The sequence below is a fragment of the Asaia sp. Ae19-3 genome (genome assembly GCF_059801175.1).
Genome location: NZ_JBCHWF010000001.1, coordinates 2,820,001 through 2,877,671 on the forward strand (window position 1 = coordinate 2,820,001; position 57,671 = coordinate 2,877,671).

General features: G+C 59.7%; 43 protein-coding genes, 2 tRNA genes and 2 rRNA genes (1 of these 47 running past the window's edge). 23 read left to right on the top strand and 24 right to left on the bottom strand.

Annotated features, from left to right (window positions below; translation table 11 throughout):
• From AAID99_RS12420 to AAID99_RS12430, 3 genes are all read left to right on the top strand, one after another.
• Positions 1–2,466: ribosomal RNA gene (locus AAID99_RS12420) — 23S ribosomal RNA — on the top strand; it begins 275 nt to the left of the window's first position.
• Between the two features lie 110 nt (positions 2,467–2,576).
• A 5S ribosomal RNA gene (gene rrf / locus AAID99_RS12425) occupies positions 2,577–2,691 on the top strand.
• 31 nt (positions 2,692–2,722) lie between these two features.
• Positions 2,723–2,799, top strand: a tRNA-Met gene (locus tag AAID99_RS12430).
• Positions 2,800–2,926: 127 nt separating this feature from the next.
• On the opposite strand, the gene AAID99_RS12435 is transcribed toward AAID99_RS12430, so the two are convergent.
• Both AAID99_RS12435 and rfaE1 read right to left on the bottom strand, forming a co-directional pair.
• Positions 2,927–4,084, bottom strand: a complete 1,158-nt coding sequence (locus tag AAID99_RS12435; RefSeq protein WP_498494031.1) for an AGE family epimerase/isomerase — start codon at positions 4,082–4,084, stop codon at positions 2,927–2,929.
• 45 nt (positions 4,085–4,129) lie between these two features.
• Positions 4,130–5,563 (bottom strand): D-glycero-beta-D-manno-heptose-7-phosphate kinase, encoded by a 1,434-nt coding sequence (rfaE1, locus tag AAID99_RS12440; protein WP_498494032.1) that lies wholly within the window; start codon positions 5,561–5,563, stop codon positions 4,130–4,132.
• 253 nt (positions 5,564–5,816) lie between these two features.
• Between rfaE1 and AAID99_RS12445 the strand changes: the two genes are divergently transcribed.
• From AAID99_RS12445 to AAID99_RS12490, 10 genes are all read left to right on the top strand, one after another.
• A complete protein-coding gene (locus tag AAID99_RS12445; RefSeq protein WP_188427407.1) occupies positions 5,817–6,998 on the top strand; it encodes a S1C family serine protease in 1,182 nt (393 codons plus the stop codon).
• A gap of 121 nt (positions 6,999–7,119) precedes the next feature.
• Entirely contained in the window at positions 7,120–7,800 is a 681-nt protein-coding gene (locus AAID99_RS12450) for a winged helix-turn-helix domain-containing protein (RefSeq protein WP_025842033.1), read from the top strand.
• A gap of 18 nt (positions 7,801–7,818) precedes the next feature.
• Positions 7,819–9,231: a HAMP domain-containing sensor histidine kinase gene (locus AAID99_RS12455; RefSeq protein WP_188427408.1), complete on the top strand. Its 1,413-nt coding sequence runs from the start codon at positions 7,819–7,821 to the stop codon at positions 9,229–9,231.
• Positions 9,232–9,293: 62 nt separating this feature from the next.
• Positions 9,294–9,647, top strand: coding sequence for a hypothetical protein (locus tag AAID99_RS12460; RefSeq protein ID WP_188427409.1), 354 nt, complete (start codon positions 9,294–9,296; stop codon positions 9,645–9,647).
• Between the two features lie 119 nt (positions 9,648–9,766).
• A complete protein-coding gene (gene ydiJ / locus AAID99_RS12465; protein ID WP_188427410.1) occupies positions 9,767–12,829 on the top strand; it encodes a D-2-hydroxyglutarate dehydrogenase YdiJ in 3,063 nt (1,020 codons plus the stop codon).
• Between the two features lie 175 nt (positions 12,830–13,004).
• Positions 13,005–15,200, top strand: a complete 2,196-nt coding sequence (locus AAID99_RS12470) for a TonB-dependent siderophore receptor (RefSeq protein ID WP_498494033.1) — start codon at positions 13,005–13,007, stop codon at positions 15,198–15,200.
• A 211-nt stretch (positions 15,201–15,411) separates the two neighbouring features.
• Positions 15,412–16,296, top strand: coding sequence for an SH3 domain-containing protein (locus AAID99_RS12475; RefSeq protein ID WP_188427412.1), 885 nt, complete (start codon positions 15,412–15,414; stop codon positions 16,294–16,296).
• A gap of 1 nt (position 16,297) precedes the next feature.
• On the top strand, positions 16,298–17,953 hold the full coding sequence (locus tag AAID99_RS12480) for a hypothetical protein (protein WP_498494035.1): 1,656 nt from the start codon (positions 16,298–16,300) through the stop codon (positions 17,951–17,953).
• A 24-nt stretch (positions 17,954–17,977) separates the two neighbouring features.
• A complete protein-coding gene (locus AAID99_RS12485; RefSeq protein WP_188427414.1) occupies positions 17,978–18,304 on the top strand; it encodes a DUF4282 domain-containing protein in 327 nt (108 codons plus the stop codon).
• Positions 18,305–18,418: 114 nt separating this feature from the next.
• Positions 18,419–19,543, top strand: a complete 1,125-nt coding sequence (locus tag AAID99_RS12490; protein WP_188427415.1) for a hypothetical protein — start codon at positions 18,419–18,421, stop codon at positions 19,541–19,543.
• A 21-nt stretch (positions 19,544–19,564) separates the two neighbouring features.
• Here the strand turns inward: AAID99_RS12490 and AAID99_RS12495 are convergent, their stop codons facing one another.
• Both AAID99_RS12495 and hrpB read right to left on the bottom strand, forming a co-directional pair.
• Positions 19,565–20,995: a sugar porter family MFS transporter gene (locus AAID99_RS12495; protein ID WP_498494036.1), complete on the bottom strand. Its 1,431-nt coding sequence runs from the start codon at positions 20,993–20,995 to the stop codon at positions 19,565–19,567.
• Positions 20,996–21,206: 211 nt separating this feature from the next.
• On the bottom strand, positions 21,207–23,735 hold the full coding sequence (gene hrpB, locus AAID99_RS12500) for an ATP-dependent helicase HrpB (RefSeq protein WP_188427417.1): 2,529 nt from the start codon (positions 23,733–23,735) through the stop codon (positions 21,207–21,209).
• Position 23,736: 1 nt separating this feature from the next.
• Between hrpB and AAID99_RS12505 the strand changes: the two genes are divergently transcribed.
• Positions 23,737–25,896 (top strand): protein-disulfide reductase DsbD family protein, encoded by a 2,160-nt coding sequence (locus AAID99_RS12505; RefSeq protein ID WP_498494038.1) that lies wholly within the window; start codon positions 23,737–23,739, stop codon positions 25,894–25,896.
• A gap of 75 nt (positions 25,897–25,971) precedes the next feature.
• On the top strand, positions 25,972–26,367 hold the full coding sequence (locus tag AAID99_RS12510) for a hypothetical protein (RefSeq protein WP_498494039.1): 396 nt from the start codon (positions 25,972–25,974) through the stop codon (positions 26,365–26,367).
• Positions 26,368–26,404: 37 nt separating this feature from the next.
• Here AAID99_RS12510 and AAID99_RS12515 read toward each other — a convergent pair whose 3' ends face one another.
• Together AAID99_RS12515 and AAID99_RS12520 are read right to left on the bottom strand one after the other, a co-directional pair.
• Positions 26,405–26,608 (bottom strand): hypothetical protein, encoded by a 204-nt coding sequence (locus AAID99_RS12515; RefSeq protein WP_188427419.1) that lies wholly within the window; start codon positions 26,606–26,608, stop codon positions 26,405–26,407.
• 110 nt (positions 26,609–26,718) lie between these two features.
• A complete protein-coding gene (locus AAID99_RS12520; RefSeq protein WP_498494040.1) occupies positions 26,719–27,657 on the bottom strand; it encodes an AraC family transcriptional regulator in 939 nt (312 codons plus the stop codon).
• Between the two features lie 132 nt (positions 27,658–27,789).
• On the opposite strand from AAID99_RS12520, the gene AAID99_RS12525 reads away from it, so the two are divergent.
• On the top strand, positions 27,790–28,017 hold the full coding sequence (locus AAID99_RS12525) for a hypothetical protein (RefSeq protein WP_188427421.1): 228 nt from the start codon (positions 27,790–27,792) through the stop codon (positions 28,015–28,017).
• Positions 28,018–28,109: 92 nt separating this feature from the next.
• Positions 28,110–28,841: an SDR family NAD(P)-dependent oxidoreductase gene (locus AAID99_RS12530; protein ID WP_188427422.1), complete on the top strand. Its 732-nt coding sequence runs from the start codon at positions 28,110–28,112 to the stop codon at positions 28,839–28,841.
• Positions 28,842–28,944: 103 nt separating this feature from the next.
• Here the strand turns inward: AAID99_RS12530 and AAID99_RS12535 are convergent, their stop codons facing one another.
• The 8 genes from AAID99_RS12535 to hisG form a co-directional block, all read right to left on the bottom strand.
• The gene (locus AAID99_RS12535; RefSeq protein ID WP_498494041.1) at positions 28,945–29,505 is read right to left on the bottom strand and encodes a hypothetical protein; all 561 of its coding nucleotides are present in this window, start codon (positions 29,503–29,505) and stop codon (positions 28,945–28,947) included.
• Positions 29,496–29,571 (bottom strand) — tRNA-Phe (locus AAID99_RS12540). Before AAID99_RS12540 ends, AAID99_RS12535 begins: the two co-directional genes overlap by 10 nt.
• 28 nt (positions 29,572–29,599) lie before the next feature.
• On the bottom strand, positions 29,600–29,785 hold the full coding sequence (locus tag AAID99_RS12545) for a DNA gyrase inhibitor YacG (protein ID WP_188427424.1): 186 nt from the start codon (positions 29,783–29,785) through the stop codon (positions 29,600–29,602).
• Positions 29,782–30,858, bottom strand: a complete 1,077-nt coding sequence (locus AAID99_RS12550; protein WP_188427425.1) for a ribonuclease E/G — start codon at positions 30,856–30,858, stop codon at positions 29,782–29,784. Before AAID99_RS12550 ends, AAID99_RS12545 begins: the two co-directional genes overlap by 4 nt.
• Positions 30,855–31,463 carry a Maf family protein gene (locus AAID99_RS12555; RefSeq protein WP_188427426.1) on the bottom strand — a complete coding sequence of 203 codons (609 nt, stop codon included), beginning with the start codon at positions 31,461–31,463 and terminating at the stop codon, positions 30,855–30,857. Before AAID99_RS12555 ends, AAID99_RS12550 begins: the two co-directional genes overlap by 4 nt.
• A gap of 10 nt (positions 31,464–31,473) precedes the next feature.
• Positions 31,474–31,692: a translation initiation factor IF-1 gene (gene infA / locus AAID99_RS12560; RefSeq protein WP_023979930.1), complete on the bottom strand. Its 219-nt coding sequence runs from the start codon at positions 31,690–31,692 to the stop codon at positions 31,474–31,476.
• Between the two features lie 145 nt (positions 31,693–31,837).
• Positions 31,838–33,145 (bottom strand): histidinol dehydrogenase, encoded by a 1,308-nt coding sequence (gene hisD / locus AAID99_RS12565; protein WP_188427427.1) that lies wholly within the window; start codon positions 33,143–33,145, stop codon positions 31,838–31,840.
• Positions 33,142–33,849, bottom strand: coding sequence for an ATP phosphoribosyltransferase (hisG, locus tag AAID99_RS12570; protein ID WP_188427428.1), 708 nt, complete (start codon positions 33,847–33,849; stop codon positions 33,142–33,144). Before hisG ends, hisD begins: the two co-directional genes overlap by 4 nt.
• Before the next feature lie 197 nt (positions 33,850–34,046).
• Here hisG and AAID99_RS12575 point away from each other — a divergent pair, with 197 nt between their 5' ends.
• Both AAID99_RS12575 and AAID99_RS12580 read left to right on the top strand, forming a co-directional pair.
• The gene (locus tag AAID99_RS12575) at positions 34,047–34,916 is read left to right on the top strand and encodes an aldo/keto reductase (RefSeq protein WP_498494043.1); all 870 of its coding nucleotides are present in this window, start codon (positions 34,047–34,049) and stop codon (positions 34,914–34,916) included.
• Positions 34,917–34,979: 63 nt separating this feature from the next.
• Positions 34,980–35,444 carry a hypothetical protein gene (locus AAID99_RS12580; protein ID WP_229719908.1) on the top strand — a complete coding sequence of 155 codons (465 nt, stop codon included), beginning with the start codon at positions 34,980–34,982 and terminating at the stop codon, positions 35,442–35,444.
• 416 nt (positions 35,445–35,860) lie between these two features.
• On the opposite strand, the gene AAID99_RS12585 is transcribed toward AAID99_RS12580, so the two are convergent.
• Positions 35,861–37,360 (bottom strand): replicative DNA helicase, encoded by a 1,500-nt coding sequence (locus tag AAID99_RS12585; protein ID WP_188427430.1) that lies wholly within the window; start codon positions 37,358–37,360, stop codon positions 35,861–35,863.
• A gap of 125 nt (positions 37,361–37,485) precedes the next feature.
• On the opposite strand from AAID99_RS12585, the gene AAID99_RS12590 reads away from it, so the two are divergent.
• Complete coding sequence (locus AAID99_RS12590; protein ID WP_498494044.1) at positions 37,486–38,199, top strand: MgtC/SapB family protein; 714 nt, start codon at positions 37,486–37,488, stop codon at positions 38,197–38,199.
• Positions 38,200–38,282: 83 nt separating this feature from the next.
• Here the strand turns inward: AAID99_RS12590 and aspA are convergent, their stop codons facing one another.
• A complete protein-coding gene (gene aspA / locus AAID99_RS12595) occupies positions 38,283–39,692 on the bottom strand; it encodes an aspartate ammonia-lyase (RefSeq protein WP_188427432.1) in 1,410 nt (469 codons plus the stop codon).
• A gap of 139 nt (positions 39,693–39,831) precedes the next feature.
• On the bottom strand, positions 39,832–40,872 hold the full coding sequence (locus AAID99_RS12600) for a Rieske 2Fe-2S domain-containing protein (RefSeq protein WP_188427433.1): 1,041 nt from the start codon (positions 40,870–40,872) through the stop codon (positions 39,832–39,834).
• A gap of 108 nt (positions 40,873–40,980) precedes the next feature.
• Between AAID99_RS12600 and AAID99_RS12605 the strand changes: the two genes are divergently transcribed.
• Positions 40,981–41,901, top strand: a complete 921-nt coding sequence (locus AAID99_RS12605) for a LysR family transcriptional regulator (RefSeq protein WP_498494046.1) — start codon at positions 40,981–40,983, stop codon at positions 41,899–41,901.
• Between the two features lie 10 nt (positions 41,902–41,911).
• Here AAID99_RS12605 and AAID99_RS12610 read toward each other — a convergent pair whose 3' ends face one another.
• The 6 genes from AAID99_RS12610 to AAID99_RS12635 form a co-directional block, all read right to left on the bottom strand.
• Positions 41,912–42,901: a L,D-transpeptidase gene (locus AAID99_RS12610; protein ID WP_229719909.1), complete on the bottom strand. Its 990-nt coding sequence runs from the start codon at positions 42,899–42,901 to the stop codon at positions 41,912–41,914.
• Between the two features lie 42 nt (positions 42,902–42,943).
• On the bottom strand, positions 42,944–44,914 hold the full coding sequence (locus AAID99_RS12615) for a S9 family peptidase (protein ID WP_498494047.1): 1,971 nt from the start codon (positions 44,912–44,914) through the stop codon (positions 42,944–42,946).
• A 9-nt stretch (positions 44,915–44,923) separates the two neighbouring features.
• Positions 44,924–48,226, bottom strand: a complete 3,303-nt coding sequence (locus AAID99_RS12620) for an efflux RND transporter permease subunit (protein WP_188427436.1) — start codon at positions 48,224–48,226, stop codon at positions 44,924–44,926.
• Positions 48,227–48,306: 80 nt separating this feature from the next.
• A complete protein-coding gene (locus tag AAID99_RS12625) occupies positions 48,307–49,173 on the bottom strand; it encodes an SDR family NAD(P)-dependent oxidoreductase (RefSeq protein WP_498494048.1) in 867 nt (288 codons plus the stop codon).
• Positions 49,148–52,537 (bottom strand): ATP-binding protein, encoded by a 3,390-nt coding sequence (locus tag AAID99_RS12630; protein ID WP_188427438.1) that lies wholly within the window; start codon positions 52,535–52,537, stop codon positions 49,148–49,150. Before AAID99_RS12630 ends, AAID99_RS12625 begins: the two co-directional genes overlap by 26 nt.
• Complete coding sequence (locus AAID99_RS12635; RefSeq protein ID WP_498494049.1) at positions 52,534–53,802, bottom strand: metallophosphoesterase family protein; 1,269 nt, start codon at positions 53,800–53,802, stop codon at positions 52,534–52,536. Before AAID99_RS12635 ends, AAID99_RS12630 begins: the two co-directional genes overlap by 4 nt.
• A 95-nt stretch (positions 53,803–53,897) precedes the next feature.
• Here AAID99_RS12635 and AAID99_RS12640 point away from each other — a divergent pair, with 95 nt between their 5' ends.
• On the top strand, positions 53,898–55,580 hold the full coding sequence (locus AAID99_RS12640; protein ID WP_498494050.1) for a Na+/H+ antiporter: 1,683 nt from the start codon (positions 53,898–53,900) through the stop codon (positions 55,578–55,580).
• Between the two features lie 22 nt (positions 55,581–55,602).
• On the opposite strand, the gene AAID99_RS12645 is transcribed toward AAID99_RS12640, so the two are convergent.
• Positions 55,603–56,502 (bottom strand): sugar phosphate isomerase/epimerase family protein, encoded by a 900-nt coding sequence (locus tag AAID99_RS12645; RefSeq protein WP_188427441.1) that lies wholly within the window; start codon positions 56,500–56,502, stop codon positions 55,603–55,605.
• Between the two features lie 438 nt (positions 56,503–56,940).
• Between AAID99_RS12645 and AAID99_RS12650 the strand changes: the two genes are divergently transcribed.
• Positions 56,941–57,495, top strand: a complete 555-nt coding sequence (locus tag AAID99_RS12650; protein ID WP_188427442.1) for a contact-dependent growth inhibition system immunity protein — start codon at positions 56,941–56,943, stop codon at positions 57,493–57,495.
• The last annotated feature ends 176 nt before the right edge of the window (positions 57,496–57,671 follow it).

Genomic DNA, 57,671 nt, shown 5'->3' on the forward strand with positions numbered 1-57,671 from the left:
TGAAAGAAGCAGAACGGTCTGGAAAGTCCGGCGATAATGGGTGATAGCCCCGTATGCGTAGTGTTCATGATGGTTCTCGAGTAGGGCGGGGCACGTGAAACCCTGTCTGAACATGGGGGGACCACCCTCCAAGCCTAAATACTCCCTGATGACCGATAGTGAACAAGTACCGTGAGGGAAAGGTGAAAAGCACCCCGATGAGGGGAGTGAAAGAGACCTGAAACCGGATGCCTACAAGCAGTCGGAGCCTCTTATGGGGTGACGGCGTACCTTTTGTATAATGGGTCAGCGAGTTTCTGTTTGCAGCGAGCTTAAGCCGGTAGGTGTAGGCGTAGCGAAAGCGAGTCTGAATAGGGCGAATGAGTTGCTGGCAGAAGACCCGAAACCGAGTGATCTAGCCATGGCCAGGCTGAAGGTGCGGTAACACGCACTGGAGGGCCGAACCCACGCCTGTTGAAAAAGTCGGGGATGAGCTGTGGCTAGGGGTGAAAGGCCAATCAAACTCGGAGATAGCTGGTTCTCCGCGAAATCTATTGAGGTAGATCGTCACGTATTGCCCTCGGGGGTAGAGCACTGGATGGGCTAGGGGGACCCAAAGTCTTACCAAACCTAACCAAACTCCGAATACCGAGGAGTATGAGCGTGGCAGACAGACAGTGGGTGCTAAGGTCCATTGTCGAGAGGGAAACAGCCCAGACCACCAGCTAAGGCCCCCAAATCGTGGCTAAGTGGGAAAGGATGTGGGGATTCCAAAACAACCAGGAGGTTGGCTTAGAAGCAGCCATCCTTTAAAGAAAGCGTAATAGCTCACTGGTCTAATAGAAACCCTGCGCCGAAAATGTAACGGGGCTCAAGCCACGTGCCGAAGCTGTGGGTGCATATCTTTGATATGCGCGGTAGCGGAGCGTTCCGTAGGTCTGCGAAGGAGACGGGGTGACCCTCTCTGGAGATATCGGAAGTGCGAATGCTGACATGAGTAGCGACAAACAGTGCGAGAAACACTGTCGCCGAAAGTCCAAGGGTTCCTGCGCAAGGTTAATCCACGCAGGGTGAGCCGGCCCCTAAGGCGAGGGCGAAAGCCGTAGTCGATGGGAACCAGTTGAATATTACTGGGCCTGCCAGAAGTGACGAATGCGATATGTTGTCTGGTCTTATTGGATTGACCAGGCTTTTGGAGCATTCCAGGAAATAGCTCTGGCGTATAGACCGTACCCGAAACCGACACAGGTGGACTGGTAGAGAATACCAAGGCGCTTGAGAGAACGATGCTGAAGGAACTAGGCAAATTACTTGCGTAACTTCGGGATAAGCAAGACCCGTCTCTGGGCAACCAGATGCGGGTGGCACAGACCAGGGGGTAGCGACTGTTTAGTAAAAACACAGGGCTGTGCGAAGTCGAGAGACGACGTATACGGCCTGACGCCTGCCCGGTGCCGGAAGGTTAAGAGGAGATGTGCAAGCATTGAATTGAAGCCCCGGTAAACGGCGGCCGTAACTATAACGGTCCTAAGGTAGCGAAATTCCTTGTCGGGTAAGTTCCGACCTGCACGAATGGCGTAACGACTTCCCCACTGTCTCCAGCATCGACTCAGCGAAATTGAATTCCCCGTGAAGATGCGGGGTACCCGCGGTCAGACGGAAAGACCCTATGAACCTTTACTGCAGCTTTGCAGTGGCATCAGAGACATCCTGTGTAGGATAGGTGGGAGGCTATGAAACCGAGGCGCCAGCTTCGGTGGAGCCGTCCTTGAAATACCACCCTGAATTTTTCTGATGTCTAACCGAGACCAGTCTAGCCTGGTCCGGGACCCTGCATGGTGGGCAGTTTGACTGGGGCGGTCGCCTCCCAAAGTGTAACGGAGGCGCGCGATGGTGGGCTCAGGTCGGTCGGAAACCGACTGTCGAGTGCAATGGCATAAGCCCGCCTGACTGTGAGAGTGACAGCTCGAACAGAGACGAAAGTCGGCCATAGTGATCCGGTGGTCCCACGTGGACGGGCCATCGCTCAACGGATAAAAGGTACTCTAGGGATAACAGGCTGATCTCCCCCAAGAGTCCACATCGACGGGGAGGTTTGGCACCTCGATGTCGGCTCATCACATCCTGGGGCTGGAGCAGGTCCCAAGGGTTCGGCTGTTCGCCGATTAAAGTGGTACGTGAGCTGGGTTTAGAACGTCGTGAGACAGTTCGGTCCCTATCTGCCGTGGGTGTATGAGACTTGAGAGGATTTGTCCCTAGTACGAGAGGACCGGGATGAACATACCTCTGGTGTACCGGTTGTCGCGCCAGCGGCACAGCCGGGTAGCTAAGTATGGACGGGATAACCGCTGAAAGCATCTAAGCGGGAAACCCACCTCAAAACTAGGTCTCACAGGGCCGTGAAAGACCATCACGTCAATAGGCCGGGTGTGGAAGCGTGGTAACACGTGAAGCTAACCGGTCCTAATCGCCCATATCGCTCACACAACGCTCTCCAGGAGAGCATACACATGCATAGCAATCATCCACGCAATACACTCATCATACAAAAAACCAACCTCCCACACCGACACACAGTTGTCGGGTGGATCAGAAGACCTGGTGGCTATGGCGGGAGACTTCCACCCGATCCCATCCCGAACTCGGACGTGAAACGCCCCAGCGCCTATGATACTGCATCTTAAGATGCGGAAAAGTCGGTCGCCGCCAGGTCCCCTGATCCACCCCACAAAAACACCACCCCCGCGGGGTGGAGCAGCCCGGTAGCTCGTCAGGCTCATAACCTGAAGGCCGCAGGTTCAAATCCTGCCCCCGCAACCAACACATCAGCCCGCTCAATCCAGGCGGGCTTTTTTGTGCTCAAAAATCCCCACACAAAATGTCCATACCCGCCCCAGAACAGCAGGCGCGCGTCCGCCGTCTGAGACGCGCTATAGTAGTTGCAGCGCTACAGCGCAATCTGACGGCCCGCTCCGTAAATATGATACAGCGAACTCGCCGGCATATACTCAACCAGCCTGTCACCATCAGCATCAATATGGTCAATCCAGCCACCGCTCAGCGATAGCGGGGCAAACAGCTCCAGAAAGGAAGCGGCAAAAAGCGTCGCTTTTGCCGCGTTTTCCGGTGTCTGCTCGCCCGTATGAAGCAGGCGCAAAAGCTCGGTTTGTGCCCAGATACGCGCGGAACGTTCCAGAACGACATGGGTATCAGTGATGCTGTCCAGCACGACGCACCGGGCATGATCGCAGCCGGAAGCAAAGCCTGCCTCGAACAGCTTGCCTGAGCTTCGGGCCAGAGAATCGGCTTCATCGCCTTTGCACTCAGCGAGGCGAGAGTAGTCTCTCAGCAGCCACGACCATTCGAAGAGGTGCCCCGGCTGGACCTGATTTTCGCCGAAGCTCTTAAGCGGGTACCAGTCAGGGCCGAAGAACTCAAGCAGTAGTCCGCTGCGCGGATCGATGAGCCGCGTTCTTGCCAGTTCGACCAGTGCTTTTGCGCGCTCGAGATAAAAGCTGTCGCCGGTTGCCTCAAAAACAACGAGATAGGCTTCGAGCAGGTGCATATGAGGGTTCTGGCTGCGCAAGACTCCCTCATCGGGCACGGCGTCGACATAACCACCATTGGGCGCAGCAAAGATCAGATCGATTTCTTCGGCGATGACCCGTGCCATGGCCCGGTCTTCGGGGCGGTTGGCATAGCGTATGGCCCAGCCATAGGCGAAGAGAATGAAGGCATGGGCGTAGAGATCGCGCTTTGACTGCGCGGGGCGATTTGTCGAAGCTATCGAAAAGACCCAGCCGGGTTGACCATCGGCGCGATGATAGAGACGCTGCACAGTATCGAGACAGCTCAGCGCCTGAGCGCCCGCCTCGTGAACACCGTCGAGCGCGGCCCGGCAGAAGGTAGATATCTGCCTTGCCTGCACCATCAGACGCAGGGCCTGCATCGGTACCGGGCGTGAGGCCCAGTCCAGGCGTTCGTGATAGAGGCCACGTTTGTCATCGAAGCCCGCCTGGCTCCACAAGGGCAGGGCCTGGCCGAAAAGCCAGTTGCGCCAGCGCGCCTTTGTTTCGGGGGTCGTGTCTTCGATCTCGCGCGTCATGTCACCCAGATTTCAAACGTGTCCTGCGAGCGTGGCGCCCGTGCCTTAATCGGCTTTCATTTTCCTGACGATAGAGGTCGTCGAGCGACCAGATACCAGATCGGCCAGCACGACGCGACCACCATAAGATTTGACGACATCCCCGCCCACGACCTGATCTTCCGTATAATCGGCGCCTTTGACCAGAATATCGGGTTTCAGGGCGGCGATCGTTTCATAGGGCGTGTCTTCGTCGAAAATCACCACGAGATCGACATCGCGCAAAGCCCCCATGACAGTGGCCCGTGCCTGTTCATCCTGCAGCGGTCGCTCCATTCCCTTGAGCCGTCGCACAGAGGCATCGCTGTTCAGTGCCACGATCAGTTTGTCGCCCTCACGCGCGGCGGAACGGATCAGGGCGATGTGCCCGGGGTGAAGCAGGTCGAAACAGCCATTGGTGAAGACGATGCGCGCGCCATGCTGGCGCCAGGCGGCAACAATGCCCTGAGCCTCGGCAAGAGACGCGATCACACCGTCCTTCTCGATTTTCGACTTGAGCGCCGCGCTCAGCTCTGCGCGGGAGACAGTGGCTGTGCCGAGCTTGCCCACGACGATCGAGGCCGCATTCGTGGCGATGACCATCGCAGTCTGCAGATCGGCTTTCGCCGAGATCATGGCGGCAATGGTTGCCACGACCGTGTCGCCCGCACCGGAAACGTCAAAGACTTCTGATTTCGGCACATGGGCGTGGGTCATGCGCCCGCTGCGCTCGAGAAGCGTCATGCCCTCTTCCGAACGGGTGACCAGAACATCGCCACCGAACTGCTCCTGTGCGGCAAGCGCCGCGAAGTGAATCTCGGTATCGCTGCCGACAGGCAGCCCGGTCGCGGAAGAGAGCTCCTTGCGATTGGGCGTGATGAGTTGCGCGCCCTTATAGGCTGAGAGATCCTTTCGTTTGGGATCGACCACAACAGGGATGCCGCGCAGATTGGCTGCCTGAATGACAGCCTGCAGGACCTCGTCGCTCAGCACGCCTTTCGCATAATCTGAGCAGACGATGACATCTGCCGTATCGAGCGCATTCAGGGCGGCTGCGATGAGCTTCTCCTGAACGATGGGCGCGACGACAGTGGAGGGTTCGTCGTCGATACGCACAATTTGCTGGCGACCACTCAGAACCCGCGTCTTGGTGATGGTCACCCAGTCTGCATCGTCAACCAGATGGTCGAGAGAGATGCGGCTCTGCTGTGCCAGGGCCTGCCGCAACTCCTGCGCGGAGGCGTCCTGCCCCACGAGCCCGACCAGGCTGACAGTGCAGCCCAGGGCCGCGGCATTCATGGCAACATTGCAGGCCCCACCGGGCACAGTGCTGTGCTTGGCGCGCAGCAGGACAGGAACGGGCGCCTCAGGTGAAATACGGTCGACAGAGCCGTGAATATAACAATCGAGTAAAAGATCGCCGATGATCAGGACGCGGCCGAAAGTAAAGTCGTTAATCATCTGTCGTCCTTGATAGATCGCGTTCTGCAAGCGTCAGGGGCAGAAGGACGCGCTTTTCGCGTGATACGTCCTTCTCGTCCTGCCAAAGCCTTGCAGGAATGACAATCCTTCCTCTTCGACCCGGCAGAGCGGGGCCTGTTTTGTAGCATGAGAACGAAGAGGGAAAAGAGGCGGCGATGAGAGATGGAATCATTTCATTTCTGCGCTATCGTGTCGCCATGACCCCCGATCCTACCCCGCTTGTGGTTTCCTGATGCGCGCAGTTCTTGCTCTCGCTGTCCTTGCCGGGTTTGGCGTCTCGCAGGCCTATGCCCTGCCGTCTTTCCTCGAAAAATTTCTGCCGCATCCGCCGCCGCAGCCGAGCCATCCTGTCATTCCGGCTGTGCCACCGGCCAGTGCCGTGCAGATTCCGGCTCAGGCAGCCGTTCCCGACGGCACGCCTGCCTTGCCGCCCGTCCTTGTGCAGTCCGGTCCACTGTCGTTCGCCCCGCTGGTGCAACGCGTGATTCCGGCTGTGGTGAATATCGCCATTACCCAGATCAGTTCGGAGGGCGGCGGCAAGGTGCCCGCCCAGATCAAGGGCACGCCGCTCGAGAAGCGCTATCGCGAGAAGATGCAGCGTCATCAGGAAGAAATCCTGGGTGCCGGGTCAGGCTTCATCGTCGATCCATCGGGCATTATCGTCACCAATGATCACGTCGTGGGTGACGCCGATAATGTCACGGTCTCGCTCTCGAACGGACAGGAACTGCCGGCGAAGCTGATCGGGGTGGATGCCCTAACCGATATCGCGGTCATCAAGGTCGAATCGCCCAAGCCGCTTCCCTATGTGACGTGGGGTGACAGCCACAAGGTGAATGTGGGCGACTGGATTCTGGTGGCAGGCAATCCTTTCGGCTTCGGCTCTTCCGTCAGTGCGGGCATCGTTTCGGCGCGTGGGCGCGATCTTGGGGCTGGGTCGCTCGACGACTTCCTGCAACTCGATGCCCCGATCAATCCGGGCAATTCGGGTGGGCCAGCCTTCAACATGCGTGGGCAGGTGGTGGCTGTGAATGCCGCCATGGTTTCACCTGCGGGTGGATCGGTGGGAATCGGTTTTGGCATTCCGTCCGAGATCGTGGCGCCGATTGTCGATGAGATCCGGCGCACGGGCCATGTCGATCATGGCTGGCTTGGGGTCACGCTCGATGACGGCGACGGTTCGGTCGTGCTGGTGGATGTCGATCGCAACGGCCCCGCGCAGAAGGGCGGCTTGATGAAAGGCGACAAGATCACCGCGATCAATAATGCGCCAGTCGAGAATGGGCGGGCTCTGCTCAGGATTGTGGCTGCAGGCAAGCCCGGAAATGCCGTTACATTCACGGTAATTCGCAAGGGCAAGACGAGCACTGTCACGCTTCCTATCGGAAAACGACCGGCAGATGCCGATGAATGAACACAGAAGCGCTTCTTCGCCCTTTCTTCCGGGGCGTAACTGAAAGATAATAAGGTCACTGTAAATTGAGGGCGGCACCACGTATCTTCGCGAAAGCCGTCTTCAAAACCAAGGACTGACCATGCGTATTCTGCTTGTCGAGGATGATCCAACCGTCAGGAGCTTCATAGTGAAGGGCCTGAAGGAAACCGGGCACCTTGTTGAGGAAGCCGATAACGGGAAAGATGGTCTGTTTCTTGCCGTTAGCGAGAATTTCGACATCGTGATTCTCGACCGCATGCTTCCCGGTGGCATTGACGGTCTGCGTATTCTCGAAACGCTGCGTGCGCAGAATAACGCGACACCTGTCCTGCTTCTCTCGGCTCTGGCCGATGTCGATGAGCGTGTTGCCGGCCTCAAGGCTGGTGGCGACGACTACATGACCAAGCCTTTCGCCTTCTCCGAGCTTCTGGCGCGTGTCGAGGCCCTTGCCCGTCGTGGCAGCGCCGAGCAGGCACCGCAGACCAAGCTGACCGTCGCCGATCTGGAAATGGATCTGCTGTCGCGTACGGTCAAACGTGGGGACGAGAAGATCGATCTTCAGCCACGCGAATTCCGCCTGCTGGAATTCCTGATGCGCCATGCCGGTCAGGTAGTCACCCGCACGATGCTTCTGGAGCGGGTGTGGGACTATCATTTCGACCCGCAGACGAACGTGATCGACGTTCATGTGTCGCGCCTGCGCCAGAAAGTTGACAAGCCCTTCGAAACCGCGCTGATCCATACGATCCGCAATGCAGGCTATATCCTGCGCGCCAATTGAGCAGGGTTTGCCGGTTTCATGAGGTTCAGCCTGTCGCGCTTTCCCATACTTCGTTTGTGGTGGAAGCGCGCCTGGCGCTTCCGCTCGGCGGGGCTTGGTTTCTCACTGGGCTACGGGCTGGTCTTTGCCCTCTCGGCCACGCTGTTCCTTACCTTTCTCTGGTGGCACACGATCGGCGCGCTTGAGCGCGAGGTCGGTCAGGCGGTCGATGCCGATGCACATGGGCTGGCCGAACGCTGGATGCAGGGCGGGCTGTCGAGCTTGCAACGCGCCATTCAGGATCGACTCGATCAGGACGTCGAGGATCAGGATCTCTATCTGCTGATCACGCCTGGCGGCCAGCGTCTGGCCGGTAACATGCCCTCATGGCCCGATGCCGTGCAGCGTGCCGATCGTTTCTACACACTCAAGATCAGCCGGGCGGGGAACACGACCTCTGCGGCCATGCATGCCTATGTGTTGCCTGACGGTCTGCAATTGCTGGTCGGCCGTGACATCAGGGGGCGGGACATCCTGCGCCGTGTTCTGACCGAGACCTTTATCTGGTCATGGCTCATGGTTACGGCACTGGCGGTGGGTGGCGCCTGGGTGGTGCGGGGTATTTTTAGCCGTATCCTGAGTTCCATCGCGCGCACGACTACAGCTCTGGCCAATGGCGATATGCGTCAGCGCATGCCGCTTGTGGGCAATGACGTCGATCTGGTGGCTCATTCCATCAACCGCATGCTCGACCGCATTTCAAAGCTCATGGAAGGGGTCAAGCAGGTCTCGAATTCCATCGCTCATGACCTGCGCACACCGATCACCCGTGCCCGCAACAGGCTGGAAGATGCAGCGCTTCATGCGCGCTCCACCGAAGAGATGCATGACGCTATCTATCGCGCCGTGGCAGACCTCGACCATGTGACCGCTGTTTTCGATGCGCTCATGCGTATCGCCCAGATCGAGGCCGGCGCGCGCCGCGCGGCATTCGAGACGACCGATCTCATTGCACCACTTCATGATATCGCAGAGCTTTACGAAGCGACCGCTGAGGATGCCGGGCTGCAGATTGCGCTCGACCTCCCCCAGCGCCTGTTCTTTCACGGCGATGCCCGCCTCATTCAGCAGGCCGTGGCAAATATGATCGATAACGCCATCAAGTTCTCTCCTTCCGGAACGACCGTTACCCTGCGTGGTAGCGTATCGACCAATCTGGTGCGCATCAGCGTGACCGATGAAGGGCCGGGCATGTCTGCGGAAGATCTGGCCCGTGCCTCGGAGCGGTTCTTTCGTGCCGATCAGGCGCGCAACACACCTGGTGCCGGGCTCGGGCTGTCGCTCGTTCAGGCAGTGGCTCAGCTTCATGGCGGCAGTCTGGCGCTTGAACCGCTCCAGCGTGGTTTGCGTGTGGTGCTGAGTCTGCCCGTCGAGGAAAACGGGCTGGCCTGAGCAATCCGTCCAGAATCTGACTACTTAACCAAGTCTTCATGCATCGCCCATCGTGATGCAATATGGACCTGATCAGTATCGATTATATGACCCAAACAGCCTTTGCGCTTTTTTGCCTGACTTGCACCCTTGGTCTGCCTGGCACGGCCAAGGCGGGAAACGGCACACATCCGGCTTTTATGCCTGCGCGTACCGAAACTGTGCCGATGGCCATTACCAGCGATACGCTGGATTATTGCAAGACGCTAGCGCGCAAGGTTCACCGCACATTGCGGCAATCGGTGACGACACCAGCGCCCGTCGTCAATAAGGTCATGTATCTCGAACATGAAGGTGAGGCGCTCTGCGCCCACGGCCATCTGCGTTCGGGGATCGCGCAGGAACGGCGCGCCCTTGTGGTGCTCATACGTTCCTGAGGCGCGACGTCTCTTTCGTCTCTCTATCGTTCATCGCCGGTTCGGAGTAATTCAGGGACGCGCGCCGTCCGGCATTGCCGGAGGATCTCTGGCGCACCATTGACGATGGATGACCGGCCATGACCATGATCGCTGTTCTCGACAGATTGCCTGGCACGTCAGGGCAGCATGCCGCTTTTCTGGATGCGCTGCGCAATGCCGGATTTATCGGCGAGATCGAGACTGATCACGATACGCGCCTCGTTCACGCCACCGATAATTCGATCTATCAGCGTTATCCTCAGGCGGTCGTCTTTCCTAAACACCAGGCCGATCTCGTCTGTCTGGCGCGTCTGGCCGGTCAGGATGCATGGCACGATGTCGTGGTGGCGCCTCGCGGCGGTGGCACGGGCACCAATGGTCAGTCCCTGACCGACGGGATTGTGGTCGATCTTTCCCGGCATATGAACCGTATTCTCGAGATCAATGTCGAAGAGAAATGGGTACGTGTCGAACCGGGTGTGGTGAAAGACCAGCTGAACGTTGCCATCGCCCCATACGGCCTGTTTTTCGCGCCCGAACTCTCGACATCGAACCGGGCCACGATCGGCGGCATGATCAGCACCGATGCCAGCGGGCAGGGGAGCTGCACCTACGGCAAGACACGCGACCATGTTCTGGCGCTGTCGACCGTGCTTCTCGGCGGCGAGACGCTCGATACTCAGAAGCTCGATGAAGCTGCATTGACGGCGCAGCGCCATGGCACAAGCCATGTGGCACGTATTCATGACTGCGTTGCCAGTATCCACGAGCAGGAAAAGGAAACGATCGAGCGTGTTTTCCCAAAGCTCAATCGCTGTCTGACCGGCTATGATCTTCGCCATCTGCGCGACGCAGAGGGGCGTTTCGATCTCACCTCCCTGATCTGCGGATCAGAGGGCACGCTCGGGTTTCTGGCTGAAGCAAAGCTTAATCTGCTCGCCATTCCGAAACACAGTATTCTGGTCAATATCCGCTACGGCAGCTTCATGGAGGCGCTGCGCGATGCACGCGCATTGATCGGCCTCAGGCCTTTGTCGATCGAGACGATCGATTCGAAGGTGCTGGGTCTGGCCATGCAGGATTTCGTCTGGAGTTCGGTCGAGAGCTATTTTCCCGAAGATGAGGCAGGCCCGGCTAGGGGGCTCAATCTGGTCGAATTCGCCGGGCATGACGAGGCCGTGCTGCGCGAGAAAGTGGACGCGTTTCTCGATCATCTGAGGCAGGACAGGACGGTGCCTCGTCGTGGCCATACGCTGGCCGAGGGGCGCAAGGCCGTCTCGCAGGTCTATGCCATGCGCAAGCGCGCCGTGGGCCTGCTGGGCAATGTGCAGGGCGAAGCCCGCCCGCAGCCTTTCGTTGAGGATACGGCGGTGCCGCCGGAGAAACTGGCCGATTTCATTGCTGAGTTTCGTGCCCTGCTCGATGGCTACGGGCTCGATTACGGCATGTTCGGTCATGTCGATGCCGGTGTCCTGCATGTGCGCCCGCTTCTTAACATGCGCGACCCCAAGGATGCGGCACGCATCCGCCCCCTGAGTGATGCGGTTCAGGCTCTCACGCGCCGCTATGGAGGGCTGCTCTGGGGGGAGCACGGCAAAGGGGTGCGCTCGGAATATGTGCCTGAGATATTCGGGCCGCTTTATCCGCGTCTTCAGCAGATCAAGGCCGTTTTCGACCCGTATAACCAGCTCAACCCCGGCAAGATTGCCGCCCCTGCCGCGTCGGCGCGCCCGCTTCTGCGCGTGGATAACGTGCCTTTGCGCGGTACGCAGGACGCGCAGATTCCTGATCCGGTCTGGAAGGGGTTTGGCACCGCCATGCACTGCAACGGCAATGGCGCATGCTTCAATTACGATCAGGACGACCCGATGTGCCCGTCCTGGAAGGCGACACGCGACCGTCGCTTCTCACCCAAGGGGCGCGCATCGCTGCTGCGCGAATGGCTGCGTCTCCAGGCCGGGGCAGGGACAGACGTGGCGGCGCTCGAGGCCACACGCCCACCGCTGAAACAGCGTATCGGCGCCATGCTGCGGCGCCGTGCAGCGGCTCCACGCGATTTCTCTCATCAGCTCTACGACAGTCTTGCGACGTGTCTTGCGTGCAAATCCTGCACCAGCCAGTGCCCGGTCAAGGTGGATGTACCCGATTTCAGGGCGCGTTTTCTCAATCTGTACCATCAGCGTTATGCGCGGCCTTTTCGCGATTATCTGGTAGGCATGATTGAATATGCCCTGCCGCTCATGGCCCGTATCGCGCCGCTCTATAATGCCGGAACGCGGCTTTCTGTGGTTCAGGCACTCGGGAAGCGTTTTTTCGGTCTTGTGGACATGCCGTCTATGCAGGGCGCGAAACTGGCCGAGACCTGCATGCGCTGGGGCGTGGAGCCGGCGCGCCCTGAGCGGCTGGCTTCTCTTTCGGCAGAGGAGAAGGCCCGCAGCGTCATAGTGATGCCTGACCTGTTTACGCGCCATTTCGAGACGCCCCTTGTCTGCGCGCTGATCGAGCTGGCTTCGCGATGCGGCTATCAGGTCTATCTTGCCGAGAGTCTGGCATGTGGCAAACCGCTGCATGTGCACGGGTTTCTGCGGATGTTTGCCAGCCAGGCCAGACGCAACGCGTCCTGGCTGCGCGGGATCGGCGCATCCGGCGTCGCGATTGTCGGGCTCGACCCGGCCATGACACTCGTCTACCGGCAGGAATACCGCAAGATTGCGGGCATCGAGACCCTGCCCACGGTGTTGCTGCCACAGGAGTTTCTGCTCAAGGCTCTGCCGGGGCAGGAGGCGTCGGTCACATCTGTGGAAGCGGGCTCTGGCACGCAGCATGTCTTTCTCGGCCATTGCACTGAAAAGACCGCCCTTGCCGGATCAGGCAGTGACTGGCAGGCCTTGTTCGCCCGTGTCGGGCTCACCCTGCAGCTTGAAAAGACAGGCTGCTGCGGCATGTCGGGCACCTTCGGCCATGAGGCGCGTAATGTCGAAACCTCGCGCGTCATTTTCGAGCAATCCTGGGGTGCGCATCTCGACCGGCAAGGCGAGCAGCGCTTTCTGGCCAGCGGCTATTCCTGCCGCAGCCAGGTGAAGCGTTTCAGAGGGCAGAAGCTCGACCACCCCCTTGTGGTGCTATTGGAAAGACTTCGAAGCGAGCTCCTCATATCCTGACGGTGGCGCGCCCCGATCTGACGAAAACGTGACATAATCACCACAATTTTTCCTGTCCGGTCAGTCAACCGCAACGGTCGATTGACAGCAGACAGCTAGATTTTTATCGACCCGGATGCAAATGAGAAACGTTCTCATTTGTAACAGCTACTCATCGTATTCTCCCGGGAAAAATATGTCCGCCACGCATCGTGCTGCCTTCTGTCTGTCTGCGCTTGTCTCATTTCCCTTGTCCGGGGCCGTTTTCCATCCGGCTTCGGCTGCAGAACAGAAACCGAGAGCTCCTGCAACGCGTGCCCAGAATACCCAGTCGCAGAAAACGTCAGCAACGAAACAGAAGGCGGCTGTTCATGAGACGATCCGTGTTTCGGCCAAGCGCGGCGGATTTCTTCCTGCGTCAGCGAGCAGCGCGACCAAGACCTCAACGCCGCTTGAACTCACACCGCAGAACATCACAGTCATCACGCAGGAGCGAATGAGCGTGCTTAATGCGCGCAGTCTTTCCGAGGCGGTGCGCTATGCGGCAGGTGTGTCAGATTACGGATCGAAGGATGACCCTCGCGGCTATTTCGGGACTATTCGCGGCTTCACGCCGGATATCTATCTCGATGGCACGCGTGCGCCCGATGCCAGCACTTCCCAGAGCTTCAGCATCGAGCCCTGGGGGCTGGAAGAAATGGATGTGCTGCGCGGCGCGTCATCGGCGCTCTATGGTTCGGGCCAGTTGGGAGGCATCATCAATGCCGTCAGCAAGCGGCCTCATCTGGATCAGGTGAATGAAATCGATTTCCAGACCGGCTCGTATGGGCGTGTGCAGGGCGCGGTGGATGTTGGCGGCGCCCTCAACAGCCGCAAGACGCTTCTCTGGCGTTTCAACGGTTTGATCCGCAAATCCGACACCTATGCGAAGAATATCAAGAATAACGAAATCTATGTCGCACCGTCGCTGAGCTGGCATCCGGACGACAAGACGGTCGCAACCCTGCTGACCAGCTTCGAACAGCTCGATGCCGGATCTACCGCCCAGTTTCTGCCAGCGCGAGGCACGGTCCTGCCGTCGAAATGGGGGCAGATCGCCCGCAATTTCCTGAGCAGCGACGCTGATTACGACGTTTACTCCAAGCGTCAGGTGGCGGTGGGCTATAATCTGGTGCGCCATATCCTGCCCAACTGGACCATCACGCAGAACATGCGTTACGCGCATCTCGATGTGCTTTACCGCTTCGTCACCACCTCGTCGCTTTCAGCTGACCAGCAGAGCATCAACCGTACAGCGCTGAATCAGCAGGGCAATTATAATAACGTCACGCTGGATACGCGCTCCGACGTCGTTTTTCATACCGGCCTGATTCACCATGAAATCCTGACTGGCGTTGATTTTCGCAGTGATTTTCTCGCCAATCGTCGCGGGCAGCGTGCGGCGCCTGCGCTCAATCTCTATGCGCCGGTTTATCGCGCCATCACCTGGCCGAGCTATGCCACCAACACCAGCACCAACGAGACCGAAACCGATACGGGCATCTATGCTCAGGAACAGGCAAACTGGCAGCGCTGGTATCTCACCCTTTCGGGTCGTGGCGATTTTACCGAGAGCATGACGGTCAGCAACCTGACCGGGGGGCGTACGCCGCAGAATAATAACGCCTTCACCGGGCGTCTCGGGCTGGTCTACCAATCGGCTATCGGGCTGAACCCCTATGTTTCGTATGCGACCTCATTCCAGCCGCAGGTCGGCACGACATATTCCGGATCGGCTTTCGTGCCCACCACAGGCAAGCAGATCGAGGCCGGTGTGAAATACAAGCCCGTCACACCGTTGCGTGGCGTCGACAATTTCATGCTAACGGCCGATTTCTTCAATCTGGTGCAGGATAATGTCCTGACGGCAGACCCGAATAATACGTCCTTCAGCGTGCAGACGGGGCGACAGAGAACGCGCGGTTTCGAGTTCGAAGGGGTGGGTCGCCTGCCTTACAAGATCGATTTCATTGCGAGTTTCACCTATCAGGACCCGCGTGTTCTGAAGTCGAACACGGTGAGCCAGATCGGCCAGCGGCCAGTGGCCATTCCCTCGCATATGGCATCGCTCTTTCTGAAGCGCGATGTTGCTTTCTCGGCCCTGTGGCAGGCCGGAATTGGAGCGGGCATGCGCTATACGGGCAATACGGCAGGGTCTATTCCCCTGACCTTCACAGTGCCTTCGCAGCTTGTCTGGGATCTTCAGGCCCATATCGACAGAGGCCGCACGCGCATCCAGTTCAACGGGACCAATATCGCCAATCGCAAATATGTTGCGATGTGCACACGCGACGTTGCCTGCGCCTGGGCTCCGGGTCGTGCTGTATTCGTAACCCTGTCGCAGCGCTGGTAAGGATCCGGATTGCATTACGTGTCGCACGTCATTTTGCGCGTGAACAGGATATGCGACTGTTTCTGTGGAGGTACCGTCGCGTGTGGCAGGCTTCACTGGTCTATGATGGTCAATAATGTTTTTTGTGAAATTTTAACGTTCCATTATTGCAACAGCTTAAAGCGGAGGTTACATTTTATAACGATATTAGATTTCATAAGGTGATGGCGAGATGAAGAGCAGACAGGCTGTGGCAGGTTTCCTGATAGTGTCGCTCTGCCTACCTATTGCCGGGTGTAGCAACGACCCCAATGCCGGTATTCTGGGGATGGGTCAGAAAGAGAGTGTGGGTACTGGTGTCGGTGTGGCTCTGGGCGGTACACTCGGTGGGCTTTTCGGCGGTAAATATGCCGCTCTTGCGGCAGTCGGTGGTGCAGCCTTGGCTGGTCTTATCGGTAATCGCGTCGGTGCCATGCTCGATGATGATGATCGTGCCGCTTTGCTGCGTCAGCAGCAGCAGGTTCTGAGCCAGCAGAGTGATGGGGATTCCGAAAACTGGGCCTCTACCCATAGCAAGGCCACGGCAGTCATCACGGCCTCCAACACGCGTACGGAAACCAAGCAAGTGAGTTTGTTGCGCCAAGCCTCTGTTGCCGCGCCTACGAGGCTCGTTTCGATTGGCAAGAGGTACAGCGTCAAAAAGACAGCTGCCGTGCACAGTGCTCCGGAAGCAGGCGCTTCTGTTACTGAGACCCTGCATAATGGTAACAAAATCTGGGTAACAGGGTCTGTGCAAGATGGTAATTGGTATCTCGTTTCACGAGGCGGCCAAGCTATAGGCTACGTGCCTTCGACACTGCTGACTCGTGTTGTCACCGCGGCTCCAAAGGCTCAAGCGGTCGGTCAGGTCGTACAATCCGCCAATGACAACGCGCCGATCAATCTCGATGATCTCGAGCCCGTGGACAAGGTCGCAACTGCCAATGCTGTGCCAACCGTCGTCACGGCAAGCGTGACCTGTCGCGATCTCCGCACGGTGGCAAATGGTGGAGCACAATCTGCTACTACGAACAGCAATGCGTGCCTGTCTCCACAAGGGGTCTGGGAAGTAAACTGACATGCGTCGGCAATTTTTCAGGCAAATTCTTCTGGGCGCGGCGGGCTTTGCCGCCTTGGGTTTCGTGTCTACCCCAGTTTTGGCGCAACAGAGCGACCCTACGCTCTTTGTGGTCTCGACCAAGAGGCATTTTCGGGTCAATTTTGTCGACCTCGCAACCCGATGTCAGGCCAGCCACGTTGCCTTGCGGATGTTTCTTGATGCGCAAAGCCCTGCCATAGCACAGGTGGATGCCGAGCAAGGTCTAGTACAGCTTCTTGCGGGCGTCTTTCAGCGTGATCCGCGTTGTGTGGCTGCGCAAAGCGTTACCGTGAGCGTTGTGGAACCTTCCGGCAAGGTGCAACAATTCGATGCGACGCGGGAGAAGGGGTGGCAGTTCGTTCCCGCCTCCGCTGCGTCTGCCTCCGACAATACGCAGCAAAGACCTTCTGCAAGCCCTTCCATCCAGCCGCAGTCTGCTTCTACTGTTCAGCCTCAGCCTCAGCCTCAGCCTCAGCCTCAGCCTCAGCCTCAGCCTCAGCCTCAGCCTGCTGCGCCACCGCTCGAAGGGTACTATGCTTTCGTGGCATTGGCAGCGAAGGCCAATCCTGCCTGGCTTGATGACGACTCCGTGCAGCGTTGCTGGGCAGCTTTTCGCTATCAACGTGATTTTTTTCGAGCGGATGAATTTGGGCGGCATGCCTTGATGCAACGTGCTCGTGACGATCTGCGTCAGAGTGCGAACATGGCGTCGTCGGAGAGAATTGAGACGGTTATACAGACGACTCTTGGTCCGTATGATTTCACTAAACAAGGCTTTCCGCTTGAAATGCCCCTGCACCAGATATCAATGCATGGGGAATGCAGCGGGGGAAGTTTTCCGTTCATGGTAACTCTGCAGGTCGAAAACGGTGAGTTGCCGTTTTTCGTGCCGATGCAGCAGAGTGATGCTCAGACCTTTCTGCGTGCACGTACGCAGTGGGGAATGGAAAATCGATCCGTCTACGTTGCGCTCACTTTGAAAGCTGATGCGACAACTCTTGCCGCTGCTCGACAGCGGCTCCAGGGGGAGCTGAAGGCGTCGTTGCAGGGTATTCAGGTTTTTGCAGATCGCGCGCGTACACAACGTCTGGCGCTGATCGGCGAGGACGAAATCAACAAGCTGGTCGCAGAGCAGCGGCGGGTTGCAGCTGAAAAACAGGCAGATGAGCAGGCTGCCGCGCTCGAAGCTCAGAAGACTCGCATGATGCAAGCGGCGGGTAGTCTGTCAAAGCCTGCTATGATGGCTAATTGGCTGAATGATTCCCCCGATCTGCAATGGGGTCGGACGCTGGATACGATCAGAGCGGCAAGGCTGTCTTCGGTTGTAACCGGAGCGCCGGTAACCGCCACGCTTCTCGTGCAGGTAGAGGGTAGCGGGAAGGACAAGGTGCCGACACGTTGGCCTGGTCATCTGCGGGTTTCCGTAGGGAAAGACGGTACCGCTTTTAGTTCTGGCCAGTGGTACCTGATTTCAGGTCAACTCTCAGTATCGCCGTCGAATGGAACAGCATTGAGCGATGCCTTGCTTGACGCCACGAAATTCTATGCCTGCCACGACGCGCAATGTGCCGAAACGACCGATCCGGTTGCTCTTTCTGCTCGCAAACTTTCAAAGCAGCCCCAGATAAACCGCTAAAACCTCAGAGAGGATTCCCCAGCTGTGAAGTCACTTCTTTCTTTTGATACGCTTATCACCCCGAAATTCATCAAGTTCTTTTTCTACATCGGTGTCGTGATCTGTATTCTGGGTGGACTCGGGACACTGATTTCTATTTTTTCCGGGTCCATGGCAATGGCTCAAGCTGCCGGAACCTCGAAAATTATCGCCGCCTTGCTCGGCTTGGTGGGGGGGGTGATTGGTGGCGTTATTGTAGCGGTTGTAGGCATTGTTCTTGCGCGCGTTTCAAGCGAGTTGACCCTTGTCATCTTTATGATTCGTGACGAACTGGCCTGGCAGCGTGAAAATGCGCTCAAGACGCCGCGCTAATTGATGAACAGCGCACATGGCCTGATGGCCAGGATCCCCTCCGATCCACGGCTCTTATTGCCGCCGGTGTTGGTGCTTGCACCACCGAGCATCCCGCTCGCGGAGGCGTCAGATATGCGCCACGCTGGCGACGTGGCAGCAGAATGGGCCGGGCGGGTCGAGAGTTTCACCCAGACCCACGGGCCACGCGTGGAAGAGGCCGCTCGCAAGGCTAATGCCAAACTTGGGGCATTGTCGGAAAAGGTGCATGGTCGTGTTGGCGAGATGGTCCGTGATGCGCGTACAGCCGCGCAGGATCCTGAATCACGTCAGAAATTCCGAACTCGCTACGGGCGGTATCTGCTGATTGGCGGAGCCGTTCTGCTAGTGGTTGTCGCCGCAGGATGGGAACTCGCCTGTCAGAGTGCGAGCGGGATGGCGGACAAACAGATACGCGAAATTCTGGCTGCGTCCGGGTTGGGCGATAGCGTGACGATACGCCGCATCACGGCGACGCCTTTCGGTACCGTAACCCTGAACGGTATTGATGTGCTCAATGCACAGCCGGGTGCCCCCCCTGCAATAAGGATTGCCTCTTTTACACTGAACGGTCTCGACAGCTCCGGGCATATTCCGTCTCATTTGTCTTTTTCCGCGTCAGGGATGAAGGTCGATTTGCTGCAGGCTCAAAAGATATTTGGTGCCAGATCGCAGGGAGGCCTCCTTCTGGAGGCTGGCTATACTTCCATCTCCGGAAAGATGGCGGGCTCTTACGAATTATCCGGCAATACGTTTTCAGTGCGTCACTGGGCACAATTCGAGAATGCCGGTACGTATGATGTGTCGGTGACACTGGTCAATGTTCCATCAGGTGTAAGAGACTTGCTGAACACCTACGGCTTTGGCAGTTTGCTACAGGCAAACCCGCTTGTGCTCCTTGGTGTCGAGCAGCAATTGTCGCAGGTCGCCCTGTCTGACCTTCGCGTGAAGCTCGACTCGATGGATCTGCAGAAACGTTTTGCGGCATTGCCTGATACGCCGATTCCCGAGCCCAAGGTCCCTACTGCGTCTCTGGCGGACAAACCGCCTCTGATGCGGTTCATGCTTCTGGGGGGGAAGATGTCGATGCATGGTCACCCGGATCAGCCAGTCCCGCTGATGAGACCTGGCATGTTCGGCTCGCAGTTCAACGCCGACCTGGAAAGTCTACCGGGTCTTGCTCGGGCAACTCATGCAGATGTGTCTGTAACAACTCCCTGAGGCGGATCGCAGACAACTATATCATCTGGAGAGGAAATCGCCCGTGTTCAGGCTGCGCTCGATATCCTCGAGCGAGCGGCCTTTGGTTTCGGGGATACAGCGGCGGATGAACAGCCAGGCGAGGGTCGTCAGTCCGGCAAAGAGGACAAACGTGCCCGAGACGCCCATGGTCTCGATGATAGAGAGGGTGATCATCGAGACCAGCAGGTCGAAAGACCAGTGCGAGACCGTGACAAGACCCATCCCTTTGCCGCGCACCGAAAGTGGAAAGACTTCGGCCCCTACGAGCCAGAGAGACGCATTGATGCTGCCCAGTGTGCAGAGCACATAGAGCAGCAGCCCGGCTACGGCGAGGCTCTTGCCGATGCCCTGTGGGTCACCCCCGAAAAAGACGAAGGCGAGTACGATCAGCGCGAGAATGGAGCCGGGAAGAACGCGCAACATGAGGCGACGGCGGCCCCAGTGATCGACCGCCCAGAAGCCGAAAATGGTAGCGACCGTAATCGTCACGCCGATGGCGATGGAAATCAGCAGGGCTGAGTTACGATCGAACCCGGCGCCAGCCAGTATCGTCGGGGCATAGGTCAGCACGGCATTGGTGCCCGTGACCTGGCTGAACATCGCAAGCCCCGTTCCGGCAATGAGGGCCGGGCGCAGCCGTTTCGAGAAGAGCAGGCGCCAGCTGCCGCGCTGTCCGGCAGCGTCATGGATTTCGGCCATTTCGCCCTCCGGGTCTTCCTCCGGTCCACGCAGGCTGCGCAGGATGGCGAGGGCCTCGTCCTTGCGGCCTTTCGAGGCAAGAAAGCGGGGGCTTTCCGGCAGAAAGACCAGGCCGATCAGCAGCATCAGTGCCGGTACCGCGCCCAGCAGGAACATCATGCGCCAGTCGCCACCCCGGCTGAGCAGGCGAAGCAGCAGCGGGTTATCGCTCAGTGCCCAGCCGATGAGCGATGACACCAGAACGCCACCGACGATGGCGAGTTGAAACAGCAGCACCAGCCTGCCGCGCCGCGAAGCGGGAGCCAGTTCTGCGATATAGACAGGTACGATCTGGCTGGCACCGCCGACAGCAAGGCCCAGAATCACGCGCATGATGGTGAGTTCGGTTGGTGACATGGCCATGGCAGAACCAACCGAGCCCAGCAGGAACAGCGCTCCTGCAAGCCCTACCAGAAGGCGTCTGCCCCAGCGGTCCGAGAGCGGGCCTGCCCCCATGCAGCCAAGCAGGGCGCCTGCGACCATACCGGCGGCGATAGCCTGCTTGCCAAAGGTATCGAGTGGAAAACTGTCCCCCAGTGTCAGGAGGGCAGCCGAGATGATGCCCTGGTCATAGCCGAAAAGGACACCGGCCAACCCTGCCACACAGGAGGCGATAAACACCCGTCTCTGCCCTGCGGCTGACAGGGTGGGGGTAATGGTGGGGGTGGAAGGCAAGGGGGCGGCCAGAGTCATGGTCGTTTCTCATCCCGGTCGGAAAGCACGGTTCGGTTCCGAAAGGAGTGGGAGAGAAGCTTGCGATTCGAAAGACAAGTTTTCGTGCTGAAAGACGATCTCTGGCCTTCGCGCTGTGGAAACAAGCGCGAAGACGAGAATTACGGCATGGGAAGGGTAAACATCACATCTTGGTGTTATTGTTTTTCATCGCGATGTTTCACTCCGGTATTCAGCGATCCGGCCGTCGTCTCGGCGGTGGTGGGCTCGCGAGAGCAGGGTTTTCAGGCCAGTCATGACGCGGGTAGCGGCCACGCATATCGCGACGCATATCCGGCCAGCCGGTCTGCCAGAAGGCAGCAATATCGGCGGTAATCGCCTGTGGTCTTCCGGCCGGTGATAGCAGCGCGAATTGCAGCTTCACCTTGCCATTGGCGATGCGTGGCGTTTCCTTCAGCCCATAGAAAGCCTGTGCCCGTGCCGAGATTGTAGGAACAGCTTCGCGATAATCGATCGAGGGTGAGGCGCCGGGCAGGCCGAGCGTGGTCGGCAATTCCTGATCAAGGCGCCTGAGCTGGGCATAATCGAGTCTCTGGCGCAGCAGTGACAGAAGATCGAGTGCCTGAATCTGCGAGAGCCTCGTCATGCCGTCCATATAGGGCAGGAGCCATTCCTCGAGAGTGGCCGCGAGGGTCTCGTCATCGGCAGCGGGCAGGGTTTCATCGAGGTGAAGCCGCGCCAGAGCAAGACGCGCGCGGAATTGCTGGCAGGCCTCGCTCCAGTCAAGGCTGCCCGACAGATCGGCCCGGATCCGTGAAAGAAGCAGGGACTGTATTTCTTCCGGATCGGCAGGGGCCGAGCGGTCACGCAGGACCAGCGTACCAAGACGCAGCCTCCTGCGGGCAATGACTCCACCTGTTGCAGTATCCAGTGCCGTTTCGACCTGTTCTTCCGTTCTGGCCAGCAGGGTAGGCGGCAGGGAATCGAGGTCCAGCGGCGCGGCCAGACAGATTTCGGTGGCGGTACGTGTATGCAGAGACGGGGCTACCAGAAGTTTTTCGCGAGCCAGCGGATCGATGGCGCTCAGCCTTGCCGAGCCGCCGCCTGCCAGTCGGTAGCGCCCGGTTTCGCCTGCGGCCATGGCGACCCTGTCGGGAAAACCAGCGGCCAGAAGGGCAGCGGCACAGTGCGGGTCGGGGGGCAGGCGCTGGGAGAGGCCGAGCCGCCTCTGATAGCGCTGGCTCGACTGACGTATGCGCGCAAGGCTCGCCCTGTCAGCCGTCGGGTGGTGTTCCGCGCCCTCGATCAGCGCCAGACGCGACTGGATATCAGCTGGAGTGACTGGCGCGCGCTGACCCGGCACGGGCCGCGGGCGCAACGGGTCGCGCTCTTCCAGAAGGGCGGCGAGAGCGGCGGCGGTGGCTTTCTCGATTGGCGTGCGGGCTGCGCACATCATGGCGGCCAGACGTGGCTGCGCGCCCAGGCGCGCCATGGCCGCGCCGAGCGGCGTGACCCTGCCTGCCTTGTCCAGCCCACCAAGGGTTTGCAGCAGGGCGATGGCAGCCTGTTTCGCGCCTGTAGGCGGGGCGTCGAGCAGGGGCAGGGCGTCGGGCGCCGTGCCCATGATTTCCTGCCACGAGGCCGCATCGAGGCAATGCCCGGCCAGATCGCTGCTCAGGATTTCGGGCAGGTCATGCTGGATCATGGCGCGGCCGGTGGCTTCGGTCCAGAGCCGCAGGGCGATACCCGGTGCCTCACGCCCTGCGCGTCCTGCGCGCTGCGTGGCGGTGGCGCGTGAGATTCGCAATGTCTCGAGACGCGACAGCCCCGAGCCGACATCGAGACGTGGCTCCCGCCGAAAACCGCCATCGACCACCAGACGCACACCAGGCACGGTGAGCGAGGTTTCGGCGATGGAGGTTGCCAGCACGACCTTGCGTCTGTCGGAGGGTTTGAGAGCCAGATCCTGCTCGCGTGTATCAAGCTCGCCATAGAGCGGGAGGATCAGCGCATCCAGCCCGGCAAGGGCTGCCGCGCATCGTCTGATCTCGGCAACCCCCGGCAGGAAGGCGAGCAGATCGCCTTCTTCCTCTGCCATCAGGCCGCGAATGTTTTTGGCCATGACGTCAGGCAATTCGCGCAGGGCCGTCAGATCGCGTTTGGCATGGCGGATATCGAGTGGAAAGGCGCGGCCCTCGCTCTCGACCAGGGCGCCATCGAGCAGGGTCGTGAACGCCCGCCCGTCTGTCGTGGCCGACATGGCGACAAGGCGCAGTTCGGGCCGTAGCGTGCGTTGCAGATCGAGTGCGAAGGCCAGAGCCGTATCGAGATCGAGAGAGCGCTCATGCACCTCGTCGAACAGAATGGCGGCCACATTGTCCAGAAGCGGGTCAGTCAGCAGGCGACGCAGCAAAAGCCCTTCCGTCACCACCTCAATGCGGGTGGCCGCGCTGACGGCCGAGTCCGTGCGTGTGCGATAGCCAATTGTTCTGCCGGTTTCCTCACCCAGCAGCGATGCCATGCGATGGGCGGCACCACGCACAGCCACGCGGCGTGGCTCGACCACCAGCAATCGGCCGTCTTCGCGCCAGGGGGCTTGTAAAAGATGAAGCGGCACCAAAGTCGTCTTGCCTGCGCCAGGCGGCGCAACCAGTACCGCATTGCGGCCGGAGGCCAGCACGTCCTGCAATTCGGGCAGGGCGGCCGAGACAGGAAGAACGGGAAGCGAAATGAGATTGGCGGGCAATACGGGACCGGTCATAATGACCTCTATGGCGCGTCCTTGGGGCGGTCGGCAATTCTCTTCCAACGATGCGATCGGTCTGATGCTGCGCAAGCTGTCTTTTCTTGTCCTGTCTCTCCCTGTGTTCCTGTTTGCCCTGGGCAACGCACCTGCTTCTGCCGCAGAGAGCCAGCCTGTCATTTCCTCTCATGACACCGCTACACTGGTAACCGATCGTGATGCGGTCGCCGCCGGCGACACCCTGCATGTCGGTTTGCGTCTGCAGCTCAAACCCGGCTGGCATACCTACTGGCTCAATGCCGGTGATGCCGGTGAGCCGCCAACGCTCAAGGTGACGGCAAGCGGCGCCATGACGGGGCAGAGCGAGACGATTAATTTCCCCACGCCTGTCCGTATCAGTGAAGGCGGGCTGATGTCCTACGCCTATACGGGCGATGTGCTTCTGCCCCAGGCGCTGAAGCTCGAAGGGCAGGCAGGGGGCGTTACGCTCAAGGCTCACGCTGAATGGCTGGTCTGCGCGGCCACCTGTGTGCCCGAACAAGGCGATTTCACCCTTGATCTGCCTGCTGGCAAGGCTGTGGCGAACAGTTCTGCCGAAGGGCCATTATTCGTTCATGCAGCTCAGGCGAGTCCTGTGCCATCACCTTTTGCGGCCTCCCTCGCACCGGACGGCCTGCTGAGCCTCAGTGGCAAGGGCCTTTCTTCGGCCAGCATCGACAGGGCGTGGTTCATGCCCTCTGAGACCGGGATCATCGATCAGGTTGCGTCGCAGAAGCTGGGCGTAAGCGAGGGCGGATTGACCCTCAAGCTCAACTGGATCGATGCAGCGCACAAGCCGACGGGTCTGTCCGGGATCGTCGTGCTTCAGGACAAGGCCGGTCAGCAGACGGCGCTCTGGATCAAGACCAGCCAGATGGCAGTGGCACAATCCGCTCCCGCAGGGCCAGCCCCGGCCGAGGCGGCATTGTGGCGTATGCTTGTTTTCGCGTTTCTGGGTGGGCTCATCCTCAATCTGATGCCCTGCGTTTTTCCCGTTCTGGCCATGAAGGCGTTCTCGCTCGCCCGTCTGGGGGGTAGTCATCGCCATGAACAGATCAGGAGTGCTCTGGCTTATACGACCGGGGTGATGGGCAGCTTCGCCGCTCTGGGCGTGGCCATGATCGTGCTGCGCAGTGTCGGCTCCGCTGCCGGTTGGGGTTTTCAGTTCCAGTCACCGATTTTCGTGATCGGCGTCGCCTGGCTGCTGGTCATGATGGCGCTCAACCTTCTGGGTGTTTTCGAGGTGACGCTGGGGCGTATCGGCCAGGATGTCACGCCGCGCCATGGTGTCTGGGGTGACATGCTGACGGGGCTTCTGGCCGTGATCGTGGCGACGCCCTGCACGGCGCCTTTCATGGGGGCCGCCATTGCAGCTGCGCTGAGCGGACCGGCCTGGGCAGGACTCGCGCTGTTTCTGGCCATGGGGTTCGGTCTGGCCTCGCCCTATGTTGCGATTGCCACCATTCCTTTCCTCGCAAGGCATATGCCGAAACCGGGTGCCTGGATGGCGGTGCTGAAGCAGGCTCTGGCCTTCCCGCTTCTTGGCACGGCTGTCTGGCTTTTCTGGGTGGCCTGTGTGCAGCGTGGGGCGATGATCCTGCCTGTAGGTCTTGGCGGTGCGGTAGGGCTGGGGCTTGTGGCCTGGCTGTTCGGCACGACCCAGCGTCAGGCCATGATCAAGGGCGCCACACCGGGCGTGATTTTTGGTCGTGTTGTGGCTGTGGTGGTTCTGGTTCTGGCCGGGATCAGCCTGGCGCGTATCGATAACGGTGTTGCCGCCAATGCGCCTGTCGAGGCAAAGGCTGAGACAGGAGCCGTGGCGTATTCGCCCGAGCGCCTTGCCGCGTTGCGTGAGGAGGGCAAGCCGGTTTTCATCGACATGACGGCGGCGTGGTGCATCACCTGCATGGTCAATGAGCGCGTGGCCCTTCAATCTGCGCCTGTGCAGAAGGCCTTTGAGGCTCAGGGCATCACTTATATGAAGGGTGACTGGACCAATCGCGATGAATCCATCAGTGCCTATCTGCGGGCGCATGGGCGCGATGGCGTGCCCCTCTATGTCTATTATGCTCCCCATAAGGAGGGCGTCGTCCTGCCGCAGATCCTGACCGTTTCAGGCGTGCTCGACGCGATCAAGTAAAGCAGCAGTTCTCACGCAGAACTGTCCGGCCTAGGTGCTGACCTGCTCGTCTCTTCCTATTAAAGAAGGGGACTGATGAGCGGGAAGGGCGCAATTGGCATGATAAGAAAAACACGATCGCTTTCGAAGCTGCTCGATATCGCGATTCTGATCATCCTATTCTATATTCTCGTCCGCTATACAATTACGGCGCTCGTTCTGGCGTTCAATGGCACAATCTATCTCTTTGGCCTGTTATGGCATGAGATCTCTTTTCAGCCTGCTTCGAGATATCTCCAGATCAGCTATGGCATTGCAGTCAAGCTGCTCTGGCGAGAGTTTTTCAGCATGTCCTGTCTTGTGCTGATTTGCCTGCTGCTTTTCAGACGCTGTTTTGTAGGGGACACTTTCTCGCTCAGACGACTGATTGGTTCGAAAAAAGCCAGAGTCGCAAAAGCCCCATGCGATAACCTCCCGGATACGCAGGACTAAGTTTCTTTTTCTGCCGTCGGTATGCCTCAGCAGCAGATCAGAGATGCGAGGCGCCCATACCTGAGCCCATATACATATGGCCATGAGGCTTGTGGTCTGAGGGCGGGGCGTCTTTCGAGGGCGCGCTGCCAGTCGAGGCTACAGGGCGTAGCAGGGCGGCGCGGCTGTCATCCTGCGGCGGGTGTGGATGCGAACAGGCGGTCAGGGTCAGAATCGCGCCGCAAAGGGACAGAATACGCATAACGATACCTCGGTCTTTTTCCGATCAGCCTGCGCTCAAAACACGGTTCAGCCAAGAAGCGGGGGCGAATGATCGTGTAACGCAATGCATCATGACGGGGAGCGGGCGTTTCAGATCCAGACATCCTCGTTCAGCTCGCGATAGCGCTCCACGCCGATGGTACGAATGCGTTTGACGTCCTGATGCGGGGGCAGGCCGAAAATCGTCTTGTATTCGCGGGTGAACTGCGAGGGGCTTTCATAACCCACGGCAAATCCGGCATCGGCGGCCAGCCTGTCTTCGCTCAGCATCAGGCGGCGTGCTTCCTGCAGGCGCAGGCGTTTGCGATATTGCACAGGCGAGATGCCCGTAACCTCCTGAAACTTGCGGTAGAAGGTCGACTGGCTCATTCCGGCAAGGCGCAGCAGATGCGCCATGTCAGTCTCTTCCATGAAATGCGCACGCAAAAATGCCAGAGCGCGGTTGATGCGTGAGGCATCGCTTTTCTGATCGGCAATTTCGTGCAGCACATGACGCTGGTCGCCTTGCAGCGCCCGATAGATCATTTCACGCTTGAGCATGGGCGCAAGAAACTCCCGGTCCTGCTCGTTATCAAGAGCGTGGAGTAGACGGCGCAGCACGTCCAGCAGATCAGGAGTGACCGGGCTCAGGCCCAGGCTGGCGCGCAGCGGTGTTTTCAGCCCCGGATCGGCATGGGTTTGCGTGATAATCTCGGCAATTTCAGCGGGATCGAAGGCAATGCAGGCGGCAAGATAGGGCTCATCAGGCGAGACGCGGGTGATGCGGCCCGACAGCGGAAGATCGACTGTCGCGACCAGATAGTGATTCTGATCGTAATCGAAGCTGCGTTTATGGATGCGTATGGTCTTGGCACCCTGGATGATCAGGTAGATGCGCGGCTGATAGACCACAAGGAGCGGGTCAGTGGTCGTGTCGGAGTGATAGAGCGTCAGATAGTCGATAGCGGTCTTCGTGCTCTTGCGCGGGCAGTGAAGACGAACGAGCGCCTGAACCTCTCTGAGTTGCGCAGTCGTATCCTGATTTATCATGGCCCAATCATCACATTGTGGGAAAAAAAGGCAAGTTTTTCGGAATCCTGAGATAACGCAGGCGGCTCGTGTCTGCGCATTCTGCGCCTGTCCGAAAGGGACAGGTGTTTTACCCCCGAACAGGAGCCAGTCATGCAGAACCATATCCTCGCACCCCGCACCGGCAATGTCGCACAGACGTACCGGACTACGGCGTGCCGGAAGGATATCCGGCTTCTGTATCGTGCCTGGCGTGAGCAGATCAGCAGACTCGAGCGACGCCAGATTCGTCTGTCTGCAACTCAGAAACGAGAGATGCTCAAGGATTTCTGCCGCAATGTCAGGGCGCTGGATCGCTCCTGTCGCCTGTTGCAGGCCTGAGCGATGCTCGAATTCATCCTGGTGACGGACGCTCTCAGATATCTCGGGCTGAACGCCTTTCTTGCCATTTTTCAGAACAGGGAAACAAAGTGATGACTGCAAAAATTGCTATCGTGACCGGTGCCAGCCGCGGCATCGGCGCTGGTATTGCCCGCCAGCTGGCCAGCGAAGGCTATGATATTGCTTTCTCCTATCCGCGTGATGCAGCCAGTGCGCAGGATACGATCAGGCAAGTTGAGGCGCTTGGTCGTCGTGTTCTGGCCGTGAATGCCGATGGCAGCACGGTTGAGGGGAATGAGAAGGTCATTGCGGAAACAATTCGCGTTTTTGGTCGTCTCGATGTGCTGGTGTGCAATGCGGGCATGTATCCCAAGGGCACGATTGACGACATCACGCCCGAAATCATCGAAGCCGGGCTCAATCTCAATGTGCGCGGCCCGATGATCGAAACGATGTGTGCCGTCAGGCATATGCAGCGCGGTGGCCGTATCGTTCTTATGGGCTCGTCATTCGGTGGACGTGCGCCACTGCCGGGTCTGTCGCTCTATTCCAGCACCAAGGCGGCGCTGCGCGGCTTTGCCCAGGGTGTGGCGCGCGATCTCGGCGATCGTGGCATCACCATCAATGTTGTCGAGCCGGGACCTGTGAATACCGCCATGAATCCGTCGGATACTGAAGCCGCAAAAGTACTCGCAGGCTTTGTTGCGACCGGCGCCTATGGCGAGATTGCAGACATCGTCAATGTCGTGTCGTTCCTGGTCAATGAGCGTTCAAGCTATATTACCGGGTCTGCCCTCGCGGTCGATGGCGGTCTGCTGGCCTGAGTTGAGCAGGCTCTTCCCGGCTCATATTGGAGGGCGGCAAGAGCTTCTTATTGTCGCATAACGTTATCGCGTAATGGTGCTGTTCCAATTCTCTCTTTCTGCCTTAAAAAGCGAAATAGACTGAATAAGGAACAAGAATATGGACGCTGTATTGATGGGACTGAAACAGGCATTTCAATTTCAGGGACGTACTTCCAGAGCCGATTACGCTATCTTTATCATTGCCTGCTGGCTGTTTATGCCTGCCTGTACACGCGTTTCTGATTATGCTACGCATCTCCTGGATGATCAGGATGCTCACGCCCAGATCATCCAGCTCGGCCTGACAGCCGCCTATTTGCTCATCAGTCTTTTTGTTCTGATAGCAACGATCTCTGCCAGTGTTAGACGCTGCCATGATTGCGGTTGGTCTGGCTGGGCAGCGCTCCTTTCGCTCATTCCCTTTATCGGCATCGCGGTCCTTTTTTTCATGAAAGGTGACCCAGATGAGAACCGCTTCGGGAAGATCGGTTTCATGCCCTGGGCGAACTGAGCGACGACCGTTTTCTCGACAGAGCACGTTCCAGGTCCATCCGATCTGGAATGTCGAAATGCGTCTACCTGCAGGATATCTTGCACTTGGCAGAAGCAGAAATAAGTTTTTCAGGAAGAAAATGGTGCCCAAGACCGGGATCGAACCAGTGACACTGCGATTTTCAGTCGCATGCTCTACCAACTGAGCTACTTGGGCACCGTCACCAAACGGTGTGAGAGGGGGTTTACTCTAACCCGTCATGCTGATCAAGCGGGGGGAAGACGTTTTTTTCCTCTTCGTCTTCCGACACGGATGGCACGCTGTAACTCTCATTGAACCAGCGTCCCAGATCAATATCGGCACAACGCTTGCTGCAGAACGGGCGAAACGCCGTCTCGGTGGGGCGCTTGCAGATGGGGCAGAGGCTCATGGTGCAAAACTCCAATAGGCATCCGGGTAATCGGGCATCATCGTAAGGGTCAGAGAGGCGCCCCAGCATAGCGCAAACTGCGCCAGCGCCTCCGGATCGGCCTCCAGAGCCCGCACGACGCCCAGAGAAGCGCGCAGCACCGGGGTGCCACCAGCTTTCCTGCCGCTTCTGTCACGCAGGATCTGCCTTAGCGCCGAGAGGCCGCGCCCGCCGGGACTGGCAAGCGCTTCGTGCAGAGGCGCGCGCCCCCTGACACGCACGACTTCCAGCAGGCCGAGTGAAGTGGCGCCGAGCATCTTGGGTTGCATCGGGTCATCTGCGAAGGCGGCGGCCAGAAAGCTCCCAAGCGCCGGTCGCTTGCGAAGAGGAACCCCTGCCGGGTCGATCAGAATGGCCCCGCTCAGATTGCGCAAAGATATCTCACGCGCCAAAGCCGGGAAGGCGTTGCGATTGGCGGTAAAGCCATCCATCTGGCGGCGCTGATCGGGAGAGGGATCATCCAGATCGATCGCTGTCAGGGCCGGGGTCGGGGTGATGGTGGCGCGCAGTCCGTTCGGCAGCGTGGCCTGTGGTGTGGCCAGCTCATCGCAGTAGGCCTCGAGCACGGCGTCGAAAGCCTGGGGAACACGTTCGATACGTGGCTTCAGTGCTGCCGGTATCTGCGCCATGAGCGCCGGATCGTCACAGCATAAAGAAAGATCGGGATAGCGGGCGGCAATGTCTTCAAGTGGCGTCGGGCCGTACGCGACAAGTCGGGGGGTGTCGCCCTCAGGCGCCTTGCCGGAAACGGGCTTGAGGCGCAGTCCCTTACCGTTCTGGGCGCTGCGGGTCACACGAGCGGCTGTCAGAGCGCCTTCCTGATGGGTGCCAGTCAGAAAGCCTGTGCTGTGATCGGCCAGAGTGACAAACGCGCCACCAAGCGCAGGGGCTGCTTTCTGCACCCTGACCAGATGCGTGTCGCCATAGCCATCGGGCATGCCAGGGCGCCAGAGGGCGAAATCGATCAGGTCATCGCCATCGCAAACGGCAATGCGTGCCTCGCCCGGTGACCAGGCGATACGGCACTCTTTCATGCCAGAAAGCGGAAGGACTGGCCGCGCAGCATCTGGGCGGTTTCGAAAAGGGGCAGGCCGATCACGGCGGAGGGGCTACCCCCGACATAGCGTATGACCGACGCTGCCGCGCCCTGAAGCGCATAGCCACCTGCCTTGCCCTGCCAGTCGCCCTGATCGAGCAGGGCGGTAATCTGGCCTTTGGTCAGGCGGGAAAAGGTCACGTCGGTTTCGACCAGACGTTCCACAATGCGTCCTTCTGCCCAGGCGGCACTCGGCATGACGCAGACTGCGGTCAGTACGGTATGGCGCCGCCCCGAGAGCAGGCGCAGGCAGCGTTCTGCCGTCGCGCGATCTTCGGCTTTGGGCAGGATGCGCCGACCCACCGCAACGAGCGTGTCGGCGGCAAGGATCAGGCCTGGCCCTGTCGTGCGGGCGGCAACCGCTTCGGCTTTGGCGCGGGCCAGACGGGCCACGCACAGGCGTGGTGTCTCGTTCTGGCGCGGCGATTCATCCAGATCGGCAGCGTCGATGCGGTCGGGGACGAGACCGATCTGGCGGAGAAGATCGACCCGCCGGGGCGATGCCGAGGCGAGGATCAGCTCCGGCCTTGTGCCGTCCGTCATGAAAACGCTCTTACTTGAAACGGAAGGTGATGCGGCCCTTGGACAGGTCGTACGGCGTCATTTCAACATTGACGCGGTCACCGGCCAGAACGCGGATGCGGTTCTTGCGCATTTTGCCGCTGGTATGGGCGAGAATGGTGTGTTCGTTGTCGAGGGTCACGCGGAACATGGCATTGGGGAGCAGCTCGGTAACGGTGCCGCTGAATTCGATCATGTCTTCTTTTGACATTGGGGTCCTTATGGGGATTGAAGCTGAAACAGGCCAGAAAAAGGGGCTGTGCCAGCCCCGGCAGTAAAAATTCTGCCGCGTATGTGCTGGCTGTAGGCCGTTACGTCAAGTTTCTTGGTTATTTGCCGGGGTGAAAAAGGCCCTATCAGCCCTGATTCCACCCAAGCGCGTCGAGTCGGGCCGAGAGGCTGAGCGCATGAGCCCCCAACCCTTCGGCGCGGGCAAGCGCAACACCAGCAGGGCCGACCGCGCGCAAGCCATTGGCATCGGCGGCGATAGATGTCGTGCGCTTGAGGAAGTCGAAAACCGACAGGCCCGAGGCAAAACGCGCCGTGCGGCTGGTCGGCAGCACATGGTTCGGGCCGCCCACATAATCGCCTACGGCCTCGGGGCAGTTGCGCCCGAGGAACATGGCGCCTGCATGGCGGATCTGCGTTGCAAACCCTTCCGGGTCGTCGAGCATCACTTCCAGATGCTCGGAGGCAAAGCGATTGGCGATCTGCGCGGCCTCTGCCCAGTCGCGCACGATCACCACCGCGCCGTGATCGGCCCATGATTTACCGGCGATGGCGGCGCGCGGCAGGGTCAGCAGTTCGTTTTCGAGCGCCTCGACCACGGTCTGGGCGAAGGCGGCATCATCGGTGATCAGTACGGCCTGGGCGAGTTCGTCATGTTCGGCCTGAGCCAGCAGATCGAGCGCGACAAAGCGCGGCTCGTTGCGGTTATCAGCGACGATGACCACTTCTGAAGGGCCTGCAATCGAGTCGATGCCGACATGGCCGAAGACCTGACGCTTGGCCTCTGCCACATAGGCATTGCCCGGCCCGACGATACGATCGACCGGCGGTATGGTAGCGGTGCCGTAAGCGAGCGCAGCCACGGCCTGAGCCCCGCCGATACGATAGATCTCGCTCACCCCGCAGACACGGGCTGCCGCAAGCACCAGGGGGTTGAGCACACCATCGGGGCAGGGCACGCACATGGCGATGCGCTCGACACCGGCCACACGGGCGGGCAGGGCATTCATCAGAACAGATGAAGGATAGGCGGCCTTGCCGCCGGGCACGTACAGCCCGACCGCATCAAGCGATGTCCAGCGCATGCCAAGCGTCAGACCGGCATCATCCGTATAGGAGAGGTCAGACGGCATCTGTGCCCGATGAAAGGACTCGATGCGCGTGGCGGCGAGGGTCAGTGCCTCCATCAGTTCTGCATCGACCTTGTCCGCCTCCTGGGCGATCTCGGCTTCGGAAATACGGATGGTTTCCGGCGTGAGGGCCAGCCGGTCAAAGCGCGCGGTGTAATCGCAAAGTGCCATGTCGCCCTGGGTGCGTATGGCGGCGATAATGTCGCGAACCGGGGTGCTGACGCTGGTCTCGACCGCGCTGCGATCGGCCAGAAGACTGCTGAGGCGGGTCTCGAAATCCGTGTCGCTGCTCTGGAGCCATTTCATGCGGCATTCTCCTGCAGGGCGTTGCGAAAGCGCTCGATCAGGGCACGAATGGCATCGGGTCGGGTCTTCAGGGCAACGCGATTGACGATGAGGCGGCTCGTGACATGGGCGATGACATCGGTTTCGCGCAGACCATTGGCCTTGAGTGTCGAGCCGGTATCGACCAGATCGACAATGACGCTTGCCATATCGAGTGTCGGCGCCAGCTCCATCGCGCCATGCAGATGCACGATCTCGGCATTGACGCCTTTGGCGGCAAAATGGCGGCGCGTGATGGTGGGATATTTGGTCGCCACCCGGATATGCGAGCTGGCGGCATTGGTGTCATGCGTGCCCATACCGACAGGCTGGGCAAGGGAAATACGGCAGCCGCCGATACCCAGATCGAGCGGGGCATAGATATCAGGGTAGTCGAACTCCATCAGCACATCGGCACCGCAAACGCCAATCTGCGCGCCCCCATGGGCCACGAAGGTCGCAACGTCGAAAGAGCGCACACGCACCACATCGACATTGGGGTCGAGCGTCGGAAAGCGCAGGCTGCGTGTCCCTTCACCGATGGCACTGCCATCTTTGAAAAGTCCGGTGCGTTCCAGCACGGGGCCGAGCGCCTTGAGAATACGGCCTTTCGGCAACGCCAGAATGAGGGGCGCATCCGTGGGGTCGGACGGGGTGTGAGACTGGGTTTCTGCTGCAGCGATCATGACACCTCGTTCCTAACACAGAGTCTCACGGTCAAGAACCGGGCGAGCGAAGAGTTTTTGCCCCATGGACCTTAGTCTCGCGTCTCTTTGTTCACGCGTTGATGACCGGTTTTCGGTTTCGTGTTGCAACCCGGCGTAGATCGGGCCGCTAGACTACTGAAAAATATCGCTCTCAAAGCGACAGCAAGGAGATCTTCATGTCTCGTACCGATTCTTCCGCAGGGCTTTCTTCTGCAACCCTGCGCGCCGATGGCGAGCAGGTGCATCTGACGCTCAATGACGGCACGCGCATCCCTCAATTCGGGCTTGGTGTCTACAAGACCCCCGCTGATGAAACGGCGGAGATCGTGCGTTATGCGGCCAAGGCAGGCTATCAGATGATCGATACGGCCGCATTTTACGGCAATGAGAGTGGCGTCGGTGACGCGCTGCAGGATTTCCCCGATCTTTATGCTGTGACCAAGCTCTGGGCGAATGATCTTGGCTACGACAATGCCATGCGCGCCTTTGATGAGAGCGCCCGCAAGCTGCGTCGCGATGTGGTCGATCTCTATCTGCTTCATTGGCCCATGCCGAAAACGGGCCTCGCAGTCGAAAGCTGGAAGGCACTGATCAAACTCAAGAATGACGGGCGTATCCGGTCGATCGGCGTGTGCAATTTCCAGCCAGAGCATCTGACCCAACTGATCGAGGAAACCGGGGTCAAGCCGGTGCTCAACCAGATCGAGCTGCACCCCTCGTTCCAACAGAAGGAAGTGCGCGCATTTAACGAGTCGCTCGATATCCGCACCGAGGCCTGGAGTCCTCTTGCACGCGGTGCCGGGTTCGATGGCGAGATCATTACCAGCATCGCCAAGAAGCACGGCAAGACGCCGGGGCAGGTCACATTGCGCTGGCATCTCGAACTCGGTAATATTGTCATCCCGAAATCGGTTCATCCGAAGCGGATCGATGAAAATCTCGACGTTTTCGATTTCCGCCTGGACGAGGACGATATGAAGCGCATCGAAACGCTTGATCGCGCTGATGGCCGCACGGGCCCCAACCCTTATACGGCTTCGTTCTGACAGTAACCGGGCATCATGAAAAGTGACGCCCTTTTGTGCTTTTTCAGGTATAGAACTGATTCTATGCCTGAAAACAGAAATAATAAGAAAGCGCTGTTTTATTCACTGTTATGCCTTTTGGTATCGCAGGGGCATTGTTTTGCTGCCGAGGCCGGGTATTTCGTCCCGCCACCCCGGTCGCACGGATCTCCTGCCGAACCCGGCAAGCGCAGCCTTCTGACCCAAGCTCCGCTTTTGCCCCACGGCTCAGGGCTTGATCTGAGCATTTCGGCCAAAGCCCCGCCCAAGACCTTTTTCGCGCCTTCCATGCAGTCTGTGCTGCGGCGATACGGCCCGATATCGGTCGAGCAGAACCAGTCATCGCCCATCGCGATGGAGCACGGCATTACCACCACCTTTGCCCTGCCCGTTGCCGGTATTCCCGGCCTCGATCTCACGGCCAATTTTTTTGCAGGTCATCGCGACACCCGCCTCGGCGCGCCACCGGGTTCAGCGGCCGTGACCGGTGGAATCCGATGGCGCTGGTAATGATCGGGCCCCTAATATTTATAGTGGTGCGTGAACTGTTAAGTATCGTTGACGATAGCGTAATCTGGTGTGCCGACACTGTTGCATCGTGGCTTATTGATCTGGTTGTGGGAGCCAAACTCGCGTTCTTGCGAAAAAACGAAACAGGACAACACGTGCTGGTGGTCTGTTAGTAATTTCCGCCGCACGGGTCGATTTATTGCAGTAATTATAGAGAATTATCTGCCAATAATGGGCGCCTATTGAAAAGAATCATATTCGCATACGGCGATGGCTTGTGCGGGCGGAACGCGCTTGGCGAGTACGGTCCATGCAAGACGCCCTGCACCCATTGGCGCCGCTCGCCCGCCGATCTTTCAGAGATCTGTGCGGACAGAACGGAACGACCGGCATGTCTGCTATGGCGCCGGCCTCGATCACACGTCGTGGACGGTATCCAGATCGCCGAAGCGGGTGAATTCGCCTTCGAAGAAAAGCGAGATGGTACCAGTCGGTCCATGACGCTGTTTTTCCAGAATCAGCTCGGCCTTGTTGTGCACGAGCGCCATCTTGCGCTGCCACTCTTCCATGGCGACCTGATATTTATCCATGCTTTCATAGGCGCTGTCTTTGGGCATGCGCTGTTGCAGATAATACTCGTCGCGATAGACGAACATCACGGCGTCAGCGTCCTGCTCGATCGAGCCGGATTCACGCAGATCCGAGAGCATCGGGCGTTTGTCCTCGCGCGATTCCACCTGACGTGAGAGCTGCGACAGCGCGATGACCGGTACCGAAAGCTCTTTCGCAATCGCCTTGAGCCCCTGCGTGATCATCGAGATTTCAAGCACGCGGCTTTCCGGTTTGGTGCCGATGGCGGGGCGCATGAGCTGGAGATAATCGACCACCACAAGGCTCAGCCCCTTTGTGCGCGCCAGACGGCGGCAGCGTGTTCGCATGGCCGAAAGCGAGATGGCTGGCGTGTCGTCGATATGCAGCGGCAGTTCTGACAATTCGCGAGAGACGCGCACGAAGCGGTCGAATTCGCGCTGGCCGATATCGCCCCGTCGGATCTTTTCGCCCGAGACTTCAGATTGTTCTGACAGAATACGCGTGGCGAGCTGCTCGGCCGACATTTCGAGCGAGAAGATTGCCACGGCGCCGCGTGGCTTCGTTCCCTTGTCTTCCGCCTCGCGCATCAAGGCCTGGGCAGCCGAGAAGGCGACCTTGGTGGCCAGAGCCGTCTTGCCCATGGCTGGACGGCCTGCAAGGATCAGAAGATCGGAAGGATGCAGACCACCGGTTTTCTTGTCGAAGTCGCGCAGACCCGAGGTAAGGCCGCTGACATCGCCCGTGCGCTGGAAAGCCTGTTCTGCCACCTGGAGCGCGCCTGTCAGGGCGCGTTCGAAGCTGACGAATCCGCCATCCTGTCCCTTGTCGGTGGCGAGTTTGAACAGGGTTTCCTCGGCGGCGGCAATCTGGTCGCCACCTTCCAGATCGGCACGGGCGCCATAGGCGTTATTGACGACCGTCTCACCGATTTCGATCAGCTGGCGCCTGATCCATGCATCATGAATGGCGCGGCCATAATCGCCGGCATTGACGATGCCCACCATGGCCATGAGCAACTGGCCCAGATATTGCGGACCGCCGACTTCATCCAGCAGGCCGGAATGTTCGAACTCGGCGCGCATGGTGATGGGGTCAGCCAGCATGCCACGGTCGATACGCCGGGCGATCGCCTCAAAAATGCGCCCGTGCAGCGGGTCGGCAAAATGCGCGGCGACCAGAAAGTCGGAAACGCGCTCATAGGCCTTGTTATTGGTCAGAAGCGCGCCCAGCAGGGCGCGTTCGGCCTCAGGGTTGGCCGGGGGCGAGCGGCGCAGCAGCGCGGTAAGGCCATCATCGGCCGCGGAAGGTCTGGATGTATCGGTCATAGTCACAGCGTCCCTCTATCATGGGCGCGGGCGATTCGAGCAAGCCAAGAGGCTGTCGCACTTGTCATGAGTGAGCGATACTCCGCTTCGTGTCCGCAAGGGCGTTGTTTCGAGGGGAGGCTGTCATGCAGGCGGCGGGTCTGTTTGCACATATTCCGGGTGAGGGGCTGCTCCAGCTTCAGGAGCTCGGGCTGGCGTTTTTTCTGTCTGCACTGGTCGGGCTCGAGCGCGAATGCCGACAGAAAGCGGCAGGTTTTCGTACCTATACGCTTGTTGGCGTGTCTGCCGCCCTTTTCATGCTCATCTCGAAATACGGCTTTGATGACGTGCTGGTGCCGGGCCGTGTCGAAGTCGACCCTTCCCGTGTGGCGGCACAGATTGTCTCGGGTCTCGGCTTCATCGGCGGCGGCGTCATTTTCATGCGACGTGACACCGTGCGCGGCCTGACGACTGCCGCTTCAGTGTGGCTCACGGCTGCCATTGGCATGGCCTGCGGTGCGGGCATGACCATCGTTGCCCTGCTGACAACACTTGGTTATCTGGTGATCATGTTTCTCACCCCTGGCTGGCTGTTGCGCATGCCGCGCGCGCCACGTCACGGGTTCAAGATAAGCGTACGGGGCGACCCGGACGTCGATTTTGCCGAGACCGTTGCCACTACCCTGACCGGGCTGGGTTTCACGCTGGGTCATGTCTCGCAGGAGAGACAGGGCGAAACGCTTCTGCTCACCATCCATGTGCACGGCATGAAAAAACCCGATGAGGTCATCACGCCTTTGATGCGCATCCCCGGCGTTCAGGCAGCCTGGAGCGAAAAGCCCGACGAATCTCTGGACTGAACCCTGACCATTCTGACGCTTGGTACAAACGCCTGTCGTTAAGGGCGCCGGCCCCTCAGGCAGGCGTCCCGAATTTAAGCGCGTCAGAGCGGCTCAGCCTTGTGCAGATGGCAGAGCCCTTCGGGAGAGAGAATCTTCTCCAGTGTCTCTTCCGGCACAAGCTGGCGTTCACGCACGATTTCGATCACCCCACGTCCGGTACGATGCGCTTCGAGCGCAATAGCCGTGGCAGTTTCATAGCCGATATAGGGGTTCAGAACGGTCACAAGGCCGATGGAGTGCGTTACCATGGCCTCGAGCTGGGCCGTATTGGCGGTGATGCCGCGAATGCACCGCGATTCCAGAGTGAGGCAGGCCGCATGGAGATGGGTCAGACTCTTGAAAAGGCTATGGGCAATGATCGGCTCGAAAGCATTGAGCTGAAGCTGACCGGCCTCGGCGGCCATGGTGACGGTCAGGTCATTGCCGATCACTTCGAAAGCGACCTGATTGACGACCTCGGGAATGACCGGGTTGATCTTGCCCGGCATGATGGAAGAGCCCGACTGCATGGGCGGCAGGTTGATCTCATTCAGCCCGGCGCGAGGGCCTGAGGAAAGCAGACGCAGATCGTTGCAGATTTTCGAGAGCTTGACGGCAAAGCGCTTGAGCACGCCGGAAACCTGAACGAAAGCGCCGCAATCCTGAGTGGCTTCGATCAGGTCGCTCGCCGTCAGAAGATGAAGATTGGTGATCCGGTTGAGATGCGAGCAGACCGTGACGGCAAAATCGGGATGGCTCGCAATACGTGTGCCGATGGCGGTGCCGCCCAGATTGATCTCGCTGATCAGAAGGGTCGCCTCCCTGAGGCGTTTCTGGTCTTCATCCAGCATGACGGCATAGGTCTGGAATTCCTGCCCCAGCGTCATGGGCACGGCATCCTGAAGCTGGGTACGTCCCATCTTGAGAATGTCATGGAATTCCCGTGACTTGGCGATAAAGCCCTTGCGAAGCACGGTCATGGCGTCGGTCAGGTGGTTGACCCCATGAATGGCCGCAATGCGCAGGGCCGTGGGATAAACGTCGTTCGTGCTCTGGCCCATATTGACGTGGTCGATAGGGTGGAGCGCGCTGTAATCGCCCCGCTGGCGCCCGAGATGCTCGAGCGCCCGATTGGCGATCACTTCATTGGCGTTCATGTTGGTCGAGGTGCCAGCGCCCCCCTGAATGACATCGACGACGAACTGGTCGTGCAGCTGCCCACTACGCACATCCTCGCAGGCGGCAATGATGGCGCGTGCTTTCGAGGCGTCGAGAAGCCCCAGATCGCGATTGCTCAGGGCCGCTGCCTGCTTGATGGCAGCCAGTGCGTTGATGAGTTCCGGATAGGCGCTGATCTGGCGGCCGGTAATCGGAAAATTCTCGACGGCACGCAGTGTATGGATGCCGTAATAGGCGTCACGTGGGACTTCGCGTGTGCCGAGAAGATCGTGTTCGGTTCTGGTCGTGACCATGATCCTGAGAAGCTCCCTCTTTTCCTGTGTCAGAGGAAGCCACCCGGCGAGACGAGGCAAGACGCACAGGCCTGACGGGATATGATTTCTCGGCGCAGGAGCCATGCATTTCCCGTCAGAACCACGCGCCGGTCGATTTTCAGGCGATGAAAAAGCGGCTCAGCCCCAGATCACGCAGGCCCTTGCGATAGGCGATGGAACTGCGATCGGCCATGATATGGGCCTCAAGTGTTGGGTCGAGAGGGAGGCATTCGGGCTTTTGTGCCTCGACGAGCAACCGGTCCTCCTCAAAGACACGGCGGTTGAACTCATAGACGGCCTCCACCGGAATATCCTGATCGAAATTGCGGCAAATCGGCGCAAACATGCGTGTCTTGCGGGCTGAAACGGGAGAGGCGGCATTCATGATCACCAGCCGACCCTCATCAGGAAAATGGATCTCGAGCGTCGCCGTAAACGGCAGCGAGGTGCGGAAATGGCGAAGCCATTCGAAGCCCTCGGGCGCCCGACCTTCCACACCGATAGGATAATTGCCAACGGAGCTGCGATATTCGACCTCGAAGCCCGCTTCGGTTCTTCTGGGCATATAGGGCGGGACGACCGGGTTTTCGGGGTCGGCAAAGGTGTCGGTATGTACGAATGCGAAATGCGCGACGTCGAGAAACCCCTCTACCTGTCTTCCCGCAAATCCGGCAATGTCGATCGAGGGGCAGGTGATCTGCTGATAGCCGGGTTCATACCAGTGCGGCATTTCCGGCACGTCATGAGCTGTCTCACCTGCGAGGCAGGTCCAGACCAGACCGTAGCGCTCACGCACCGGGAAGGTCTTCAGATGCAGCTTGCCGGGGATGGCCGAACTAGGATGCGCAGGCACCTTGACGCATCGCCCCGCCTGACCAAAACGAAAGCCGTGATAGGCACAGGCAATGCTCTCGCCATTGCCCGAACCAAGGCTGAGAGGCACGCCGCGATGCGGGCAGAGATCCTGTGCGACCACAATCTCGTCGCCCGCGCGATAGATCACCAGCGTTTCATCGAGCAGTACTGCCGCCGTGGGGGCTGTACCGATATCGCGGCACAGGGCGACCGGATACCAGAAGCGCGAGAGGATCGCCCAATCTGCGGCATCGAAGCTGCATTGACGCGGCAATTGGACCGGACGCTCGAGAGTTTCTGACATGGGGCCTCGCCGGGTGATGCTGGAACATCAGGAACAATCCCATTATCAACGTGTTCGACGATATATCGAAATATCTCATTGACCGTTCTAAAAATGAGAGCGCCTGCCATGCCTGTCTTTTCCCGCTTCACGCGTTATTTCATGACCGTCGCCCAGCATGGTTCCATCAGGCGCGCCTCGGAGGCTCTGGGCATTTCAGCGTCGTCGATCGATCGTCAGATCCTGCTCGGTGAAGAATCCCTCGGCTCGCCGCTATTCGAGCGGCTGCCCTCAGGGCTCAGGCTGACCGCGGCGGGGGCGCTTCTTCTGGTACAGACCAGACGCTGGCAGCGCGAACTGGAGGCGTGCCGAACGGAAATCGACGATCTCAAGGGGCTGAGGCGGGGTCATGTGACGCTGCTCATACCCGAAGCCATGGCGCGCGGAATGGTGCCGGGTGTGGTCGCGACCCTGCGCGCCGAGCATCCGGGCATCACGCTGAGTGTGCTGGTAAGGGCCAATCATGAGATCGGGCCAGCCCTCATTGAGGGGCAGGGTGATTTGGCGCTGGTATTTGATCCGGTGATGTCCTCGCGGCTTTCTGTCAGAGCCAGCATTGCCTGCCCTCTGGGGTTTGTTACCCTGCCCGGCCATCCTCTGGCGGAACAGGATGAGGCACGGTTCAGGCAGGGAGTTGCCTACCCGCTGATTGCTCCTTCTGCACCGCTGGCATTGGCGCAGAAGATTGCCTGGCTGAGCGCCGAGACGGGTCAGGAGGGACTTCCGGTTTGTGAATCCGACGACATCGAAACCATCAAATCGCTGGTCAGAAACGGGGTTGGGATCAGTATCCTGAGCTCTGTTGATGTCATGCAGGAGGTAGGCGACGGGTCTCTGGCCTTCGTACCGCTTGCCAACCGCAAGATCAGACCGTTCGAATTATGCTTCTGCGTCGATCAGGCCCGGTCCCTTCCCGCTGCCACGCGCCTCGTTGCGCAGTCGCTTGAGGCGGCCTTTCCCGGTCTTGCCTTGCCGGAACGGCGGGCGTGAGCGTGGGGGATCAGCCCTCGTGATGGCTGGGCAGGGTCTGATGCCCGAGCGTGGCGGAAGAAATGGCCTGAACGGCTTCGGTTGAGTCCACGACAACGAGCGCATCGCCTGCAATAGGGCTCGGTGTACGGTCCTTGGGCAGGAGCGCACGGAAACGTTCGTCATAGCTGGCCGCCTGTTCGTATTGCACATCGAGCAGACCATTCTTGTCCATAAAGACGTTCATGGTCGCGGGGATGCGAATGCAGCCTTCCGACGCCGTCTGGCCTAGGCGCTGCTCAAGGAAGTCGGGGTCGGTCGCGTGAATTTCGAGCCGGATATCGCCCGTTTCGTGATCGGGGCGCCAGCCCTTGACGGCATTGTGCCAGCCCATGTCCCAGACCCGCATGCCCTTGGCGCCGATGCCGCGGATGCCGTTCTCGTTCTTGGTGCCGAGTGCGCGATAGCCGAGACGATCAGGCGTGTTGATGAACACGCCTGTCGGGGTGATGTAATAGAATTTGCGTCCGGCCCGACCCGTCGAGACAGGCGTGCCGCCCAGCGTCTCCCAATCTGCGTTGCCCGGCATGGCCAGCACGAAGCAGAGGCGCTGCACCTTGGGATTGCGATCGACGACCATCAGAAGCTGGGGGCGGTCGATAGGCGTGTTGGTGCTGGCAATGGCGGCACGTGCGAGGCGGATGAAGCGCTGACGGATCTCGGGAGTATAGGTGGTGAAACGCTTGACCGATTTCTTCATCTGTACGGTCAGGCGGCTTGCCTCAAGACGCGCCTGCGCTTCCGGGACCACGGGCAGGGGCGGAATGATGATGGGGGCTGATGCCGGGTGATCGGAAGGCGCCGCCGGTTTTGCCGTGGTGATTGCACTGGGCAGGGGCGGGGCCTCGACCGTCTGGGCTTTGGCACAGGCCGAGAGCGCGCAGCCGAGAACGAAAGCCGGGACAACCAGCCTGACTGGGGCCAGCAGATTGGCGAACGGTGCCTGGTTTTTATTACGCATCTCGACTCCAAAGCTTCTCGGGCCAAACGTTACTGAACGCCCTCAGTTCGCCGTGGCACGCTTTGTATCCCGGGCGTTCAGATAGCGATCGAACCAGGCCAGCATACGCTTCTGGGCATCGATCGCATGGTCACGCCCGCGCATGCCGTGCCCTTCACCGGGGTAGATCACAAGGCTGGTCGGAATCCCGAGCGCGCGCAAGGCATGATAGAATTCAAGACTTTGTGCAGGCGGGCATTCGACATCATTGGCGCCGACATAAATGAAGGTCGGGGTCCTGACCTGCTTGATGAAGGTGATCGGGGAAGAATGGGCGTAGATGGCCGGATCGTCATAGACCGTGGCGCCAAAGAAAGGAGGCATCCAGGCATCAATGCCGTTCTGTCCGTAATAGGACTGCCAGTTCGCAATGCCGCCACCGGCTGCCGCTGCCTTGAAGCGGTTCGTCTGTGTCACGATCCACATGGTCATGTAACCGCCATAGGAATAGCCGGTAATGCCAAGACGGGTCTCGTCGATCGGGGCCGTTTTTTCGAGCGCGTCGATGCCGCGATGGATGTCACGCAGGTCGCCATATCCAAAATCGCGTCGGTTCGCCATGGTAAAGGCCTCGCCCTGGCCATAGCTGCCGCGCGGGTTGGGCATGAACAGGTCATAGCCTGCCTTCAGCAGCACGGCGGCATCGCCATTGGCGCGCAGAAAGCGCGGTGTGACGGCTGAAGACGGGCCGCCATGGATGACGGTGATCATTGGCACCTTGCCGTCATGGGTCATGGGCGTGGGGCGCGAGACGGGGGCCAGATGCCAGCCCTGAACGGCAAACCCGTCGCTCGTCCAGCTGACGCTTGCGGCTTTGACCGGTACGGAGAGGCCCTCATTGAGATGGGTGACCTGCTGCCAGTCACCAATCCTGCCTGCCCAGATTTCAGGGGCTTTTGTGAAGTTCTGGCGGATGACGACGCTCTGGTCGCCTGCACAGATCAGGCGCGGTTCGCCGCCGCCATCGGAAAGCAGATCATCGGAACTCACCATGAGGGGCGCCTTGTCGTCGAGGGCCTGAAGCATCGTCTTGGGGCTGGCGATGGCTGAGGCGATCAATCGTCCCTGACACCAGCTCAGCCCTGTCACGGTGCTCTTGCTGTTCCGTGTCAGTGTGACAGGCGCCGCGCCCGGCGTGGTCAGATCGATCTGCAGGGCATCGCCACCGAAAAAGCCGAAATCGCTCATCAGACCGGCCACGAAACTCACGCTCTTGCCATCGGGCGCCACCAGAGGCAGGCCAATCTGTTGAGACAGGGCATGGGTGTAGAGAATTTTCTCCTGCCCGTCTGAAAAGCGCGACAGATGGGCCTGCCACCAATGGGCGTCGCCATTGCCTTTGGCCGCCGTGCCGATAAAGGCGGGTTGGGTGCCTTTCTGCCAGCTATACTCATAGACATAGAGCCCATCGGGCGACTGCCAGTGCAGGGCGTTCTTCTCGATCGTGGCGATGCGCTGCTCGTCTTCCTTTGCGTCGATCTCGCCTGTTTCCGGTGCACCGGCCTGCAAGGCGCCGGGGTCGCGTCGTGCATCGGCAATGGCGAGCACGGCCAGCCCCCCGTCGGGGCCGTAGCGCAGATCCTGCAGCGAACCCGTGAATTTCAGCAGGGTTTCCAGGTCTTTGCCCGTGCTGGTCAAACGCATGATCTGGCGGTTCTGCGTGTTTTTCTGCCTGACGATAAAGGCCAGATGCGTGCCGTCGGGGCTCCAGCTCGGGCTGGAGGGGATGCAGTCCTTGCAGGGCAGAAGAATCGTCATCGTCTTGCCGTCCGGCAGGCTGCGAAGAACGAGAAACGGCACAGGTGTCGTATCGGAATCGGGCTGTTCGGTGGTGTCCAGTGTCGCCAGAAGCTTGCCATCAGGCGAGAGGGCAGGCGCATTGAACAGATGCAGCGGGGCGGCAGACGCTGCGAAAGCGGGTGTCAGCAGGCTGGCGCAAAGCAGAAAGGCCGGGCTGAGGGTTTTGAGAGACATGACGGGCTTTCAGCTTTCAGAAGGGAGCGGGGCTGTGAGCGGAGCAGAGCGCCTGGGCACAAAACGGTGCCACAACCGTGTGCCGAAACGACCGATCGCGTCCATGTAAAGATAGACGACAGGGGTGGTGTAGAGTGTCAGCAACTGGCTGATGAGCATGCCGCCAACAATGGCGATGCCGAGCGGTCGGCGCATTTCCGACCCGTATCCATGCCCGACCATCAGAGGCACAGCGCCGAGCGCAGCGGCGAGGGTTGTCATGAGGATGGGGCGAAACCGCGTCAGGCAGGCCTCGTAGATGGCTTCACGCGGCGTGTGGCCCAGCTCCTTTTCGGCATAAAGCGCGAAGTCGATCATCAGGATCGCATTCTTCTTCACGATGCCGGTAAGCAGGATCATGCCGATCATGGCAATGAGACTGAACGACTCGCCTCCAATCCAGAGCCCGAGAATGGCGCCGATACCGGCTGAGGGCAGGGTGGAGAGAATGGTAAAGGGGTGGATCAGGCTCTCATAGAGCACGCCCAGAACGATATACATGGCAAAAAGCGCGGCCACGAAAGCCAGAAGCTCGTTGACGAGCATGTCCTTCGTTTCACCTGCAAGGCCCGAAAACTCGCCGGTCAGACCGGGCGGCGCGCCCATGTCCTTCATCGTGCTTTCAATCAGCTTGCGGGCGTCTTCATAGGTCTTGCCATCGGTCAGATCGAAGCTGATCGCGGTCGAGGTCATGCCCTGCTGATGGTCGATCTCCATCGGGGTGGGCTCCATCACCAGATCGGCCACGTTGATGAGCGGGATCATGGTCTCGACGGAAGAGGCAACTGCCGAACCATTGGAGTTGTTGCCCGTGATCTGGTTGGCGATGGCGTTGCGCAGAGAGGCCTCGCTGAGCTGTGTCGCGGTCGAGGCCGAGCTGCTGCCGGTGGTTTTTACCCGGATCTGGTTCGAGCGCACGGCGCCCGAGGGGGTGCCTGAAGCGGTCGAGATCCAGGCGCTGCGAAGCTGCTCAGGCGATTCCCGATAGGCGCGGGCGACTTCCATCACCACGGAATGGGTGGTGATGTCTGTATGGATGCGTGACGCCACGGTCTGGCCATAGGCATCATAGAGCACATTGCCGACGAGTTGTGGCGTGACCAGATAGCGGGCCTCGGTGTCGCGGCGCAGCTTGACGTGTACCGAGGCGCCATGGCCTTCGACATTAGTCGTGACCGTGGTCATCATCGGGTTCTTGCGCAGCTTTGCGGCAAGACGCTGCACCCAGAGCTTGAGCTCGACCGGATCCTGGTCGCGCAGCACGTAACGATAGGCGCCGCTACGATGCTGACCGCCGCCACCATTGGGATCACCCGCCGAGAAGAACGAGGTACGCAGGCCGGGCATATCGCCCAGCTTCTTACGTATGCTGTCGACGATCTGCACATCGGTGCGTGTGCGGGTACGCTTGTCAGACAGCCGGGCAAAAAGCTGACCATCGCTGCTGCTGTTGTTCCAGCTGGTGACAGACAGAACATCCGGGTCAGCTTTCATGACCTCACCGACATAATGGATACGCCGGGTGATCTGGGAGAACGACATGGTGTCGTCGCCGCTGATCGAGCCACCCACCAGAGAGATATCCTGCGCCGGGACGCCCGTCTTGGGCATCAGCACAATCGAGGTGACGAGCACGATGAAGCTCAGAGGCAGGGTAAGCGCCGTCAGGATGTGATGGCGCAGCGCCACGCGCAGCGTGCGGGCGTAAAGGGCAATGATGCCATCGAGCACGAAATCGATCAGACGCAAGGTGCGGTCACGCAGCCCCGGCCCGGTTGGCTCTTCATGTTCGACATCCAGCCAGTAGGCGCACATCATGGGGGTGAGGGTCAGTGACAGGGCCAGCGAGATGAGCAGCGCCGAGACGATGGTCATCGAGAATTCGTAGAAGATCGCGCCGACCTGACCGGGTATGAACAGCAGCGGAATGAAGACGGCCACGAGAGAGGCCGTGATCGAGAGCACGGTGAAGCCGATCTCCGACGAGCCTTTCAGGCTCGCACTCATGCGGTCCATGCCGGCTTCCATATGGCGCGCAATGTTTTCCAGAACCACGATGGCGTCATCCACCACGAAGCCCACCGAGATGGTGAGCGCCATGAGCGACATGATATCGAGGGTGAAATGCTGCCATTTCATCACGGCCAACGTGCCGATCAGCGCGATGGGCACGGTGACGGCAGGAATGATGGTCGAGCGCAGGCGGCGCAGAAACACCAGAATGACGCCGATCACGAGAATGATCGAGATGCCGAGCGTCAGCTGCGTATCATCGAGTGAGGCACGGATGCTCGATGAGAGGTCGATGGCCGTATCCATCTCGACGCCGGGTGGCAGAACCGCACGCAGTGTGGCCATGCGGGCTTTGACGGCATCGACGATCTTGACCGTATTGGCTTTGGGCTGGCCGCGAACGATCAGGGTAATGGCAGGTTTGTTGTTGAAATACCCCGCCTGATACAGATCCTGAACGCTGTCACTGACCTCGGCGACAGAAGAAAGCCGTATCGGGTTGATGTTGTTGCGATAGCCGATGATCAGATCGCGATATTGCGCTGCATCCTCGGCCTGGTCGTTTGTCTCCAGCATGAGGCGCTGGCCGCCGGAATCGAGAAAGCCCTTGGGTGTGTTGGCATTGGCCGAGGCAAGGGCCTGTCGAACGTCTTCAAAGCCTACGCCCCATTTGTACAACGCATAGGGGTTCACATCCACGCGCACGGCGGGGGCGGCAGAGCCGACGGCCTGCACATGGCCCACGCCCTTGATCTGCGCCAGAAGCGGCTTGACCCTGATCTGGGCAAGGTCGAACAGCTTCGGCAGCGTCATGACGTCTGAGGTCAGAGAGAGCAGATAGACCGGCTGGGAAGTCGGGTCGTCCTTGTAGGCGTAGGGGTCACGGTCGAGCGTCCCTTGCGGCAGGTCGGCGCGTGCGGCTCTCAGCGCTGCCTGAACATCGCGCAGGGCACCATCGATATTGCGGGATTCCACAAAATCGATGCGGATATAGGCGAAGCTGTTTTCACTGTCTGATTCGATCAGCTTCACCCCGGCAATCTGTCCGAGATAGCGTTCTAGCGGCGTGGTGACCGAGCTGACCATCTGCTCGGGGCTGGCGCCAGGCTGTTCGATCTCGACATTGATTGTCGATGAACCGATATCGGGCAGGCTCGCGACGGGCATCAGCGGATAGCAGATGGCCCCTGCCGCCAGGAGCGAAAGGGCGAGCAGAATCGTCGCCACGGGACGCATGATGAAGAGACGACAGAAATTCATTTCGTCTTCATAGCAAAGTTTTTGCGGGAATACGTAGCCCGGGACGCTCTTGTCTTGATCTTTTCGTATTTTGACCCTGGCTACTGGTCGAGCGGTGGCATCGAGCCGGGGCAGCCAGTGGGCTGATGCGTGTAATAGGCCTCGGCCAGACGCACGGGCAGCACATCCATGAAACGCGAGCCCAGAACCAGCCAGGCGGGGAAAATGATTCGTCTCTTGCGACGCGCCAGACCGCGCAGGATCTGCGCGACCGCACGTTCCACGCTCGAAAGCCCCGGCATGGGGAACCGGTTCTGCGCCACCATGGGGGTATCGACGAAGCTGCAGCAGACGCTGGAGAGGTGAATGCCTGCCCGGCGGCTATAGGCGCCGCTGGCCACCATAAAGCGGTCGAGCGCCGCTTTAGAGGCGGAATAGGAAGGTGTGCCGGGATAGGAAACGAGCCCTGCAACCGAGGCGATGGCACAGATCTGCCCCCGCTGGCGGGCAAGCCGACCGGTCTTGCGCAGAGGCTGGGCGCGCATGCGCGCCATCATGGGAAGGATGGCATTGAGGGCCCCATCGAGATTGACGGCCATCATGCGCCGAACCTGCTCGATGCTTTCAAAGGCGGCGCCGTCGCCTTCCAAGGCGGCCACACCGCCGGTCACACCGGCGCAGACCAGCAACAGATCGACCGGTCGGTCGGCGGCCTGGGTGCACCACTGGGTCATGGCGTCCTGATCTGTCACATCAAGGCAGGTCAGGCAGGTTTCGGCACCCTTTGCCCGACAGGCTGCGCCTGTCTCTTCCAGGCCGTTCTGCTGGCAATCGGCCAGATGAAGCGCGCGACCGGGCGCAGAGAGGGCGACGGCTAGGGCACGCCCGATACCGGAAGCCGCCCCGGTGATGAAGATCGTCCCGTAATTCATGCCTTCGGGCTTACACGCTGTGACGCGTGGCGCCAAATGGCGTCGCCATTTCGGCCAGATGCGCGTGATGGGTCAGGAAAAGAATCTGCTGATGCTGCGCGATTCTGGCCAATGTCGCGAAACCGGCTTCGGCACGGTTTTCATCAAAGGTGATGAACAGGTCATCGGCAATGAAGGGCAGGGTGACGCCGCGTGCCCGTGCCTGTTCGAGCGCGGCAAGGCGCAGGCTCAGATAGAGTTGATCACGCGTGCCTTCGCTCATGGCCGAGGGGCGTACCATTTTCTCGTCTTGCAGCATGCCTGCAAGCTCTGGTGTCCGGCCATCCTCTGAAATGACGAGCTTCTGATAGCGCCCGCATGTCAGTGAACCGAAGATCGTCTCTGCTGCTTTCAGAAGAGGGTTGGTGTTCTCGAGCCTCTGACGTCTCGCCACATGGGTGAGAACCAGCGACTGGATGCGGGAGGTTGCCCATTCCTCGGCAGCGCGTGCCATTTTGGCGCGGCAGGACTCGATGTCAAAAGCGGCACTCAGCGCTGCCTCGTCCTTCTCGATGTCACGCAGCAACGCCCTGATCTCGCCTCCTCGCGAGAAGGCCGCATCGCGCTGGCGCTCAAGCTCTGCCTGTTCGCTCTCAACGGCACCGAGACGGGTTTCTGTCAGAGCGGGGTCGGTGTCTTTGGCCTGCTCTTGCAATTGGGCCAGATCGAGCCCGTCTGAATGGTCGATGATCTGTCGTTCGAGCTGTGTCCTCTCTTCCTGATCACGATAGTGACGCATTTCCGCATCGAGAACCGGGCGTATGGTCTCGATTTCAGTGGCGCCAAGCTTCTGCATGAAGGGCGTGAATGTGGCGCGCAGTGCGTCGAGCCTGGTGTCGGCAAGAGCACAGGCATCGGCGTGCTCCCTGATCCGGGTGTCCTGAAGATCGGCCTGCGCCTTGTCGAGCTGTGCTTTCAGCAGGGCCTCATGCAGTGAGGCCATGGCTGCGCCAGCTGTCGCCAGAGCGAGGGCCTCCCCCCGACCGAGACCCACCATGAAATGGCGGAAAGCCTCTTCGAGGGCGGCGCTATCGGCTTTGCGTGCTGTCAGGGCTGCACGCCGCACCAGCAGGGTGCTGACTTTTCTGCGCGCGTCTTCAAGAGTTTCGACTTTTTCCGATGGCCATGGCTCTGTGCCGGGAAGTGTCTCGGCCCAGCGCGCAAGCAGCGCCTGTCGCTCGGCGACAAGCGCCTCACCCTTGCGCTGCTCTGACAGAGCTTCGCGCCGGGCCAGATCGCATTCTGTTTCGCGCTCGGCGAGGCGCTGGGCCTCTTTCTCGCGGTCACGCAAGTGCATTCTGACTTCGATCAGACTGTCGGCGAGCGTATCACGCGTTTTGAGATCGGGCAGAAGTCCATGCAGGGTTGTGAGCATGGCGGCCCGGCGGGTACAGGCGGCATCGTGATCGGCCTGTGCGGCCTGATGGCGCGCCTGCGCCTCAAGCGCCTTGTGCCTGAGCTCCAGCCAGCCTGTCAGACGATCGGGCGGCAAGATCGGCAGGCCCCGTTTTTCCACTTCGTCCTGCCATGAGCGCGAGGCTTCCTGCTCTGTCTGCAGCAGGGTATCGCGTCGTGAGTCGGCTTGGGCCAGTTCCAGAATACAACGTTCGAGTGCCTGCTCGATCTGGGTCAGCTTTGCCGATTCCTCGGCATCGTCGAAGCGGCGATCGGCGAGCTGATCGGCCGTGAGGCGTGATGCGAGATAGTCTGCCCGTTTGTCGACATCGTGGGGGGCGGTCATCAACGCGTCAAACAGGGTGTCACGCCGGACGCGTTCCTGGCTCAGCGCGGCGTGCGAGATGATGTCGCGTTGTTCAAGCTGGGCCTTGTCGAGCAGGAGGCGGTCTCTGGTGTCGCCCAAAGCCTGAGCTGCTTCTGTGGCAGAAACAACGGCTTTCTGCCTCTCACGCCAGATCTCCTTCTGTCGTTCCAGAAATCCGGGTTCGGGAAGCGCCATCATGCCGAGCGCTTCCGGGGTGCCTTTCCAGGGCAGCAGATCGCGCAGGGACTGGGTCATCCTTGCTTCTGCCTCATGGCAGGCACGGCCGAGGGCAGTCACGGTGCTGTCGATATCTCCTAGAGCCTCGGCCTGTTGTACAGCGATCTGCAGGGGGCGCAGATCGCTTGCCCTGGCCGTGCCGCGCGTTGCCTCGGCGCGGGCCAGTCTTTCCTGCGCGGCTTCATGATTGCGGTGCCATTCAGTCTCACGCAGGGTGAGCGCATCACGGGCTTTTGCCAGAGGGCGTAGCCTCTCAAGAAGGCTCTCCTGCGGCAGACGCGACAGGATCTCTTCTGCTGTCCCGGTGTGGCCCTGTGCCTGCAACGCGGCTTCGAACTGTGACAGGCTGGTTTCCTCTTCACGATCGAGACGCTCAGGGCCGAGCGCTTCGAACCGGCTTTTGAAGTCGCGAACTTTTTCTGCCTGCGCCAGCAGAACGAGATCAGGCTGGCAGCCCGCACGGGTTTCGACCAGCCCGTCATGGGCGTGTTGCAGGTCAGCCCGTTTCTGCAGTGCTTCGGTCCAGTTCCTGAGCAGGCGCTCGAAACTCTCATGCTCCTGCAGGGTGAGGAGCGGGGCGGGGGTGGCGTTCAGTGCATCGTTGAGCGCATCGAGACGGGTCAGTGCCGATCTGAGCCGTTTGAGTCTTTCCAGCCGGCTGCGCTCCTGACGCAGGGCGGTGATACGCTGCTCAAGGCTCAGGCGGTCGTTTTCGAGTGCGCTGGCCTCGTTGGTGAGGGAGGTCCAGGTTGAGCGGGCGCTTTCGGCGGTGCTCAACTGGCTGCGCGCCGCATCGAATTCCTTTTTCAGCTCATTGAGCTGTGTGCCGCGACCGCCTTTTTTCCAGATGGCGCTGGCCTGAGCGTCGAGAGATTCAAGCACGTTCTGCACGTTTTCGAGTCCGAATCCTGCAGCCAGAAGCTGCTGGCCGAGATCGCCCTCAAAACGTGCCATGGCGTCGCCACCGGCGCGCAGACGCTGATGGTCGAGGCTCCACATGCGCTCGAAAGCCGTACGATCGACACCGCCCAGCCAGCGAAGCAGGGCGTTTTCATCGAGTGGCGTGGTATCGTCAGGGGCGAGCAGCGTCTGCGCGCGCCCGCGTTTGCGGACGACATCGAGCCGGGTATCGCCCTGTTCGAGACTGGCACCGACGCGCAGCAGGGGAGCGTCGAAAAGCCAGTCCTGCGATTTGAGATTGGGAAAGCCGAAAAGCAGATCGCCAATCGCGGCGAGCATGGTCGATTTGCCCGCCTCATTGGCACCATGCAGCACGTGCAGGTCAGCGGGGCTGTGCGCGAAATTGTAATGTCGGTCAGAAAAACTGCCGTAACGGATGAGGTCGAGCGAGCCAAATCTCATGAGGCGTCTCCCTTGCCCGACAGCCTGTCGCAAAGAGCCTCGTTCAGCTCGGGCAGGATAGAGGCCCAGTCGCGACGGTTGATGCGGTCGAGGAGGGAATCAGGGGCGATGTCACCGAGATTGAGCGTCTTGAGGCAGGAATCGAGCTCCTCACCAATCGCTTTCAGCAGGGCCTCATCGCTGGCAGCCTCATGCACGAGGCCGGATAATGCGAAACCATCGCCCTCATCTGGCGCCAATCGGGTCTGTGTCGCGACAGGGGTGGTGTCGAGCAGAAGTTTTTCGAGCTCGATCTCACCACCGCTCATGGCGGCCAGATGCTGCACGACTTCGCGCAGAGTCTGGCCCTGACGCTTGAGCGTGTCATGCAGCGCAGTTGTCCCTGCTATTGTCAGGCGCATCACGCAGAGATGCCCTTCATGCGTGTGGGCGATGTCACGCAGAAAAGCGCCGATCCGGTCTTCGAAGGCCGAAAAATTCTCGATTCCGGTGCAGTCGAAACGCGCAGCGTGCCAGCGCACCACATCGCAGGCGATGGGGGTGATCGAGTCGATGCGATGGTCGGTTACGGAAACCAGCACGACGCCTTTTTCGCCCGTTTCGCGGATATGGCGGCCCTGAAGCACGCCGGGAAAGACGATGGGGGTGCCATCGGTCAGGATCATGCGCTCATGCACATGGCCCAGCGCCCAGTAATCATAATTCTTGGCACGCAGTGTCTCGGGCGCGCAGGGGGCATAGGTTTCATGCTGCCCATGGCCCGAAAGCGAGGTGTGCAGGACGCCGATATTGAAATAGCCGGGTACGGGCGCCGGATAGGCGGGGGTCATGTCATGGGGCATATGCCGGTTGGCAAAGCTCTGCCCATGCAGGGCCACGCCGAGGTCTTCAATCAGAAAGCTGCCCGGGCGGGGGGAAGGAAAACGGTCTATGCCGGCCTGTAGCGGCAGGTCGCGAGTGAGCACTGAGGCCGCGTCGTGATTGCCCTGCAGCAGGAAAACCCTGATGCCATGCGCAATCAGGCGCCCAAGAGTGGTCGCCATGTAGCGCCCGGTGCTGATTGTTTTCCAGTCGCCGTCATAGAGGTCGCCTGCAATCACGACAAAAGCGACATCATGCTCGATGGCGGCATCAACCATATTGTCGAGTGCGCGGCGTGATGCCGAGCGGATACGGTCGATGGACAAATCGTCATGCCGCTCCAGCCCCTTGAGTGGGCTATCAAGATGGAGATCGGCCGCGTGCAGAAAGCGAAAGGAGCTCATCCCGCTATTCTAGCGCATTTTGCAAAGGCGTGCGCCGGACGAATAACGAAGGCTGTTCCTATCCTCATGTCGTGCCACACGCGGGCCCCGAAGCCATGATACCCGCAGATCATATTCTCTTTCTTCTCGTGCTGGCCGCCGCAAGCAGTCTGCTGATCCGCCTGGTCAAAAATGCGATTCCGCTGCCGCTGATCCAGATCGTGCTGGGGATCGGCGCTGCCCTGCTGGGAGTAAAGATCGGGCTGCGCCCTGATCTGTTCATGCTGGTCTTTCTGCCTCCGCTGCTTTTTGCGGATGCCTTTCGCATGCCATTGCGTGAGTTTCACGAATTGCGCGGCACAATCTTCTTTCTGGCTTTCGGTCTAGTGGTGTTCAGCACGGTTTGCTGCGGCTACGCCATTCACTGGCTGATACCGACACTCGATCTGCCCTGCTGCTTCGCCCTCGCCGCCGCGCTTTCCCCCACCGACACGGTGGCAGTCTCGAGTCTCATGGCCGGGCGCCATGTGCCCGAACGGATGATTCATGTTCTTTCAGGCGAGGCGCTTTTCAACGATGCGTCGGGTCTGGTGTGCTTTCGCTTTGCGACGGCAGCGGCGCTGACGGGCGAGTTCTCCTACCGTCAGGCTTTTGACGCGTTTCTGCTGGTTGCCTTTGGTGGCATGGCCAGCGGGGCGCTCATTGCCTATGTCTCGGCGCGGCTCAACCGTGTGTTGCTGCGTCGCGGATTTGACGATCCGCCCTTGCAGATCACCCTGATGATCCTGCTGCCTTTTGTGACCTATATCGTGGCCGAGGCGGTGCATTGCTCAGGCATTCTGGCCTCTGTCGCTGCGTGCATGGTCATCAAGATGATGGGCATGATCGAGGAGACGAATACCGCCACCCGCCTTCAGGCCACGACGGTCTGGGGCATGGTCAACTACATCTTCAACGCCCTGATCTTTCTTCTGCTTGGCCTGCAACTGCCTGCTCTGGTGCAGGGCGGCATGGCGATGGCGCATGAGCGCCAGGTGTCGCTGCTACAGCTCGTCGCCCTTGTCGGCGCGGTTTATCTCATCATGACGACGCTGCGCTTCATCGGGATATGGCTGTCCATCCTGCGGCGCTGGTGCGTGGCGCGCTGGACGCAAAAGCCCTTTGCCTGGCCAGGTTTCCTGAGTTCGCTGCTGCTGACCTTTGCAGGCGTGCGCGGTGCGGTCACGCTTGCGGCTGTTCTGTCCCTGCCTGCGGTGGGGAGTGAACTGGGGGCGTTTCCATCACGCGATCTGCTGATTACGGTTGCGGCGGGTGTGATTGTTATTTCTCTTGTTGGTGCCGGGCTGCTGATGCCGCTCTGCATCCGCTTTTTGCCTGACCCCGGCATGGATCGTTACGCCTCGGAAGAAATCATGGCGCGTCAGAGGTTGTTGCGCACGGCAATCTCCCTCCTGCACGACGAACGTTTCCAGACACCCGACACGGCCGATAGCAGCGTGCAGGACAGGGAACTCAAGCATGATGTGATCGATCGTCTGTCACAGAGCTATGAAAACCGTCTGAGCCAGATTGATGAATCGCATCACTCCACATTGATGAACCGCCAGCTTGCCCTGCGTCGCGAGCGGCTCGAACTGGCAACACGCCTGCTTGTTCTGCGCGCGCAGCGACAGACGCTGCATGATTTGTTCGTCGAGCGTGGGATCAACGACCAGACGGAATGGGAATTGCAGCAGGAGCTGGATTTCGAGGAGCAGTTATTGCGCTCGCGCGTCCAGCGCCTGCCGAAGGATATCTGAGCCCAGCCTGGGCGGGGGCGGGTCAGATCAGGCGCCGCTTGTTCAGTTCGCGCCGCATCGTCTCGAGCATGAAGCGTGAAGAGTCTTCCGCACGCTCTTCCCAGGCGAAGACACAGGAGGACAGAACACCGTCAAAGCGTATCTCTGCCAGCGTGTCGAAAAAGGCCGTCCAGTCGATTTCGCCCTGACCGATATCGAGATGCTGATGCACTCGCACGCGCGCGCCCGGCGGGTTGACGATGTAGCGTAGTTCCGAGGATTTTCGGTGGTCGAATGTATCGGCCACGCGGATATGAACAAGAATATCCGCCGCCTCGCGCAGCATGGCAGCCATGTCTTCGCCGTAGAAGAAGGTATGCGGCACGATATAGGACATTCTGACCGCATCCGAGCCGATATTGCGGATGATATCGATGGCAGGATGGAAGGTTTCGACCCAGTCTTCCGGATGCGGTTCCAGAGACAGGGTGATGCCTGCACGCTCGAGAACGGGCACGAGATCATCCATGGAGCGCCAGAAGGCTGCCTCGCAGGTTTCCGGTGTCGCAACGCCGGGTGGCAGTCCCGCAGACCGTTCGGGCGAGGTGCCGCGCCCGAATTCGGAGACCATGAGCGGGCACTCCATTTCGGAGGCAATCTCGATGGCGCGCTTCCAGTAGCGCATGGCGATCTGTCGTTCTTCCTCGATCGGGCTCGACCAGCGATACATGGGCTGCAATGTGGAAAGCTCGGTGCCGTGGTCGCGCAAGGCAGCCTTGAAATCGCGGATACGCTGCGACGTGGCGCGTGGCATCACCCACCAATCCAGAAAATCGGCGCGCGGCGAGAGTTCGATACCGTCGAACCCATAGCCGGAAACCGTTCTGGCAATTTCCGGCAGGGTGAGATGGCGTTGCATATAGGGGTCGAGAACCAGTTTCACCGGGCAATTCCCTTCGACAAAGGTGAGGCCGACCTGACAGGTGTTTCGTCCGGCCTGGTCACCTTTTCGTCTAGAGCGTCAGCCACACGCTGTTATGCGTGAAATTGATTGAAAACCATCAGAGGCAGGTGTGTCTCATTTTTCCGTGTGGTAAATACGAAACTATTTTTGATGAGATTCTGGAAGTTACTAGAACTTTTTACGCTGTCGCTTTGTGTGTAGCGTTGATGTTGGAGCCTTTATTTATGGAATCCGGCCCGGCGGGGAAATGCTCGACGTTCAGCAAGCCTTTATCCAAACCTTTTTCAAGGGCCTCGGGGGCTTGGCCGATCACTACCCCGTAGGGGCGATCTGTTCAGCCCCGAAGCGTGCCGGAAACTGCGTTTTTGCCCACTCCGTGGCTATGAGAATCATCGATTTCAGGATTGCAGATAGCGCATGAGCACCGTCATTCCCTCCTGGCAGATCCCCACTCGTCGCGCCCGGCTCATCCGCACCAGAAAATATGTGGCCGTGATCTGCACGGAGCGTTGGGGAGGGAGTTACTTCTCCCGATCCGGCTGGTCGACCTTCACCCCTCGAAAAGAGGCCACGACAGAGTGGATCGGGGCTAATCTCAAGAAGGCGCTGTATAGCAGTGAGGATTTCGGTGCGCACTTGCCTACGCCAATTCCAAGTGAAGTCTCTCGCCCGGCAAAGGACGAGTCAAACCAGAAGTCTCGTGAGTTCTGGCTGCGTATCCAGCAGGAATTCGGCTTCAAGGATTTCCTGACGACCATGTCAAAATCAGCGATGGTTTTCGTAAGGTGGCCGAAGGACAGGGAAGATCAGGTCGAAATGGTCGCTTCCCGCGGTCGTGGCGCGGGCCATTCCGCCTGGGGCACCAATGAGAATTTCGGCAAGGTCTTTCATGCCTCGATCAAGCTGAGCGATCTCGAATTCGGCGAGGTGGCCGTGCAGGCGCTGGATCGTTGCCAACCGAATTACGCCTAAAGTGCAGGCGGAGGCGAGCCCATTCTAGGCCGGGTCATAGCTCGACCGTATTTTCAGAAAATCGGATCGCCTTTTATCAGCGCGTTCTTCACTTAGCAGAGGCTGCACACCCTCAGCCACGTCGATGAACAGGAAATAACCCTCTCCCTGATTAGGGAAGCCGGGCACTTACTGCC

Bases quoted from the DNA above. Each gene is read 5' to 3' on its own strand.
- AAID99_RS12435 (WP_498494031.1), bottom strand. From the start codon at position 4,084: ATGACGCGCGAGATCGAAGACACGACCCCCGAAACAAAGGCGCGCTGG.
- rfaE1 (WP_498494032.1), bottom strand. From the start codon at position 5,563: ATGATTAACGACTTTACTTTCGGCCGCGTCCTGATCATCGGCGATCTT.
- AAID99_RS12445 (WP_188427407.1), top strand. From the start codon at position 5,817: ATGCGCGCAGTTCTTGCTCTCGCTGTCCTTGCCGGGTTTGGCGTCTCG.
- AAID99_RS12450 (WP_025842033.1), top strand. From the start codon at position 7,120: ATGCGTATTCTGCTTGTCGAGGATGATCCAACCGTCAGGAGCTTCATA.
- AAID99_RS12455 (WP_188427408.1), top strand. From the start codon at position 7,819: ATGAGGTTCAGCCTGTCGCGCTTTCCCATACTTCGTTTGTGGTGGAAG.
- AAID99_RS12460 (WP_188427409.1), top strand. From the start codon at position 9,294: ATGGACCTGATCAGTATCGATTATATGACCCAAACAGCCTTTGCGCTT.
- ydiJ (WP_188427410.1), top strand. From the start codon at position 9,767: ATGACCATGATCGCTGTTCTCGACAGATTGCCTGGCACGTCAGGGCAG.
- AAID99_RS12470 (WP_498494033.1), top strand. From the start codon at position 13,005: ATGTCCGCCACGCATCGTGCTGCCTTCTGTCTGTCTGCGCTTGTCTCA.
- AAID99_RS12475 (WP_188427412.1), top strand. From the start codon at position 15,412: ATGAAGAGCAGACAGGCTGTGGCAGGTTTCCTGATAGTGTCGCTCTGC.
- AAID99_RS12480 (WP_498494035.1), top strand. From the start codon at position 16,298: ATGCGTCGGCAATTTTTCAGGCAAATTCTTCTGGGCGCGGCGGGCTTT.
- AAID99_RS12490 (WP_188427415.1), top strand. From the start codon at position 18,419: ATGCGCCACGCTGGCGACGTGGCAGCAGAATGGGCCGGGCGGGTCGAG.
- AAID99_RS12495 (WP_498494036.1), bottom strand. From the start codon at position 20,995: ATGACTCTGGCCGCCCCCTTGCCTTCCACCCCCACCATTACCCCCACC.
- hrpB (WP_188427417.1), bottom strand. From the start codon at position 23,735: ATGACCGGTCCCGTATTGCCCGCCAATCTCATTTCGCTTCCCGTTCTT.
- AAID99_RS12505 (WP_498494038.1), top strand. From the start codon at position 23,737: ATGACCTCTATGGCGCGTCCTTGGGGCGGTCGGCAATTCTCTTCCAAC.
- AAID99_RS12510 (WP_498494039.1), top strand. From the start codon at position 25,972: ATGAGCGGGAAGGGCGCAATTGGCATGATAAGAAAAACACGATCGCTT.
- AAID99_RS12515 (WP_188427419.1), bottom strand. From the start codon at position 26,608: ATGCGTATTCTGTCCCTTTGCGGCGCGATTCTGACCCTGACCGCCTGT.
- AAID99_RS12520 (WP_498494040.1), bottom strand. From the start codon at position 27,657: ATGATAAATCAGGATACGACTGCGCAACTCAGAGAGGTTCAGGCGCTC.
- AAID99_RS12525 (WP_188427421.1), top strand. From the start codon at position 27,790: ATGCAGAACCATATCCTCGCACCCCGCACCGGCAATGTCGCACAGACG.
- AAID99_RS12530 (WP_188427422.1), top strand. From the start codon at position 28,110: ATGACTGCAAAAATTGCTATCGTGACCGGTGCCAGCCGCGGCATCGGC.
- AAID99_RS12545 (WP_188427424.1), bottom strand. From the start codon at position 29,785: ATGAGCCTCTGCCCCATCTGCAAGCGCCCCACCGAGACGGCGTTTCGC.
- AAID99_RS12550 (WP_188427425.1), bottom strand. From the start codon at position 30,858: ATGAAAGAGTGCCGTATCGCCTGGTCACCGGGCGAGGCACGCATTGCC.
- AAID99_RS12555 (WP_188427426.1), bottom strand. From the start codon at position 31,463: ATGACGGACGGCACAAGGCCGGAGCTGATCCTCGCCTCGGCATCGCCC.
- infA (WP_023979930.1), bottom strand. From the start codon at position 31,692: ATGTCAAAAGAAGACATGATCGAATTCAGCGGCACCGTTACCGAGCTG.
- hisD (WP_188427427.1), bottom strand. From the start codon at position 33,145: ATGAAATGGCTCCAGAGCAGCGACACGGATTTCGAGACCCGCCTCAGC.
- hisG (WP_188427428.1), bottom strand. From the start codon at position 33,849: ATGATCGCTGCAGCAGAAACCCAGTCTCACACCCCGTCCGACCCCACG.
- AAID99_RS12575 (WP_498494043.1), top strand. From the start codon at position 34,047: ATGTCTCGTACCGATTCTTCCGCAGGGCTTTCTTCTGCAACCCTGCGC.
- AAID99_RS12580 (WP_229719908.1), top strand. From the start codon at position 34,980: ATGCCTGAAAACAGAAATAATAAGAAAGCGCTGTTTTATTCACTGTTA.
- AAID99_RS12585 (WP_188427430.1), bottom strand. From the start codon at position 37,360: ATGACCGATACATCCAGACCTTCCGCGGCCGATGATGGCCTTACCGCG.
- AAID99_RS12590 (WP_498494044.1), top strand. From the start codon at position 37,486: ATGCAGGCGGCGGGTCTGTTTGCACATATTCCGGGTGAGGGGCTGCTC.
- aspA (WP_188427432.1), bottom strand. From the start codon at position 39,692: ATGGTCACGACCAGAACCGAACACGATCTTCTCGGCACACGCGAAGTC.
- AAID99_RS12600 (WP_188427433.1), bottom strand. From the start codon at position 40,872: ATGTCAGAAACTCTCGAGCGTCCGGTCCAATTGCCGCGTCAATGCAGC.
- AAID99_RS12605 (WP_498494046.1), top strand. From the start codon at position 40,981: ATGCCTGTCTTTTCCCGCTTCACGCGTTATTTCATGACCGTCGCCCAG.
- AAID99_RS12610 (WP_229719909.1), bottom strand. From the start codon at position 42,901: ATGCGTAATAAAAACCAGGCACCGTTCGCCAATCTGCTGGCCCCAGTC.
- AAID99_RS12615 (WP_498494047.1), bottom strand. From the start codon at position 44,914: ATGTCTCTCAAAACCCTCAGCCCGGCCTTTCTGCTTTGCGCCAGCCTG.
- AAID99_RS12620 (WP_188427436.1), bottom strand. From the start codon at position 48,226: ATGAATTTCTGTCGTCTCTTCATCATGCGTCCCGTGGCGACGATTCTG.
- AAID99_RS12630 (WP_188427438.1), bottom strand. From the start codon at position 52,537: ATGAGATTTGGCTCGCTCGACCTCATCCGTTACGGCAGTTTTTCTGAC.
- AAID99_RS12635 (WP_498494049.1), bottom strand. From the start codon at position 53,802: ATGAGCTCCTTTCGCTTTCTGCACGCGGCCGATCTCCATCTTGATAGC.
- AAID99_RS12640 (WP_498494050.1), top strand. From the start codon at position 53,898: ATGATACCCGCAGATCATATTCTCTTTCTTCTCGTGCTGGCCGCCGCA.
- AAID99_RS12650 (WP_188427442.1), top strand. From the start codon at position 56,941: ATGAGCACCGTCATTCCCTCCTGGCAGATCCCCACTCGTCGCGCCCGG.